Source organism: Geoglobus acetivorans (assembly GCF_039641995.1).
GTDB classification, from domain to species: Archaea; Halobacteriota; Archaeoglobi; order Archaeoglobales; family Archaeoglobaceae; genus Geoglobus; species Geoglobus acetivorans.
The window spans coordinates 995,061-1,047,971 of the sequence record NZ_CP087714.1 but is presented as its reverse complement, the minus strand read 5'-3'; the positions used below and the strand labels follow the sequence as shown (position 1 = coordinate 1,047,971).

The window sequence follows — 52,911 nt, the reverse complement described above, 5'->3', positions numbered from 1 at the left end:
CTCACACCTCTTTGAGCAGTTTTCTATTCTCCTTGGCTTTTCTTATGCTTGTATCAACAATTTCGATTAGCCTGTCCTCATCAAGCAGATGGCTTCCGCTTTTCTGCATGGCCACAATGTTATCCTCGCTGTCGGTGGTTACGGTTATAAAGTTTTTCGACGCATTTTCCTCATCCTTGCACGGATCAACCACTGCATAATCACCAATGATCTGGGTTGTTACAGCTACAGGCAAATCTCTGACCGGAAGAGGGAAGTCATCTCCAGCCTCAAACCTCTCAGCAGGAACCGTTGTATTAAGTAGAGCTGCAATGGCTCCAAGAGCCGAGGCATCCATCAGATTGCCATCGTCGTCGAGAGCCCAGACATCTATAAAGACCATCCACACCTTCTCCCCTTCCTCGATCACAAGCTTTGACAGATCCACTGCCTCGCTCTCCCTGATACCTCTGTCAACAACCCTCGCAAGCTCAATGGAATGCTCGTCCGGAGGTCCCGGCTCAAACGTGGGTGATGCAAGGGGGACAAGTTCTGCATTCGTGATTATGATGCCCTTATCGGGTGTGTCGGGGAAGGGTTCACCAGGCTGCATTTTCACGCCAACAATAACCTGAGTGTTTCCGATTTTGACTAATGCTGATCCTTCGGCTTTCTCCACGAGTCCGGTTTCAATCTCGATGTCTCTGTATTCATCAAAAGCCCTGCCATCAATCCTCTCTCCATCCCGAAGCTTGCTCAGGATGTAATCCCGTTTTATATCAAGCAAAATGTCTTCACTCATCGCTGTTCACCTCTTCACTCTCAATCATGTACTTCGCCTTTATCGCCTCTTTCTGCATTTGATAAATCTCCATTGCCCCCTTCTTTGCCATTTCAAGGGCCTGCTTGAATTCGTCTCTGCTCACCCTGCCATCCATCTGCAGGAGTGCAATGGACTCAATTTTATCATTTCTGATGAAGAAAGCGAAGGGAATATCTGCCTGACCGTAATTGTCTTCCTCTTTCATGGGGTCTAAAACGAGAATGTCATCAACCTTCGCAACCGCAACACTCGAAATCAGCCCCCTCATTGGCACGCCAGCATCAACCAGAGCCACGCTGGCTGCATTAAGGCATGCGGTCCTTGTTCCAGCATCCGCCTGAAGAACCTCAACAAAGACATCTATCCCACTTCTCGGGAAAAGCTCCTTCATTACAACCGCCTCTATGGCCTCCCTGCTCACCTTTGATATCTCTATGCTCCTTCTGTCAGGACCGGGTCTCTTTCTTTCCTCCACACTGAACGGAGCCATGCTGTACCGGTATCTCACAACAGCCTTGACAGGATCGGCAAGATGTCTCGGATGGACCTCTCTCGGTCCGTAAACTGCGGCAACAACCTTGTTCTTACCCATTTCAAGGTAGCACGAACCGTCGGCTCTTTTCAGAACGCCGACCTTGATGTTTATTGGCCTGAGTTCGTCAAAACCCCTGCCATCCAGTCTCTTCCCATCAACAATCAGCTGAATATCTCCACTAAGCCTGTTTAAATCCTCACTGACCATTTAATTCACCTTTCCTCCTCTTAACAAACTCCGTAATCCTATCTGTAAGCCCCTCAGTATGGGCCTCAGACTCGATAATATATATTGCCTCCTCCACAATATTTACCTTCCTCCTGTCACCACTTATCCAGATGAGTCCATTCTTGCCAACGATGATCTGAACTCCAAGTTCGGTTTTGAAGAGTTTGATCATGCTACCTCCTTTTCCGATCACTCTCGGCACTCTTGCAGGGTTTATTGGAACTATCCTCCCAAACCTGACCGCCCTGCACATTCTGTCCTTCATTGTGAGTGTGACCTTCATTTTCGGATCAATATTGGTGACCTTGGCAATTATTATGTCTCCTATCTCAAGGATATCGTTAGGTTTCCTGTTTGGTCTCATCTCGGGGTTTTCCGCAGCGGGTAAAAACCCCTGGTAAGGCGAATTTATATCCACCGCCCATCCGTTGGATGTGACCTCCCTAACAATACCAATAACAACATCCCCCACAGATGGGATGTACCTGCCTTTCAGAGGGATTACCCTTACAGATGTTTCCGATTTATCGAGCAATCCCAGAAATTTTGCATAAACCTTTCCTTTATCAACATACGTGCCGGCTCCCGCAACCTTTGGATTTGATGCGAGTAGTTCTCCGGGCAACACTATGGGCCTTGTCATCATTTCACCTCCGGCTCAGTATTTTTGTCAGCGCCTCCCCCTTTGCAACCCTGCCAAGCAGATCCATTAAATCGGCCTGCATTCCTGCAGGAATTCTCATCACACATATCCAGCTCCCATCTTTTTGCCACTCCTCTCTGAGAACGGTTCCAAAGTTATAGAGAGCTGATATGGCCTTGCCCGTATATTCAGGAGGAATCTTTATCGCTACATCAACTTCCTCAAATTTCAGAGGTAGAATTGGCTTTAGAGCCTTAACTATTTCCCTCGCCTGCGCCTCAGCAGGTTTAAAAATGTCTATATTTACCCTTGCTTCCTCAAGAGCAGCCTCTATCCTCGAATACGTATGAGGGGCGTTCGTTCTCGGATCGATTGCATTCCTGCGGATGTACTCGATAACCTGCCTTTTTTTCTGTTCAAGCATCTCCTTTCTCTGTTCTGCAGTTATCTGAACATCTCCCTCAAGAATTATCGTCCTTATGATTTCAGTTATATCGGATGTGCCAAAGACCTTTTGCAAATCTTCGACTGAAGCCCTTGTCCCCTTCTTTGCATCATGAAATACCTCCTCAGCCGCCACAAGTTCATCAAAGTTTACTTCCTTGCCTTCTTTCAGATCTCTCGCAAGGTATGGGTCCACAAGAACTTCGAAGTTTTCACCGCCCTTTCGAAGCCTTGCAATCACTGCCTTCTCTAAGGATACCATGACGGAGCCTCCCTTTACTTGCCGAGCTCCTCGCTGATTATCTGGTTCGCCTTTTCGATGTAGCTACCGAGTTCCTCATACGTCAGAAGTTTGAATTCCTTATCGTCGACCCTTACTGTTCCCACCTCGATTCCCTCAACGTCAAGCTCGCTGTTTATGGCCTTGCCCATCGCCACTAAGCCGAGGAGAATTGCATCATCCAGAGACATGTCCTCACGGTATTCCTTCTCAAAATACTCCATAACCTCATTCCTTCCAGAACCGATTGCAGTAGCCTTATACTCCAGCAAAGCTCCGCTCGGGTCAGTCTCAAAAAGCTTGGGTTCATCGTCAACACCGGCTATCAGAAGAGAAACACCAAAAGGCCTGACTCCACCGTACTGGGTGTACTGCTGCTTGAAATCGCAGATTTTTCTCGCTAGCTCTTTCACACCAATAGGTTCATCGTAGGTGAGCTTGTTAATCTGAGCTTCGAGCCTCGCTCTTGCTATAAGGACTCTCGCATCTGCAACCAGTCCAGAAGTTGCGGCACAGATGTGAGAATCTATCCTGTAAATTTTCTCAATTGTATCTGCCTCGAGCAACCTGCTTCCTACTCTCCGATCTGCCAGAACGACAACTCCCTCCTTGGTTTTAATTCCGATTGCGGTTGCCCCTCTTTTTACAGCCTCTCTTGCATATTCAACCTGATATAATCTACCATCTGGGCTGAAAATCGTTATCGCCCGGTCATACCCCATTTGCGGAATCTGCATTTCTTAACACCTCCAGATATTTTCTTTTACAGCTTTTAATTGTTCCTGCGACACCGAGTATCAGCGGGATTACTTTTTTACCATTTATTTCTTCAATCAGCGTTAGTGTTATTTTTATTTTATCCACTTCACTATGCTCGCACATTACCATTCCAGCCTCACCGTCAAACTCAATCAAACGGAGTTTTGGGGCATTCAATTCCCCAAACAGCTGGATCGTAGTATTTTTCAATACATCTGAAACTTCAGATTTTTCTATATCTCCAGTTCCAATAAATCTGAAAGCAATATATCTTTTTCTCTTCCTGAGGGAAGGAGGTAACGCTTTCATAGGATTTCAACTCCATCCATAATGTAACTGTCGTCATACAGCCTTCTGTACAGCCTCTCCGCCCAGAATTTTGCCCTTTCAACATCTGCCCCGAGAAAATCAAATACGTGATAAATCTGAGACTTTTTCCGCATGCCGTAAATATTCTCTGCACCGCTTGTAAGTATAAAGGGTGTGTCGAACTTGTTTATAACCCTGAACATCGTCCTCAGCTCATCCAGATAATTCACTCTCCGCCATCCTTCAAAACACATGAGTGTTGAAAGAGAGACCTCAATTAGGACGTCTTTCTCTCTTGCAAGCTTGAAAGTTGGATAATCAAGCTTTCTGCCTGGGAAATCCAGCAGAACATCCACCTTCTTTCGCATCACCGCATATCTGTTAACCTCAACCCTTTCACTCATTACACCTATTAGCCCATCCACGCCCCTCAGCATCTCTCTCAGCTCTTTTGTGGACGATGCATAAATCATGCAACCCTGATAATTGCTTTCAGTCTCTTCTCCAAAAACGACATATGTTTTGAACCCAAAATCCACAGTCCCCCTATAATCAAACCTTATGAAGTCAATCATAACCTTCAGAGATTATCTTCCTTGCGAAGTCAATAATTTTTTCCCTTCTGGCCGGGAAGGTAACGAGTTTCGCTCTCACAAGTATTGAGTCTCCACCAAAATCAAGCTCAACATTTCCAAGATACGCAGATTGTTTGTTAAGCCTTATGTGAAATACGCCTTCCTCATCGACAACATCTTCAATGAACTCCACAAGAACTTCTCTCTGGTCTCCAAGACGATCGACAAGATTGTTCCAGAATTCCTTTATCTCCCTTTTTCTTTTTAGCTCCACCTCAAGAAACTCAAGAGGGTTTCCAAAGTGTCCGGTTGCCTTGCTCACAAGGATTTCGAACTCAAAGGGAATGAGATTAGATAAGGCCTGAGAAACCTTATCTGGGTCCTCTGTAGAATAAACAATCGCTGAAAGAACTATATTGTCTATTTTCATAAAAATAGATGGGGAATCAATCTTTTCTCCTGAAATTGGCTCTGTAGCTTGGTCTGACCTTCTCAGCTCCCCTGCCTTTCTTCCTCAGACCTCTTGATTTTCTACCTGCAGATGTGAGCCCCCTGAAAACTCTGCCCTTCTGATTCGCCACTCCAGAAAGCTGCGGATCACTCAGAATGGCAGGATGTGCTCTGTCAACGAGAATTACCTCAAACCACTTGTATCTGCCGTCCTCTCCAACCCAGTAGGAGTTGAGCACTTCCATGTTCGGATACTTTCTTGCTGCTCTTTCCTCAGCAATCCACTGAAGATTTTTCTTCGGCGTCAGTCTGCTTACCATGAGATTCTTTGTCTTCCTGCCCTTGTTAGGTCTGCTTATTCTCCTTCCACCCCTCCTTATCCTGACTCTCACCACTATAACTCCCTTCTTGGCCTTGTATCCAAGGGCCCTTGCTCTGTCAAGTCTTGTGGGTCTCTCGACCCTGACTATGGCTGGCTCCCTTCTCCACTTCTGCAGTCTCTCCCACATCAGCTGGCCAACATAGCCATCCCAGGGTCTTTTCCATGCATCCCTTATGTACGCGTAAGCTGATTTCATTTTTAACCCTCCATTAGCGTGATTAAGCGAGCTTTTCTAAATGGCTTAATAAATATATCGGAGAATGTATCCAGCAACAACCTCATGCCGGGACAACAGCGAAACATTAAAATAGTTTGTAAGGCAAGCGGGGAAGAAAGGAAGGTGAAATAAATGAATGACGTAATTAGAGATAGGGCAATAGCCCTTGCGAAATCCATATCCGAGAGCGAGGAGTATAGGGAATTTATTGCCACAGAAGAGGTTTTAAAGCAGGATGAAGTTGCTCAGAATCTTCTGATAGAATTTCAGGAAAAGCAGCAGGAGTTCCTCTCAAAACAGCTTATGGGAGAAGTAGATGAGGCTTTGCTGAACTCCCTGACCGAAATTCAGGGTAAGCTGAACGAGCTTGAGAGTGTCAGGAACTTTATGGACTCCTACAACAGACTGGTAAGTCTGCTTGGTGAAGTGGGAGACCTGATAAGCCAGGAGCTGGATTTCGACTTTGGTGAAGCTTACAGAACCTGAGCTTTTTTAATTTTGATTTATTTCAACCAACAAACTCGCTTGCAATTTTCTGAATATCCATTTTCCTAATATACCTGAAAGCTGGAACCATCGACAGCAATATGACCATCAGAACAAAGACCATGGAGATCGCATAACTTCCAAGAGAGATTCTCATCGGAATCAAATACAGCTCGCTTTCAAATGACTCGAAGAATTTTCCAGCCACGTAATAGCCAGCAGGAATGCCGAGAACTATCCCTGCAAATCCCATCAAAATGACCTCCAGTACCAGAGTTTTGAATATCTCCCCATCCGTGAAGCCCAGCATCTTGAGGGTTGCTATTTCGACCCTTCTTTCCATAACACTTATCGTTACGGTGTTGAAGATTGCCGAAAAACCGATAGATCCCCCAAAGATAAGTGCAAAACCCGTAAAAGCATACATTAGACCCATAACCTGATCAATGTAATCTTTCAGCTCATCCACCGAATCTATCCTGACTCCCTCAATTTCTGAGATCCGTGTTTTCCCCTCATTCACCATGCCGTCTCTGAATTTTACTGCAACTGTATTGAATTTCTGTCCCGAAATTCTCGAAAAATAGTCGATATCCGAATACATTGCAGGAATCATTGGCTGATCATAGATTTCGGATACCTTAACCTTTATTTTCCCAAACTCGGAGGAAGTCAGGTAAATTTCCTCACCCGGAGAGATTTCCAGCTCCTTGGCAATTATTTCTGGCAAAACAACACCATCTGATGGAGGCAGCCTCCGCCGCCCCTCCATATCAAATATATTGATGAGATTCTGGTCAGCAGGCAGAGCGTAAAGAACAGTTGCTTTCCTTTTACCATCCTTCTCTATAACAACTCCCACTTCAATGAATTTTATGGCTTCCTCAACCTCTCCCATTTTCTTTATCCTGCTGTAAATCTCCTCGCTGCCCGTTTTCACCTTTACGTTGTAGGTTGTGATTTCATTAAACTGTGTGTCAAGAACATAATTGGTCGCGTCAACAAACGAAAGGGATACAAGGAGCAGAACAACGCTCGACATTACTGCAAAAATTGAGTAAACAGTTCTCCGGGGATTTCTGAACATATTTCTGACTGCAAACTTTGTGAGAAGTGATGCTCTCGAAAAAACTGCAAAGAGTTTTTCAGCCCTGATGCCTTCAGATTTAACCTCTATACCCCTCAGTGCTGAAGCTGGTTTGACCTTAGCCGCACTCAATGCAGTTAATATGCCTGCAAATGCTGGGACACCCACACCCATAACAAAAGAGAACAGGATGACATCGGGATACACTCCCACTATAGAATACGGAATGTTGAGGTAACTCACGTAAACATCAGTTATTACGGAAGAAAGCACAAAGCCGAGTACAATCCCCCCAGCAGTTCCCACAATACCAGAGATTACAGAATGAAGGGAATAGTGAATAAGTATCTCCGTCTTAGTGTATCCAGTGGCTCTCAAAACTGCTATAACCCTTCTCTGTTCCCTGACAAGACGAGACATCAGTATGTAGATCATCATGGCAGAGATTAGATAAAAAAGAGCGGGAAACATTATTGCCATCTCCCTGAATCCATCGAGATCCATTTTCAGCGCCCGATAGCTTGGCTGGTCTTCTCTTTTGTAAATTGTTATCAGATTATCCCTGCCAATCACATCCGAAACCCTGTTTATGACCTCTTCCACTCTGCTTTTATCAACCACAGTTATGTGAATTTCCGTTGGTGGCAATTCCCTCCCAAGCGCTTTTTCAAGTGTTTTGTGGTTGACAAAAACAACACCAAAGTTCTCAGGAGTTGTAATCCAGCTCCCGGACTCAAATATCCAGAGAAATTCGGGGGAATAGACTATTCCTGAAACCGTAAATTTTACCTTCTTTCCCTCCACGGTCGCCTCAATGACTTCACCGGGCTTTATCCCGTGGAAGTCTGCAAAGTTCTTCAGCAGCAGAATTGCGTTTTCTCCCTTATCCGGAAACCTGCCCTCAACAAGGTACAGTCTGTTAACTGCCATTTCATCAGGCATTGTAACAAATCTCAAAGTGATTTCTCTGTTTTCTCTTTCGTAAATGCCATACAGAGTCGTCCTTACGACAAAATCCTTTATCCCATCTATTCTCTTGACTTTCTCAAGCTTTTCCTGACTGACTGGAAGGAACGTGGCTGAAAGGTCCTCAAAATCCATTTCGTTATAAAAATGATGGTAAGTGGTGCTCAAATTCAGATATGCCATGTAAAATGCAGAGAAAAGCCCAACTCCTGCCACAATCAGAAAAATAATTGCCAGAAACTGATATTTCTGAGCCTTTATATCCCTCAATACCTTTAGATGCAGGATTGCTACCATTCAAGCTCCTCCGGTTCAAGCGGGGATTCGTTTATTTTTATGTCAGCAACCTTTCCATCTCTCAGCCTCACGATTTTGTCTGCCATTTCCCCTATGACTGAATTGTGCGTAACAAGGATGAAGGTTATCCTGCTTTCCCTGTTTATGTCTCTCATAACTCTCAAAACCCGCTTTCCTGTTTCGAGATCAAGACTTCCGGTGGGCTCGTCTGCCAGAATGAGTGGCGGATTTTTTACAAGTGCCCTTGCAATTGCAACCCTCTGCTGCTCACCACCGCTGAGCTCGGAGGGGAAATGATTTGCTCTATCCCCAAGCCCCACAAATTCCAGAACCTCATCGACGTCTCTGGGATTATCGACAAGCTCCTGAGCAATCATAACATTTTCTCTCGCTGTCAGGGTTGGGAGGAGGTTAAAAAACTGGAAAACAAATCCCACGTTTTTCCTTCTGTGGAGAGTGAGTTCCCTGTCATCAAGTTTCGAAATATCCCTGCCCCTGAAATACACCTTCCCCTTCGTGGGCAAATCTATCCCGCCAATTATGTTCAGCAGGGTCGTTTTCCCCGAACCTGAAGGTCCGAGAATTACGACAAACTCGCCTTCTCCCACCTCGAGGGTGGCCCCTCTCAAAGCGTGAACCTCCACCCTGTCCATCCTGTAGGTTTTCCAGACATCCTCAAGAGAGATCAGACTCATTTTTTGCGTCTCCTCCAGAGGAGTATGGCAGCAATGACAAAAATGACGGCCAGAACTCCTGCATACAGGGCGCTCTTGCTTTCTGTGGAGTAAACATGCAGAGTGAACGTTCTTTCAACTTCGTGCCGTTCATATTTGGAGTCCAGGTACGATATTTTTGTCTTGACAATGTAGTCTCCGGATTCTTCAGGAGCCTTAAGGTCAAATGATGCAGTTGCTGAGTCTCCACCTTCAATGGTCCCGGTGAAATACTGATTTCGCCCTTCGAACCCGTAAGGGAGTTCCAGTTCTATGCTGACGGCTTTTGCGGTTTGCTGTCCGACGTTTTCGAGCTGGAAGGAAAGTGTGAACTCCGAACCTGCAAGAGGTCTGTCAGAGAAGTAAATTCCAGAAATTTCAAGGTCTATATCTCCAAAGTCATTAACAAAAACCCTGAATTCGAATTCCTTCACTTCGCTTAAGCTATCAGAATACACCGAAAGTTTGAACGGATATGTTCCGCTTTCAACGTCTTTGCTGGCTTTAATCCTGAAGTGTACTGTTTTTGCAGTCCCGGATTCGATGTTTCCTGCAAATCCTTCGGCCTCACCTGAGAAGCCATCCGGATATGTCAGCACAGCTCTAACATTTTCTGCTTTTCCCTTTCCAGAATTCTGGATTGTCACGGAAAGAGTAAAGCTATCTCCAGGATATATGCTCTCCGGGCTCGTTGATATATCAGAGATAATTATTGCCGGGTTTGCTTCAACCCTGACCGAAAACGAGTAGTTTTCAGAGTATGAGTTTCCAAAGTTGTCTTCAAACCTCAAAGAAAGAGTTACCGGATAAATGTCGGGCTTCAGAGACTGGATCGCGCTCAGATTGAACGTCAGATTGAAGGTATCACCCTTATCGACCACATCCTTCTCAATTTTTCCGGAAGAAATTATGCCCTCCGGCGTTACAAGCTCAGCGACGAGGTTCCTAGCTTTTCCCCCACTGTTCAATACACTGAATGATGCGTTCGACTGGGTCCCCGGAAACAGTTCGGGAATCTTGTACTGGGATATCTTGAACAAAGGCTTCTCGAGAACTCGAATTGATAACACCTCTTCAAAGTTTTTTGTTCCGTAATCGTAGGCAACCTTGACCCTGAGGCTGTAAACTCCTCCAGAGTGGGCGATTAGATTTATCGTAGTTTTTGCGTCCCCGTAAACATCTCCAACATCTCTGGTAAGCATTGATACCTCCTTTCCATCCTTGAGAATTGCCAGATTCTCCTCCTGTTCCATGAAAGTTATCTTCAAATCTCTCAACGCCAATCCCTGAGAAGATATAGAAACGCCAAGGGTGAAGACATCGCCAGGGTGAGGGGTCGAAGGATTAACCGTGTATTCAACCGAGACCGCCCCAACATTTGTAACGAGAGCGAACATAATTGCAGTTAGTATAAAAATAGCCTTTCTCACATTATCACCCCGTTTTTTTATCGTGATAGATGCAAAAAAATCTTTCGATAATGTTTTTAAATTGCTGGCAGTCTCTACCTATGGATCTCAAACTTATCGAAGGGTTTCTCGATGAGTATCTGAATGTTCATGGCTTTACCGACACAAGCACGAACGGATTGCAGGTTGAGGGTAGCCATGATGTCGAAAAAATTGCGTTTGCTGTTGATGCTTCAATGCAGAGCTTTACCTATGCCCTCGAATGTGAGGCAGAGATGCTCGTTGTGCACCACGGCATAATATGGAATGGGGTTGACAGGATTACCGGACTGCTGAAAGAGAGGTTGAAGTTTCTGCTGGAAAACGAACTTTCTCTTTACGCAGCACACATACCACTCGATGCCCATCCGGAAATCGGAAACAATGCAATGATACTCAGATACATCGGCGTCGAACCTGAGGACAGATTTGGAGATTACAAGGGCACGAAAATAGGTTACGCAGGTTATGCAAATTCCGAATTTGAAGAGATACTTGAAATCCTCGAAGACAGGTTTGGCGAGGTAGGATACATGAAGTTCGGCGACGATTACGTGGAAAAAATAGCAGTGGTTTCTGGAAGGGGTGCAGGATACATTGAGGAGGCGAAAAAAGAAGGTGTGGATTTACTGATCACGGGAGAAATCGAGCATTCCGCATATCACACTGCAAAGGATTGTGCCATGAACATCATATACCTCGGACACTACAACAGCGAAACCCCTGGAGTGAAAGCATTGATGAACATTGCTGGCGACAAACTGGGCGTTGAGGTTGAGTTTCTAGACATCCCCACAGACCTCTGAAAGAAGGGTGTAATTGACGGCTTGCCGACGGCCTTTCATCGCGTAGCGACTGCTGACTCCAGCCGCAACGGCGGGTTAACATATTGATAAATAAAAAGAATAAAAAATTTACTGGGTGCCTTCAGAGTTTTCGGGTCCCTCTTCCTTTGGAGGATATGGGTGAATCTTGACCTTGAAATCGCACAGTCTCTGAACTATTTTCATCTTCGCCTTTCCTGTCTCCACATAGCCCTTTTCAATCATGTAATCAAAAATTTTCTTTGCGTTTTCCCGTCTGATCAGAACCGTCGAAAATCCCGGATCGCTGCCCACACTTCCGATGCTGACATCCGCTTCCACAGCAGAAAAATCCTGGCACACATGACACCCGTCAGGAACAATCTCTTCCATCTCCTTAACAGGTATTGTGAATTCCGAACCATCCTTGAAGGTAACAATGAAATTACCCTTGGTTATGTCGGTCTTCACGGCATTCTTCAAATCAGCACCTCTCTCTTTGAGATAGTCATAAAGCTGGTGCCAGTAAAAGTTTTCAGTGCAGAACAGGCCAACAGCGAGTCTGACCTTCTTCTTGTAGAGGGGAATTTTCTGCTGAAGCTTCCTTATACCTGAAATCATACATGGAGTCCCAACAAAACCAATACTATCATACCTCTTGATAATTCTGTGAAGCTCTGGCATGACAGGAGCGTAGCTGTACTTTGTTCCTGTGATTCTGGTATTCAGAAGTTCGTCTGAACTCCTGACATGAACGATATACGGTCTGAACATTTCATCTCTTGCAACAAACAGTGCAACCTCGATCTCTCCCATTTCGAGAGCAGTGGCCATGAACTCAGTGACCATGGCTCCATCCTGGCCGGTGAATCTCTTTGATTTTCCGGCAGAAGCTTCAATGTACTCTCCAACCCCATTCAGCGGCGAATAATTATATCTTGGACATACTGCGACACATACTCCGCATCCCATGCAGCCCTTTTTCGGGTCAAAATCAACCGGTCTGTCCTCGAGAATGATCAGATCCACTGGACAAACAGTACATGTCCCACAGTGACTGCATATTCCCGCTTCAACAACCCTCTCCTTGAGCAGTCTCCAGCTGCTCGCCCTCTCAGGCTTCTCCGCATACCTAAGGCACGGCAGGTCCTCAAGTTCCTTGACTTCTATGGAAACCCAGTTCTTTGGCACAGGCATTATTCCTCACCTCCCCTCACGGGCGTCAATATAAGCACTTCAGTTGGACATATCCTCGCACAAATTCCACACCCAGTGCATTTTTCAAAATCCGTTTCCAAGGTAACCTTATTGCCATCCAATTTCGACTTTATCGCATCAACAGGGCAGGAGAACATGCAAAGCCTGCATCCAATGCAGTTTTCGGGATACAATGGAGCAGCTTTAAAGTCCGGTTTATCTGGCCTGTCAAACTCGACCGTAAGCTCCTCAAATTCTTTCCGCTTTATCAGCTTGATATCACCATCGAAATCGTACTCGACGGTTGCTTTGTCCTCCCTCTCAACCTCGGGAACATGCTCCATCTGTCTGGCAGTGACCAGCATTGACTCAACATCCTTGAACGCAACATCATGAATTTTGGATGGCCTCAGAGCTGCAGTCGGGCATGAGTCCACACAGAAGTGGCAGAGTATGCATTTTGCATAATCCACACCCGGATAGTACCTGCCTTCCTCGTTAGGATACATCTGAATGGCGTTTGCAGGACAGATGTGTGCGCATCTGAAACAGCTTATACAGTCTTCCTTCTCAAAAAGAATTATTCCTCTAAAGTGTTCAGGAAGCTTTCTCCTCTCATGAGGATAGCTTATCGTTATTGTCCCAGGATTGATTGCCTCTTTCGTAACTTCAGTAATCGCCCTCAAATGTCCAACTGCACTCCGAATAATGCTTTTTTCCGGTGCCTTTACTCGCTTCACCATGCGGCCCACCCCGCTGAAATTACAAGACTGATTAACGATAGGCAGAACAGAACACTCCATCCCAGCCTCAGAGTCTGATCAATCCTGTACCTTGCGTAGATTGATCTTGCAAGAGCAATCACGCTCACAATAACGAACGTCTTTATATAGAACCAGAGAACGTAAGAGAACTCCCCCAGAGGTGCAATATATGGTCCATTCCACCCTCCAAAGAAAAGCAAAGTCATGAGCATGGAGAGTATGTAAACTTTTTCGTATGGCAGAGTCATTGTAAGGCCAAAGAAGATGCCCGAATACTCTACATACGGCCCAAAAGCTACCTCCTGGTCAGCCTCTGCAATATCAAACGGAAGTCTGCCTGTTGCGATGAGTGTCGTTATGAAGAATACCAAGAAAGCTATCGGATTCAGAAATACACCAGGAATTGTTTGCCTTGTTACGATCTCAAAGGGGTTGGCAGTCTGATAAACGAGAACCATCGAAGCAACTGCAAGAATGAAGGGAATTTCGTAGGCAAAGTAAATGAACGCTTCTCTGACAGTTCCAATGAAGGCAAATTTGTTGTTGGATGCCCACCCCATACCCATTATAAAGACAGGAATGAGTGAAACAAGAGCGACAGCCGCGAAGAGGCCGTATGACGTGTCAATACCGTAGGAGCCCCCAGCAGGTATGAAAAGTATGGGGAGCAGAACAGGTAAGAAAGACAGCAGTGGAAACTGTGCAAAGTAGAATTTATTGGCACCCTTGTGTATGATTACTTCCTGGAAGAAATACCTCATACCGTCTGCAAGTGTTTGAATCAACCCACCGGTCCTCCTGGAAACTTCTTTTGGCCCAATTCTCCACTGAACTCTTGCCGTAAGCTTTCTCTCAAAGTAAACAATCCACAGGAGCACAAGCGTTATGCCGATAAGTCCAGGGAAGAAGACCATGTGAAATATGGGCTTCCACAGAAGGAACGCTACCAGCAGATTGACCAGAGGTATATTCATCAGCTTATCGACAATCGGCTGTATTGCTGGGATGTGTATCATCTCTGAAGTGAACACACTCAGGATCCTATCAAGCAGTACGAATATCACGTCGGATTCCATATCTTATCACCTCACCTGTCAGCCTCAGGAGGGAAATATCCAAAGCTACCGTAAATCGCCTGCAAATCTGCAAGCCTGTGACCCTTGCATGCCTCCATGAATCCCTTCAAGTACATCCAGCTCGGAGTTACCACTCTCACCCTGTATGGAGTTGTTGATTCACCATCACTCACGATGGTGAACAGCAGTGTGCCTCTTGCAGATTCCGTCAGAGTCGTATATTCACCCTCAGGAAGCACAATGTTCGAATACGCTTCGAAAAAGCTTCCCCTGATGTCTTTTCTATTGAATGCCACAATATCGTCGCTCAATACGTCCCCTTCTGGAATGTTATCGACAAGCTGCCTTATCATGCGAATGCTCTGAGCAATCTCTTCGGCTCTTACGAGAAGTCTTGTGTATCCATCTCCATCCTCTCCAACGACCATATCCCAGTCTATCTCCTCATAGGCCTCATATGGATCGATTTTCCTGACATCGTATTCTACCCCGGATGCCCGGATGAATGGTCCAACAAGTCCATACTTCACCGCTTCCTCTCTGTTCAGCACACCGACTTCCTTCAGCCTTGCAATCGTTGTTGGATTCCTGATGAATACTCTCTCGAATTTCTTTATTCTGTGCTCAAGGGCATAGGTCATCCTCTTTATCACGTCCAGCGTTTTCCCGTCAACATCCCTTCTCACACCGCCCGGCACAATGAAGGAACCTGTAATCCTCGTTCCGGTAACTCTCGTAAATATTTCAACTATAAACTCCCTCATTGCAAAGGGCCACATGAAACCGGTCGTATGGCCAATGAACACGGAGAGAATGCCAGCATCATAGAGGTGCGTTCCGATTCTTCCAAGCTCAGCAAGGATGGTTCTGATATACTTGGCCCTTTCTGGAACCTCAATTCCCAGAGCGTCTTCAATTGCCCTAACATAACCGAGATTGTAATTTCCAAAATCGATTATAGAGGGCCTCTCAAAGAGAGGGATGTTCTGGATGTAGAGCTTTGTTTCTGCAAGTTTTTCCATGGATCTGTGGACATAACCTGGATCCGGAATCACCTCCACTATGAAATCTCCTTTTACCCTTACAATAAGCCTCATGTGCCCGCTTCCACCATGCTGGGGTCCCACAAAGACCACAAAGTCATCACTTTTGTAAGCGTCCTCAAGAAATTCCTTTGAAACCGGGACGAAATAAGACTGATATTCCTGAGGAGGTTCCACGGCAAGATCAAGCGCATACTCTTTCATCTCACTCACCTCCTATGTAAACATCATCCTGAAGCTTGAAGTCTTTCCTGAGGGGTGTTTCTGGCGTATCTGGAGCCAGAAGGAACTTTCTGCCCATCCAAGGATTTCCTTCAAACCATACTCCAAAGAGGTCGTGTAGCTCTCTTTCAAGGTAATCCGCGGCAGGCCACACATCGATCAAACTCGGGAAAACCGGATCGTTTCTGTCAATTTCAGAAATCATTGTAACGAGCAGTGGGGTGAATTCCGGATTGAGGTAACTCGACGCAACATATTCCACAATGAACTTGCCCTCGTGAGGGACATCAATCACATTAACGGATTTGATGTGGTCTAAGCCTGCTTCAAGCAATTTTCTGGCAGCTTCAACAAAATTATCTCTGCTAACCCTAACAGCCACCTTGTTCCTCCCAGTTATTGTAATCCTCTCGCCAAGCTCACCCAACACCTCCGAGAGCTTTGCCACGATTTCCTTTCCACCAGGCCATCCATCTTCTCTCGGCACGTCAACAACAACAGACGGGTTGCTTGCTACATACTTCGGGGGAGGCGGTACTTTTTTCGGCCTCTTCTTTTTCTTACCCTCCTCAACAGCTTCTCTGACTGTGGGATAAACTATGGTGTTTCTCGGCTCACCCGTATCAATTTCATTCTGCAGCGCTCTGAAACATCTGAGCAGAGACTCTGGAGTTGGAGGGCAGCCGGGCGCATAGTACTTCACGGGAACCACTTCAAAAGGCTTCACCATGTTGTATCCGTTCCAGAAGAGTCCACCCTTGATGCCGCATACGCCCATAACAATCACAAACTTTGGATCTGGCATCTGTTCATAGGTTATCTTCAGTGCTCTCGCCATCTTTCTTGTTATTGCACCCTCAACCACAATGCAGTTCGTCTGTCTGGCCATTCCAAAGTTCAGCACTCCAAGCCTCTCACCATCATAACCGCTAGCAAATGCATGAGCCAGTTCAACACCACAGCAAGCAGTAACGAGGTGAGTTGGCCAAATGCTATACTTGGTACCCCATTTCTTGAGCGGTGCAAGTGGACCCTTATGAAGGAACTCAATCATTTCATCCATACACATCCCTCCTGTGGGAAGCTTCATCAGCCAACTTATACGAAAAGTAAAATGCAGGGAGCATTGACACAAGCGCTATAGCGAGGAACTTCAGATAATCAAGACCCGGAAACATTGCAAACAGCAGTATCAGAACAACAACAGGCTCGAAAGCCATGAAAAGCACAAGAAAACCAAAATACTGCATTGGAAGAGTGTACTTCGGAAATCCCACAGATATGTTTCCTGATTCCCAGCGCTCATACTTCAGAGGAGTGGGATTTTTCTTCGGCAGTATGTTAGCAAGCAGATATACTGCCACATCCACAACGAAGCTGACCACCACAACAAATGCGACGACAATGACTTCCTCCATTTCAGACACCTCCGATTGCAAGATAGCTCATGAGCAGCTTGCTCGACTCGATTATCCAGTTGGGCGGAACAACCGTCAGCAGCATCAGTACCGCAGTCAGTGTGATCAGATAAGCCGCCACTTTCCGGTAGCCCTTTGTTCCTTCAAAAGTTTTCATCAGTCTGACGTAATACGGAACAGACATGGCCGAATTCAAAACGAGTAGCACAGCAACCCATATAAAGTTCGCATAAACCAGAGAAGACAGAATATACAGCTTGCTCCAGAATCCCATCAGAGGCGGCAGGCCTATGAAGGACAGAGCTAATACGTATGTTTCCACAGTTGGCATGGCTTTCTCCTTAATTCCAATGAAAAAGCCAATCTTACCAATTGAGTTTGTGAGAAGCTGAAGCATTGCTCCTGCAAATGCCAGGTAGATGAACTCCTCCTTTACAGCCACGATCAGTGCTGCAATTATATAACCCATGTTTGCAACCGTAGAGTACGCAAGAATTCTCGCAGGTTTCTGGCTGGTTAGCGCACCAATATTGCCCACCAGCATGGAGACGACCGCAAGAATGCTTCCAATCAGCGTTATGACTTCATCACCCATGTGGGTGGACGACACAATCTTGAATGCAACCACAAAGGGAACGAACTTTGCAATGCTCGCTATAACCGAAATTGGAATTGGATCGGCCGTCTCAAAAACATCCGGAACCCACTCATGGAAGGGGCCGGCTCCAACCTCTATTGCGAGTCCCACAATCAGCATCGTAAACCCTATGTAGTATAGGGCAAGGCTCGAAGTTGCACTTGCATGAACCATCAAAACTGCCCCGATCAGAAAGAGAACCGTTGCAATTACCATGAAGGTCATGTACTTTATACCCACCTCGACCCTCATTCCAGTATCACTGGCCATCACCATCATGTACGTAGGGACGCTCGCCACCACAAACATACCGAGGAGGAATGCGAGACTTTGAGAGTAGAATGCATACACTGTTGCAACAAAGATCAATCCGACGAGTGTGTAATCCACTCCCCTCAAAAAGCCTTTCATCAGGTCGAGGGAAGCAAGATTAATTATCGCAATGACTAGGATCATGAGCAGGAGTGGGTTATTGACTGCCGTCAGTAGAGATGCAATCAGCGCTCCAGCAAGTCCGATGTACTTGTTTTTCATTGACAAGGCTCCTGAAACCGCGAGAATTAATAGAGAGTAAATGACAAACTCCATTTTACCACCACCCCGTTATTGAAACTATCAGCAAGACAGCCAGTATCAGGCTCACAACTATCTTAGCATACCTTTCAAGACTTCCATTCTGAACCACTCTTATACCGTATGAGAATGCCTCAAACAGACCCGGAATGAAGCTATGAGCTATGAAGTCAAGAGTCCTGTTGAACACATCCACAACCCGTGCAATCGCCCAGCCGATTCTCGGCACCACATAGTCGTTCAGCGCCATCATGTAGAACCTATCATAGAAAACCTGTCCCACTGGCGAGTAGTACTCCGGCTTCATGAAACCTATTGTGTATGTCGTGAGAACCAGCAGTCCAACGGCAAAAGATGTCGTGGCAAATCCGGCAGGAACAAATTCCACCGCATGACTGTCCAGTCCATAAAAGATTGCAGCAAGAAGGACGAGAAGCATGGAGACCATTACTGTGTACGCAGTTGTCATCACCTTTCCACCATGCAGGTGCAGGTGTACCTTTCTACCCTTCCAGAAATTGAGAGCGAAGAACTTGGCCAAGAACGCTGCATAAATTGCGGATATCGTTATCAGCAAGACAAGAGGAATAAAACCAAACTCATGGTTAAGTTCGTGCAGTACTTCATCCATTCCCGACTTCACCCAGTATGCAGTAAGCGGAGGTATACCTGCGAGAGTTATGGTCGCAAAGAGGGTTACAATGCCTGTAACCTTCATCTTGCTGAAAACTTCCCTATCCCCACACAGGAATCTGTCGTGAGTTTCATGAATTATGTGTCCAGCGACAAGGAACAGAGTGGCTTTTGCAAAGGCATGGGTGATGAGATACCAGAATGCAACGATTATTGCAAACTCACCAACCCACATGCTGGATGCCGCTGCAGCAAACATCAATCCAAGACTTGACATTGTTGAGGCGGCAAGAAGCACCTTTCTTTCCCGGCTCGCAAGAGCGACCAGCGCACCGTAAAGGCTGCTTATCAGCCCAAGGAAGAGGACAAAAGCATATACATACTCAAGCCCCTCAGCGTGCTGTGTCCACGGCTGGATGTACCAACTTATCCTCATGAACAAGTATGTTCCAGCAGCGACCATTGTTGCGGAGTGGAGTAATGCAGAGACGGTTGTTGGACCCGTCATGGCGGTCATCAACCATTCACTGAACGGAAGCTGTGCGGATTTTGTGAACGGACCCATAAGGAACGCTACCAGAAGTACAACAGTTCCAAAAGTTCCGATATGCTCGAACAGACCGCCCCAGTTGATCTGTGAAATATCAAGAGTCCCGGTCAGAGCGAAAATTGCTGCCACTGCAAAAAACATGGGCATATCCCCAACCCTGATCGTCGATATGGCTCTCCATCCACCCGTGCTTGGACTCCAGAACATTTTGAGGGGGCCAACAATTCTGTTAAGCACACCAACATAGCTGATTTCGTCATCATCTCTGAACCAGTGGCCAATAAGACCCCATGACGCAATGCCCAGTCCCTCCCAGCCAATGAGCAGCATGAACAGGTTATCGCTGTAAACCACAAGCAGCATGCTTGCCGTGAAAAGGTTGAAGAAGAACCAGTACCACCCAAGCCTGTAGTCCTCCTTCATGTATTCAGTGCCATATACACCAATCACAAAGGCAATAAAGCCCGTCAGAGCACCCATGTATTTGCTGAGGTAATCCACAACGAAGGTGAAGTTTATGCCCAGAGCAGTCAGCCAAGGATAAACATACCTTCCCTCTTCTACTCTGAAGAGTATAAACAGAGTAATCAGGAATGACACGAACAGTCCGAAGACGCTAAGATACGGCAGTTTTCTGGCAAATTCATCCTGTCTCTTCGGCCATATCAGTGCTATCGGAAAGCTTGCAAGTATGGGTGTGAAGAACAAAGCAAGCCAGATCACTGGACTCAGCTCGAGTTCCATCAGCGCTTCCATCAGATTCCACCTCCCAGGAACGTTAATATCGCATCAACAAACCATGTGGCAAGTGGGGGCAGGATGAAAAGGAACGAAATCGCACCTATGAGGTATAGGGGTGTATCGAGCAATCTGTTCACCTTGGCCTTCTCATAATCTCTGACCCTGCCATAATATATCCTCTTCATAGTATAGAAGCTGTAAAGCCCGGAGATTATGAAGACAAAGACCACGAGGAGCATGGTGTCGAGAGACAGTCCGTAGGTGTCAACCAGTCCTTTAAGGATGAAGAACTCGCCAATCATCCCTATGGTGAGAATACCGCTCAAATTCATGAACCCGATCAAGGCAGCATTTGCAATGGTTGGAACCTGCTCATGCAATCCGCTCATCTTATCGAGGTCTCTCAGACCGTGATACGTCGCTATGATTGCCCCAGCACTCATGAAGAGTATCGACTTGCCGAAAGCGTGGCTGATGTACTGAATTATAACTCCAACAATTCCGGCAGTCCCGAGAGAAAATGCAATGAGAATGTAACCCATCTGAGAAATCGTCGAGTACGCCAGCAACCTCTTGTGGTCAGTCTGCTTGAAAACGCCAAAGCCAGCCACAACACTTGTAATGACTCCGTATATGAAAATCTCCCATCTGTAAGTCAGAATGAAGGAGGGGTCGATAAGGTAGATCCTTAGGAGAATATAAGCTGCGAGGCCGACCGTTAAGGGGCTCAGAAGGGCACTGACAGGAGTGGGCGCCTCAGCATGCGCCCAGGGCAGCCATACATGCGGGCCCAGTCCAGGAAGCTTTACCATCATGCCGATGAAAATCAGGGTCCACGCAAGCATGCTCACCCCGGCAATGCTGTCCAGCGCGAGTGTTTTGTTTTCAAACCCTATTAGCAGAATTCCCACCAGCGCGAGAACTCCGGCTATGTTAGTCCATACGAAATAAAGAATTGCCACCCATACCCTGTTCCCGTAGCCATAGTAGTAGATCAGGAGGAATGATGCAATAAGGGAAATTTCAAGAAAGATGTAGAGCAGGATAAGATTTCCAGCATAGACCAGCCAGAGCATTGATGCAGCATACAGGTTATAAAGGAACCAGTATTTCCTGAATTCCACATCGGGGTTAAGATCCATTTCCTCGAACCTGTGTTTCATGTATGGATAGGAGTACAGAGCGACCATTGCAGAAACGAATGCAATTGTAAAGCCGAAGGCATGACTTATTGTATCTCCAAGCAGGTATATCTTTCCAATCGGTTCAAGCGCATTGAATAGCGGTAGAGTGAAGCTGCTTTTCGTTATGAAATCAGAAAGTATGAATATGAATGACAGGATGAAGACAATCGAGGACAGGTACGATGCACCCTTCCCCCTTACAAATGGCGCAGCAATTATCGCCACAAGCGGAATCAAAAATGCATACAGTGCAAGGCTCATAGCTCATCCCCTCCTGTAGTTATCACATCCACAGTCGTTTTCCTGAATTTCCTGTCGAGGAATATTATTGCCGAGATCATAATCAGCAGTTCTCCTGCGCTCGTAAAGACAGTTATCAGTGTAATGGCATTACCCTCAGCTATCAGAGACGGGTTGGTGAAGAGAGGCACAACTGACAGGAAAACTGCTGAAAACATCAGCTCAAGAGATATTAAAAGTCTGATAACGTCCTTCGCAGATGTGGCAATTAGATACCCTATCACAAGCAGTCCGATAGACGTTGCAGTCTCAATCATGCGCTATCCCTCCTCAGCATGCTTATTGCAGAGAGCATGAGCAGAGTTGTCAGAACGATTAGAAACGCGACAAGAACAGAATAGTCCGTAAGCATCTTATCAAACGCATCTGAAAACTCCCCTGCCATAAATGTATTCAGCCCTACCGTTACAGCGAGGATTACCGCAATAACCTCTCCAACGACAAGCCACCGTTCATCAACCTTTCTCGGGTTGACAAAACGGTACGTTGCCGCAAGAGCCACAGTAACAATACCCACAGCACCAATGAATATGAAGGCTATCAGGACGAAAACCGAATAGATACCATGGAAGGCATATATCGCACCCACGGCCAGCATCGTTGCAGACATGAATAGTGCCGAATAGAAGTTATCGCGAGTGATCCATGCGCCCAGTGCGAAGATTAAGGCAATCACTGAGAGCAAAAGGACGATAACCGCTTCCATACCCCAGCCATTAAGACCATGATTAATAAGTTTTGCTAAATTTATCGACCGGATTTATTATAATTTAAAATCGTGATATTTTTGGAGCAGGATATTAAAAACAGATAAAATTCAGAAACCCACAAAAAAGAAAAACCAGCAAAAAAACGGGCAATTACATTATTACTTCGGTTCCTTTAGGCCTGTAAATACATCTCGGCTCCGCTGCAAGATAATCTCCAGTCATCGCGTATGCTCTGGCTCTGCTACCACCACAGATGTGCCTGAATTCACATTTTCCGCATTTACCCCTGAGATTGTCTGGATTTTTCAAGCTGAGAAATATGTCTGAGTTGCCGTAAATATCTCTCAGACTTTTCTCCCTAACATTCCCTGCAACCAGCGGAAGGAAACCGCTCGGGTAAACTTCCCCAACATGGCTTATGAAGAACATTCCTCTACCGTCAGTTATACCCATCATCCTCCTGATGCCGTCCCTTGCCATGCTCCTCCCATGCGCCCCGGAAACTATCTCCTTGGAGTCTCCTTCAGGCATACCCCTCAGAGACTCTGCGAGCCTGTGGTAAAGTTCCCCGTGAGGTAAATCATATGTTCCACTGTCCCTCATGTACTCAATTCTCCTCAAATGTGTGGCTGCGGAGCTTTTAACGTTGAGAGGTGTCCTCTTTGACAAATCATACAGCCAGTTGAGTATGTCCTCAAATTCCTGTGAAGTCGGCATGTACTCGGCCTTTGCCCTTCCGGTAGGCACAACAAAGAACACATCCCAGAGAGCGATTTCGTTCTCAATCCCGATCTTCGCTATATTCGGCAAATCAGCCATGTTGAAATTCGTTACAGTTGTGTTAATCTGCCGAGATATTTCAAGCTCCCTTGCCATCTCAAGAATCTCCAGACTCGTCTCAAACGTTCCGCCTACACCCCTGAAATGATCATGTATCTCAGGATTGCTGCCATCGAGACTTATTGCTATTCTGGAGATACCTGCCTCCTTCAGCTTCTCAAGTCTTTCTCTCGTAGCAAGCTTTGTTCCACTGAATGCTATTGCTGATCTGATGCCACTGGAAGTTGCGTATTCAACAATCTCAAAGACGTCCTCCCTCATCAGAGGGTCTCCGCCTGTAAAAACGACGAGCGGATAGGGTCTACCAAACTCCTTTATCTGCTCGATTACACCAAAGGCCTCATCGGTCGTAAGCTCATTCGGATTTCTTTTTCTTATCGCTCTGGCTCTGCAGTGTCTGCAAGCAAGCATGCAGGCTCTCGTTAATTCCCAGAAAATTATGAATGGTTTCTCTCGGATGTCGTAAAACAACTGCATCACCTCTCAAAAGCAAGATATGCAAAAACTTTGGCATCCTCAATTATATTCGATATCCTTGCATATTCGTTCGGCTGATGTGCGGTCTCATCACTCGTGTTCCACACTGCAGTTTCAAAACCAGCTCTCCTGAAGAACGAGGCGCAGGTATTCCCTCCAACACCTATTGCCCTCGCTTTGATTCCCCTAACATCCATTATCGCTTTTTTGAGCTTTAAAACGATTTCAGCGTCTTCATCTGTGGGAGGAGACCACGATTTCTGAACAACTTCCATTCTGCAGTCGTACCCATCCTCATTCCTCTTTCTCTCGAGAAAGTTTTCCAGAAACTCAATTACTTCATCAACGTCATAGTCTGGCAGAATCCTGCAATCCATGTAACTCACGTCCAGTCCAGGGATGGTATTCACATTATCCACGTTTTTCTCCCTTCGAGTAGGTTCAAAAGTGGAGAAGGGCGGTTCAAATAATTCATTTCTGTAATCATACCGCCTATGGAGAATTTCATCAAGTTCCAGCAGCATTTTCATGGCCCTTCTGCTTGCGTTAAATGACGTGTCCGGTCTTGAGGCGTGTCCCTGCTTGCCAAATATCTCAAACCTGATCCAGAGAATCGTTTTCTCAGCCACTTCTATCAGAGAGCCATCAGGGCTACCGGCATCAGGGACAACAAAAAGATCGTTTTTCCCAAAAATACCTTTTTTAATTAGATGCTGAATACCGTAATCGCTACCGGTCTCTTCATCCGAAACAAAGACCATCCCAAAACTGAGATCAGGTTCATTTTCTGCAAGAAACATTCCTGCAAGCAGGGTTGAAACTATGGCCTGTCCATTATCTTCAGCACCCCTGCCATAAATCCTGTCTCCCTCCACCCTTGCCTTGAAAGGATCGCTTTCCCATAGGGACAGATCACCCTCAGGAACCACGTCAAGATGTGTTACGATCCAGAGGGTTCTGCTGCTCTTACCCTTTATTTTAGCCACTATGTTCGGTCTCAGTCCGTTTTTTGCCCTCTCATCTTCGGCATCATATCTCCTGACATCATCTGCAAAATCCAGCAATCCTTCAACATACTCTGCCTTGTCCCATTCTCCATTTCCACCATTTTCAGGAGATAGCGCTTTAATTTCAATTAACCTTGAGAGAGTATCTACGACAAAATCTCTTTTCGAGTCGAGAGAATTAAGGGAATCAACCAAAATGCTACTGGGCATTTATGATCTCCTCAATTCTCTTTCTCAGCTCTTCAACCCTTTCGATTACCTCTCTGTCATTGCTCTCAACCCTCTCAAGTTCGGCTTTCAGGGGTAAGAGTATCCTCAGGGCTTTTTCACCTCTGTGACCGTCGAGACTCATAAAAACATCTTCAATAATTTTCAATTTTTTTCTTGCAACAAAATCTCTGTTGAGTAAACCCTTCAGCTGAATCAAAAGCTCTGCAACTTTTTTGCCATCATCTGTCAGCTTTACCTTCCTGATACGCCCTTCGAATTCACTTTCCACAAGTGCATTATCTTCAAAAATTCCCAGAACCTTGGAAATGTAGCTGTAAGGCGAGCCAACCTCTCTGGAGATACTGAGCGGGTAAGCCAGTTCTCCGTTTTTCTCCGCCTCGTAGATCTTCACTATGATATCCACAGCCTTCTCGTGCAGAAACAGTCTCTCAACACTCATGTCCAATCCCTCTCACACTCAGACCCGATAATGAATTTATAATTTATCCTCACCAATGTATCCTTTCCAGATGTTATCAGGATGAAAGTTGAATATATGCAAAGACCAGCAAACTTAAAAGTATAGATATGACGAACATTATGTCAAATTCATCAATATTTCGCTCTCCATCGTCCAAGCTCAGGTCGTTAAAATCATCCCTGAAGTCCATAAACATTCTAAGCCACTAAAACATATGATAAATTTTTCCCCCAAATACCAAGATTGCAAAAGATATATATTTTGTTGAAGAGAGAATGTGTCCCAATGCTTGAGGTCTATCTTGCGCTTCTCACATCACTGGCAGGACTTTACATAGCCTCAATATTCAACTCAACAGACGGAAGAAAAAACACGATTTCCCAGTCGTTGCAGCTCCACGCAGATAAAACACTTCTGGTTCTGATAGCACTTATGGTCGTTTACACAATCCTCTCAATTCTTCAGATCGTCAATCTTGCCCAATACATTTCGGGGTCCTCCAAATTCGTACCCAAAACGTACTTCAGCCTTGTGCTTGCAGGTTACGCAGCCATAATCCTCTACCTGTTTCTGAAAATCGTCTTCAGCCTACACAAAAATTCAATAAAATTCCTAACGCCCCAGTTCAATCAGACCAACATCATTCTTGTGATGGGGCTGGCAGTGATCTGGATGTACCTCAACACACTCAACCAGCAGTTCAGCGTTATTGCCAACCACATCGCCATATCGCTCAACGGTCTTTTTATAATATCAGCAGTGATGTCGATATACATCATCTACCTGCTCTCCAAGTATTACAGCATGCTGGTGAAAGGGATGATCCTCGAACACATGGACTTCTATTCCCACTTCCTGAAACTCACACTTGCCATAACGCTTTTTTCGTTTGCCATGCTCTCAAGGGAAACGCAGGGATGCGAGATGGTAATATGCAACACACTGATTGCTGGTCACGCGATCATAATGAACCACACAATTTCAGAGCTTGGGAGATCCATAAAAAGAACCTTGGGAATGAGATAAATGGCGCAGAGCTGGGAAAAAGTCTACAGAAGGGTTCAGACCATCAAACCCGTCCTGAAAATACTGTTTAAAGAAAGATGCATAGAAAAAGGCTCAGTAATCCTCATTCCGGATGGGCCGCTGGACATAGAAATCAGCACAAAGGACGTTCGGTTTTACCTTCATGGAGAACTTGCCGGGATTCTTGACGAAAAGGGTCTGATGATAATAATTGACGAGGCAAAGACAGAGATCGAAAACTGGTGCATAGCACTCTCTTCTCCGGGATTCAAAAGATATTCAATTAAAAAACAAAAAACCAGTGACAGATAAAAGTAGGGTTAGCTTCCCCAAATCAGAAATAAATGCCCTTAAGGTGTCTGCAAATACGAGTACAGCATTATAAAATTTAAGGACAAAAATTATACACTCTCAGAATAGCTCTTCCTTCGAATGAACAACGATGTCGCCAGAAGTGATATCGTACGGGTGTATCTTCTGGCTGTGGTTCGTTCCCCTCATTTTGTAAATTTCGAGGCTCCTGACTCTAACATTCTCGCTCCGCGTATAATAAAGCACTATTGTGCCCTCTGTAACGAAGTTCTCCACTCCAAACCTTGAAATCATTCCGCTCTCAATTACCTCCGCAGTCATCACAGTTGTCAGGCCGAGAACCTCCAGAGTGGTTGAAATCTTGAGCAACTCCACTCGGAACTTGGAAGGATCTGCAATTGAAAAACCGAGCGCCGTTGTTGAATCCAGAGCTGCTCTTAAAGCACCGATTTCATCCTGAATCGTGATTATGTTATCAATAAGACTCCTTATATCAAATGGCCTGACATCAATGTATTTCTCATCGGTTGGCAGGCCAATTTTTGCTGACATCGCATCGATTATAGCAAGCATGTTCTCGTCTTCCAGCTTTTCAAGGTCCCAGCCAAAAACTGAAAAGTTCTCTCTCAGATTCTGGGGCCTTTCCTCAGTGGCAATGAAAATTCCAGGCTCGTTAAACTCCTTTGCACCATTAACCAGAAACTGCATTGCAAATATTGTTTTTCCAGTACCTGAAGGCCCTGAAATCAGATAACTTCTGTCCCTTACGAGGCCTCCCTCACACAGTTCATCAAATCCAGGTATGCCAGTTGGGCATCTTCTCAGCATGAAATTCCCCCTCATCATTAATGTGATTATATCCTCGCACCTAATTATGAGTATGTGGTATATAAAATTAACCTGAAACCTTTTATAGCTTTAATACCCATTTCTGCCCATGAGCAAAATTACAGTGAGTCTAATCAAAGCAGATGTCGGTGGATTGCCCGGACATGTTACTGTAGCTGACGAGCATATCGAAAAAGCCCAGGAAAACCTGTCCATCGCAAAAGATAGCGGGCTGATAATAGACTTCAGAGTATTCAGAGCGGGAGACGATCTCGAGCTCGTGATGACCCACAAAAAGGGTGTGGACAGCGAAGAGATTCACAAGCTCGCCTGGGATACCTTTGAAAAAGCAACCGAAATAGCAAAGGAACTCAAGCTCTATGGTGCGGGTCAGGACCTTTTGAGCGATGCTTTTTCCGGCAACGTGAGAGGAATGGGGCCGGGAGTTGCGGAGATGGAGTTCACCGAAAGAGGGGCTGAACCGGTAATTGCGTTCATGATGGATAAAACAGAGCCAGGAGCATTCAACCTGCCAATCTTCAGGATGTTTGCCGATCCGTTCAATACAGCGGGCCTTGTCATTGATCCAAACCTCCATAACGGCTTTGTTTTCGAAATATGGGACATCTATGAGCATAAGAGAGTTCTAATGAACAGTCCTGAGGAAATGTATGACATTCTCGCGCTTATAGGTGCTAAATCAAGGTTTGTCATCAAGAGAGTATTTCCAAAAGAGGGTGGAAAGCTTCCGGCAGATGAGCCTGTTGCGGTCATCAGCACAGAGAAGCTCTACCAGATCGCCGGGGAGTATGTGGGCAAGGATGATCCAGTTGCCCTCGTAAGAGCGCAGAGCGGGCTACCTGCAGTTGGAGAGGTGCTGGAGCCGTTCGCATTCCCGCATCTCGTAAGCGGGTGGATGCGCGGCTCCCACAATGGCCCGTTAATGCCGGTGCCGTTCCACTACTCCAAATGCACCAGGTTTGACGGTCCTCCAAGGGTTATAGCTGCAGGATTCCAGCTTGCCAACGGAAGGCTCGTCGGGCCTGTGGATCTGTTCGACGATCCGGCTTACGACTACACCAGACAGAAGGCTGTTGAGATTGCCGAGTACATGAGGAGGCACGGCCCGTTCGAGCCGCACAGACTGCCAATGGAGGATATGGAATACACCACGCTGCCAAAGGTCATGGACAGGCTGAAGGATAGATTTGAAAGCATAGAATAGCAAAACCCATTTTTCTTTTTCCCGAATTTTCCACATCGGCAGAAACTCATCATGAGATGCGGTAAGTTTTTTAATTTTGACTTTTAAAATATCTATTTGATGAGAATAATTAGGAGTATCAACAACCATGCAGTTTCACCTGTCCTCGGGTTAGTGCTTGCCTTTGCGATAATTGTTGGTGGAATTGGAGTAGTTCAGCAGTTTTTCGTTCCAGTGTGGCTGAAGAATGAAGAGAGCTTGCACTACTTTGAAGTAAAGAAAGAATTCGAAAAGCTGGACGAAAAAATAATTGAGGCTGCAAATTATGGGTCCTCAGTCCTGAACATATATCTCGACACCAATTACCCGAAATACCCTTTCCTGATCACGCCCAGTAAGGCATCTTCAAGCATAAAAATTGTGAAAATCGGAGAAATGGAGTCGTCTCTCTTGTCCAGAAAAATCAACATAACGGCGTTTGTTCTTGAACCTCGCTACCACTACATGAATGTCCCCTCCGAGACCATGATTCTTGGAGAGTACTTCGCTGGAGGTAGCGATATTGGTGGAATGGACCTATATCAGAATGGCAAAGTGACGCTGCTTATTTTTGAGAGTGACGAGAAAACAGTATCCGGAAACGCCAAACTTGTCCTTGACGGGTTTGGGGAGTACAGGATTAAAAATAGTGCATGGTTCAACATCTCAGTTAATGATGGGTACGAATGGTATGTGAAGCACCTGTACAGCGTACTGTCTGAAACAGATTTGATAGTGTCTGCAGACACGAACAGTTACAGGTGGATAAACTTCACAGTCAGCCCAGATACCGAGACGCTGATGTACTTCGCCGGTAGTGGGCTGAACATCAGTAATGAACCAGCTCCTGTAAAATATACACTCGGCAGTTTCAACCTCACAGATTCCGACGGGTCATCTACTACACTTTCGGACGGGTCTGCAGTAACTGTAGATCTTTCTTCGACAAGAGATTTGAAGTCTTCGCCTTCATTTTACATAACAGGAACCACAGTACCAAACGCAGCCATAAAAGTGAACATTACTTATAATACAGGTAGTGGAACAATAAGCCAGAGCTTCACATGGTATTCCGATTCAAACGGAGTATTTCAGCTACCGATAGTGCCACCTGTTGGAGACAATGGAGAAAGGGAAAGCCCTAAAATGCCCCCTTGGGTCGAGGATACTGTAGCAACAGTTGCAAACATCCAGCTGACGTTCCCGGATGGAAGTACGACTGATTACACCATCAATTTTGTGTTCAAAAATGAAGAAGAAAATAAAAAACATGGAAATGGCAAATAACTGATGAGGCTCGTAGAAAACATTCGAAATTGGAAACTACCCAAATTGAGCATCCTACAAATTATATACTTTTTTGCAAAACCCCCTAACCAATTTTGAACAGAATCGAAAAGAGCGTCCCATTAAATCCCCATTTGTATCTAAAAGCCCCCTTAGGTAGCAGGGTTGTTTTGGATTGTATGCGATTTCTTGGTGCTGCTGGTAGTACTGAATTCCAGACACCGGATATTTCGATTTGCTTGGAAGAGAAATCTCAAATACTAATTTCCATTAGTACTAATTGGGATTAGTAGATTTCGTAAACCGTGGAAAAGAACCGACTTTTACTTTGAATAAAGAACTGCACAGTCAAAAACCCTACTCAGGACTTTTAGAACTTGGAAAAAAACATCCCCAAATCAACCCGTGTGTAAGCAAGCCCTCCAACCTCCACTCTAAATGCAGCGATGAAACGGTGACGGATGAGTGGAGAGCAACTACGGTGGTGGCCTCTAATGAAAGAAAATCTCAAAAAAGAGATGGCAAGAAAAACCATCCACATTTCCGGCCTGCTATACATACCATCCATGATCTACCTCGGGAAAGACTTCACGGCCATTATCGTTGCGGCCATCACCATCACGGCTATTCTCTTCGAATTCTCGAGGAGAAGAAGACGAACAGCTATCGACGGGCTTCTGAGAGACTACGAAAGAAAAAGAATCCCGGGATACATATACACCGGTGTTGCTTTTTCAGCAATAACCCCGTTTTTCAGCACAGAGGCGTGCATAGTTTCAGCAGTTGCAGCGTTTGCAGGAGACGGTGTTGCAGGAATAGTGAAGAGAGTGAGACCTGGGCTTGCAGTTCCGGCATTCATCCTGCCATGCCTGACCCTCATTCTTCTTCTGCCAGTGAATCCGGTTTACGCGCTCATTTCAGTGCTCATTTCCTCACTTCTTGATGGGAGGAGGTGGGAGGACAACCTCACGATACCCATTTCAGCAGCACTGAGCTACGAATTGCTCAGATTCATGCTTTAGCATGACTTCTGAAAAAGTACAGAGTCGTTTTGAGAGATCCGGAAAGAGTGTAAACGCCCTCGACATTCACATAGCAGGAGAGACAATCGCAAATGGCGCAGATGGGATCCACAACTGAAAGTGAGTAACAAAATCTCTAAATTTTGAACCTCAGCAGTCCGGCGATCCCACCAAGAGCCATCAGCTGCTTCCCCGGCTCAAATTCGCTACTCATTATGACTACCTTGCCGTTCATGTTCTCCACATCTCTCAGAAAGCTGTCAATGTCCCATTTTTCCCTTTCCTCTCTAAGAAACTCGTCCGCAACGAGAAGAATCTCCAGCGCCCCATATTCGTATGCCTTCCTGACTTCCTCAATGCCGTACACGGCCTTTCCATCCTTCGAAATTTCCTCAAGGAGCTTTTCTAGGTATTCTGCATCCCTTGCAATTCTGAGTTCTCCGGCAATTCTCTCCACAACTCCTCTCCTGACAACCTCAACAAAGCCCCTCATTCCTATGGCTGAAGCATCTGAAAGAATCGCTTTTTCAGCCATTCCTGGATCTTTATCCTTTAAAAACCTGTAGAAGTCCTCCTTGGCAAATCCTGGACCTGCAACAATTAGATAGTTGAAATCAACGTTTTTAAGCATGGCATACACATCTCCAAAAAACTCCTTCCTGGAATCCCCTCTGTCCTTGCCATAGCTCTTTGAAATTCCCGCTACCTCTTCAACGCCCCACTGCCTCAAAACACCCAGTACAGCATCCCCTTCTTCTATCGTAAGTATGGCTATGTCCGGCCGGTTCGAGCTTTCAACTGCCGCTTTTATCCTCTCAATCTGCTCATCCTTCCATCGCTCCTTAATTATGCTCAGTTCCTTACCCGGAATGATATTCAGGGTGTGATGTCCTGATTCATCAATTCCCGCTACTATCACACCCGAAATTCTCAGCCTGTTGGCGAACTTGTGAAATTCCACCTTTTCCACCCTTATACCCAGCCTCACTGTCACCATCTGCTTATCACTCCTTAGCTTATCTGAGCTTTCACTCGCACGTTTGGTGAGAGAGAAAACCACATCCCCAGGTTCAATTATGTATTTCAGATGCCAGAGATCCTCAACAGATTCAGGAATTAGCTTTATTTCCCCCTGGTCACCCTTCAGACTTTCTTCTACGATTTTCATAAACACGCCTCCTGTAATACTCCACAGGATGGTTCACCCTGCATTCGGCAACGCAGTTCAGATAAGTCTTCATCGTCGAGCAGGAAGGCACATCATAGGGCTTTCCTGCTCCTCTCATTCCGGCAATATGCTCGATCTGATACCTCGCCTTTTCCTCATCAAAGTCAGGAGCGTTTTTAAATATTTCAAGTATCTCGTCTACTGAAAATCCGATCTGAAGCATAAACGTCGTCAGAGCGAACCTCGCCGTATGCGCAACGTTAGCTGAAGCTTTGAGATCAGCGAGAATTTTCTTCATGCATGGTGGAAAGCTTTCAAAGTCTCGCACTCCCTTTATGTCATCACCCCTTCTGCTCAGCTCATATTCACTAACAATTCTTTTCAGGGCTTCAATACCTTCAATATCATAAGGAAATGGCTCAAAAAGCAAATCTCTGAGATGCTCTTCCACTATTCTGTAGAGCTCACTTTTCTTTACCTCTACATACCCGGTAGAGAGGTTTCTCGAAATGAGTTTCCACTCAGGGCTTTTAATTCTCGAACTCGCTTTTAAAAAATCGGACACGTGAACAAGGAGACCCTCGTCTCTTATCATTTTTATGCCAAAATTTGAGGCAACTATTTCCGGCAGGACTTCGCTCACGTCCTGTTCCATGGCATTTCTGAAAGCTCTGGCTAGAGATGTGGAAAACCTTCTCCTCGTTGCTTCACCAAATCCTGATACTGCCGAACGCATCATGAGGTATGAAAGTACAGATAACTTTGCCTTTGCTTCATACTCCCTGTAAATCTGAGGATCCGCTGAGAAATCACAATTTCTGAAACATTCTCCGCACAAATCACACCTGTCCCATTTTATCCCCTCACCCATGGCATATTTAGTACAAACGTCTCTGCACGGCTTTTCGCAGGTAAGACATGAAAAGGACTTTTCTTCAGGAGAAAATTCATACTTTCCTGAGTTTAAAAGTTCAGCAAGTATTTCCTCTGCCTGTTCAAGAGCATAGTCAAAAAGAACTCCTTTTCTGATCTCTTCAACCAGAAACTTAGACGGCTTTAAAAAAGGATAGTCAGAAATATAAGGTAAAATCGGAAGCAACTTCATTCTGCCTCTATTCTCGGTGCGAGTATGTACTCGACCTTCGCCTTTCCTCCAGCAACCTCAAAGACGAGTCTGACTGGATAGTTCGTTCCAAGATGGACCGTAAGCAAATCTCCTGTTCCGGCCACTTTTATGAATTCTTTAAGATATTCCACACTGAACATGCTCCTTGCCTCAGCCTTGTTAAATTCAATGAGCTCAGCTTCACTCATGTGAAAGACTATCCTGTCCACATCACCCTCAGCCTCAATGTAAAAACCTGTCGAATCGCTCCTGAAAACTACGTGGTCGCTTATCTTGTCGGCTGACGCAATTGCCTTTTTGAACTCTCCGGCATCAAGTACGATCTTGGCTGGCAGATCGAGATTTGGTATCTTGGGTTCTTTTCTTATTGCCGATGGATCAATGAGTGCCACGCTGTAAACAACACTTCCAAACTTGACCTTGAGTGTTGCCTCATCTTCCACCTTAAGCTCAACCAGTTCGTTCTTCTTTATACCCTTTGCAATGTCATAAATCCTGTTAACATCAACACCAACTGTTTTTTCTTCATCAATTGAATATGCCTCAAGATTGTCCCTTGAAACGTCCACTATCACCATCGCAACGTTTGCCGGATCTACAGCCCGTGAATGAAGCCCCTCCTCCTGAAAGTGGAATCTCGCCTCACTGACAAGAGCCACCATCGCCCTTGTAACAGCCCTGAGAACTTCACCGTCCATAATTACATCAATCATCGTTACCACCTTCTCTTTACGATTTAGTCGAATATTATTTATATTTTACTTTAAATTTCCCCTGCTCCCTTTCCCTTCCAGTATGGAGGATACGTACCCCTTTCCATGATCACTCTAAGCGTTTTCGCCACCACACCTTTTTTCATCCTGAACATTTCTTCAGCTGAAACAATTGTTTTTGCTATTGCCACAAGCTCATTTTTCAGAGTGAAGAGAGCGATAACATCGCCCGCTTTTATTGACTTTTCGATGTAGTGCATTCCCCTTGCGGTCAGATCTGCTCCATGGCAGAGTGCATCCACGGCAGTATCTTTGATCACTACCTTCTTCATTGTTTTTGCTGCCTCTTCCATGGGCATTATGATTTCCCGGAGGTACTTCTCCTCGCCGTCCTCTTTCCAGAACATGTATGCATCAAGGAGGTCGTGAAGAGTATATGTATTGCTTTCATCAAATATTCCCGTCCTTGTTCTTCTCAATTCCTGCATGTGCGCCCCGGTTCCGAGAACCTCACCAATGTCGATACAGAGTTTTCGAATATATGTTCCTGCCTCACACAACACCCTGAAAAGCACATCTCTCCCATCAATTTCGAGAACTTCGATATCTTTAATTTCTCTAATCCTCAATCTCTTTTTAACAGCAGATTTCAGAGGGGGTCTCTGGTAGATCTTCCCGACAAAAAGCTTCATCACCCTCTCAATGTCCTCCTTTCTTGCGTCAGCATGCAAATGCATCAGGGTGATGTACTCTTTATCAGACTCCTGAAGGTATTTGACGAGCTTCGTACCGTTTTCGATCAGCACAGGCAGAACTCCTGTAACCCTTGGGTCCAGCGTACCCGTATGCCCCGTTTTCTCAACCTCAAGTATTTTTCTTATCCAGACAACAACTTCGTGGCTGCTCGGACCCATTGGCTTGTCAATACAAACGAGTCCTTTCGTTATGTATTCCCTCATTGGCCGATGGTAAGGGTAAATTCCATGCTCTCCCGGTTCTCCCTCCTCCCTGATATAAAATCTGTCCTCAAAATCAGGAACCATTCTTTTCATCATATATCAGCTCCACCGCCCTGAGGATCATTTCAGCAATCTGATCTGCTGTAAACCTAGCCGAGTTAATCATGATATGGTACAGACTTCTGTCCTCGATATCTATCCCATAAATTTTCAGGTACCTCCGCTTCTCAAGTTCCTCCCTGACCTCAGTCTCATTCCTGACAACCTCTACCGGCTTTTTCTCCCTCCTTGCGATCCTCTGAATCCTTATTTCCTTGTCACAGTAAATCCAGACTTTCAAATCAGCCGGCACCATCCAGCCCGACAGCCTTCCCTCCACAACCACATTTTCATACCTGAGTGCTTCCTCTCTCTGACGTTTATCGATCAAATTGTCGATATCAGGATTGTTTTCAGCATATTTGCTGAATTCCTCAAGACTCATCCCACGTTCTCTGGCAAGTTTTCTGAAAACCTCTCCGGCAGATATGACAGGATAACCGAGTTTCTCTGAAAGCTTCCTTGCCACGGTGGTCGTTCCACTTCCGGGAGGGCCTGAAATAGTTATCCTCATTTCCTCTGAATTTACACTCCCACTTTAAGAACCTTTCTTACCACCTGGCCAAAGACGATTGAGTTGAACATGTACCACCAGATCCACCACGGAAATATCAGATAGAACTGCCCCACATGGATTTCTCCTGCAAAGGGCACATTGACTATTGGGTTCAAGGTAGATATCTTGTACATCCACATGAAAATCGGTATCGTAACAATTACAGTATAGAACATGGGGTCAAACTGCATGCTCATCAGCTGGGACTGCAGTCTCATAACCTCGTCTCTATCTTTCTCAAGCCTTTTAAGCTTCTCCTGATTGTTTTTCTTTACGGCGTCACTGTACTCTTTCTGAAACTCCATCACCTTCTGCTGAATTTCTTTCATCTTGCTGTAATCCACTGTCAGCTTTTGAATCAGCGTGCTGTAAAAAGCAGTAAACACTGCAAGAATCATGACAGTATAGAGAACTCCAAGCTGTTCGTACATGGGATCAAGAAACGGAGCAAGGACACTGCCAAGAGCTACTCGAAAATCATGGCTTATGAATATACCAATAAAAATTGTTATGCCAAGGGCACGTAAAAAATTTTTGAGAACGTCCTTCATATCTCTTCACCAAGCATTCTTCTAACAAGCGGATGCATCTCAGTTAGCTGTTCCTTGGCAAGGTCCTGATAGAGCTTGTATGCAATGCTCACGGCAAGGAGCAGGCTTGTTCCACCAACACCACCAATTGTTCCGAGCATGTTGGCGACAAGAGTCAGCAGACCAATTGCCGCACCGCCAAGCACTGTAACCTTGGGGATATACCTCTCAAGAAGTCTTTCAAGCGATTGTGGAGTTCTTCTGAAGCCCGGTACCTGCATCCCGCTCCTCGCAATCTGATTCGCCACAGTTCTGGCATCCATACCACTCGTCTCAACCCAGAAGATAGCAAAAAGTATACCTCCAGCAACAAGTATTGAAGCGTCAACCAGAAGTCGGAGAATGATCATCCACTCGGGCAGGTCTGCAAAATACGGACTTGCTTTAACAAGAGATGGTATCCAGTCCTGGGGACCTCTTACGGGGGATATCACATACATCAAACCACTTATGGGCTTACTGCCGACATATTCACCAAAGATAGTTATCCCCCTGTTATACATCAGCATTCCGAAGATCTGTATGTTGGCCTGCAGTGCCCTCACGAAGATCATCGGCAGAACGCTGGCATAAATCAGTTTTATTGGAAATCTGCCCCTTGCACCTCTTACAGCCGCATGAGCAAGAGGTATCTCAACCCTGGTTCCCTCCGCATAAACTACCAGGATTATGATGATTGCAGTAGTTATCAGCGCAAGAATCCCACCATCAACAAGCAGAAATCTGAGTCCATCTGCAGTCAGCAAAGCTTCTCCACCATAGTTCTGTGCTATCCAGAACCATCTCGGGATAATACCTGCGGGCATTGCCGAATTCGGTGGGACAACCCAGTTGAAAAGTCCCGTGATAATGCTTTGGGCAACACCAGCGAGAATGAACAGCGAGACACCGCTTCCTATGCCCCACTTAGAGACGACTTCATCCATGTAAACAATTAGAGTGCCGCCTATGAAGAGCTGGATGAATATGAGAAGCGAAACTACAGCAAGAGAGACACCAAGCTGCTCGGCAATTAGCGGGTTGGGCTTGAGAAAGCCACCCAGAATCTGAGGCAGTGCCTCGACAGCGATCATGACAAATACGAGAAATCGCTGAAAGTCCTGATATGCTGCTCGGTCATCTGGGTTGGTCAAATCGAGTTTGATTATACCTGCACCAACAAGGAGCTGCAATATGATGCTCGCAGTAACGATTGGTCCGATACCGAGAGCAATTATAGAGCCTGTTGCTCCAGCAAACAATGCTCTATACTGCTCAAAAATATCAATGGAGCTTGGGTCCAGTCCAAAAACAGGAACATTCGATAGAACGAAATACAGCAAGAGTATCGTAAGCGTCCACATCAACTTCTGATTAAATGGAACGTGCTCTGTAGGTCTCGCAACACTTGGAATCCTCTCAAAATAAGGCTGTAAGGCCCTAAGAACGTAGTCGACCATCTAAACCCCCCGATAAAAATAAAGATTAGGACTCAGTCTCAATCTTTCCTCCTGCGCTTTCAACCTTCTCAATGGCCTTTGGTGTGGCATACTCAACAGATATTGCAAGCTTTTTACTGACTCTTCCCGAACCGAGCAGTCTGTAGTACCCGAGATCTGCAAGATTGATCCTGTAAACGTCACCATCCTTCTCCGCCAGCCCATTTTCGACAAGTCTGTCGGCGATTGCATCCAGGTCTCCCACGTTCAGGTCTGGCCTTGATTTCAGGTAAGCATAAAGGTAATCATCAATTGCGCCGACTGCTTTGAGTTCCATGAGTCGTTCCTTAAGCTCCTTCTGAAGGATGTACTCTCTTCTCACGACCTTTGGTCTCGTGAACCCGCTTTTGCCAATTTCATAAAGGCCTGCCTTTGCGAGCTTGACTGTCTTTATATACTTGTGCTTCAAGGCGCCTGCGTTACCTCTTCCACCTCTGTTTCCTCCGCCCCTGTTCCTGTTCTCCCTGCCCTTGCCACACGTTCTCGACCCTCTAAACTTCTTGACCTTCTTTTTTGGCATTGCAATCACCTCATCCTGTAAATCAGTTTGGAGATATCCTCACCGTGGTATCCCAGATCTCCGCCATATCCGTAATGCCACTTGATGCTCTTCAGTCCACCCCTGGGAGGGTGCAATCTGAACACAGGCTTAAGCTCTGGCAAGTCCTTCAGACTTGCTTTACCCTCAACGACAGCCTTTGCAAACTCTTCGATGCTCTCATATCCCGTTTTCTCCTTAACGTATTCATCCGTGAGTTTTCTGTTGCCAACAAGCCTGCCTCTATTTCTCAAAAGCAATGCAAGTGTTTCTGCATCTATTTCACCATAAGCCACATAATCCTTCACGATCTGAAGCATTCCACGATAGGATGGAGTGTCCGGCACAATGACACAGTGGTACCTCTTATGAAGTCTCAACAGCCTGAGGGTGTCCTTAATTTTCCTATGAACATCTATCTGACCTCTGAGCCTGATTACTGCCAGCATCACAATCACCTCTTGAGATATACAGTCTGCCTGAGCGCTTCAAAAGTAGCTTTTGCAAAGTTTATTGTTGTTTTGGTCTGACCCCTTGTGAAGGTCCAGACATCCTTGACTCCAGCAAGCTCAAGCACCTTCTTTGCAACATCTCCTGCAACAAGTCCAAGTCCTTTTGGTCCGGGAATGAGCGTAACCTCAACGCTTCCTGCCGTTCCTTTGACCTTCGCAGGAACACTGTGTTCTCCTCCACAACCACACTCCCAGGAGCCGCATCCAAGTTGAACCCTGAAAAGATTTATTTTTGCATTTCTGATTGCTTTCTGAATTGCAGGAGCTACCTGAGACGCCTTCCCCACACCAATGCCAACGTAACCGTTCCTGTTACCCACAACAGCGGTAACCCTGAACTTCAACCTCCTGCCGCTGTCGGTCATTCTCTGAACAAGATTGATCTCGAGAACTTCATCTTCAAGGTCAGGAAGGAGAACATCAACTATTTCCGGCTCTTTTAATGGAAGGCCACTGGCTATTGCTTCATCAATCGTCTTTATCTTTCCTTCTGCTACAAGTCTCCCCAGTCTGGTTCGTGGTTTCCACTCCATTCAATCACCCCATAATCTTTGATTTTACATCATCAACATGGCCGGGAAGTTCTGTAGGTTTCAACCCTCTCTTTTCGTATTCCGAGAATTTTTCTGGGTTCTGTTCGTAATACTGCGCGATGTGTTCACCTCTGGTCCTAGAATCATCAGGCAGTATTCCGTCACTGTGCGGAACCTCGAGGCCTGCTTCAACCGCACCCTTGAGCACAGCGAAGATTCTTGCACCTTTTGACGGAGTCTTCAGGCCAATATCGAGGATAGCCTCTTCTATTCCTGCACCAAGCGCCTTCTTACCAATGAGCAAGCCAGTGAGATACGCAGCGGGTGTGTTATTCAGATCCCCTTTCCATCCATATTTTTCAAGCTCCTTTGAATCCGCATAAACGAGAGTCCTGTCACCATCTGGATGGTAATCCACAATCTGAGCGATGACCCTCCTATTCGTAATTCTGACAACTAGTCTTGGTTTTCTTGAAAGGAGGAGTTTCAACCTCTTCCTATAATTTGTTTTGCCCTCTCTCCTTCTCCTGTACGGAACCTTATATGCTGGACCTTTTGCCATTTAAATCACCTCAGCAAACCATGTGTTTCAAGATACTGATTAAGGTGAGCTATGCTCCTGAACTCGCCACCCTTTGCCTTCCTGTAAAGCATCCGGTAAGTCTTAGCATCAAGAGCTCCCTCCTCCTTAAGCTGCCTGAGTCTTTTTCTCAGGGCTCTGATCCTGATGATCCATGCCCTCTTCCTGGGCATTCTTGCAGTAGCTCTTCCCTTCCTCCTTCCATGACCTCTCCGTCTCCCCTTCTTTCTCTGGGCTTTTCTCTTGTTTATTCTCGCTCTGCTTATGCCATTTACAGGCTTTCTCCTTATCAGCCCTCTCTCAATTAATTCTCTTACGTCCTCTTTTGTTGCTGCGCCCGCAATCTCGTCAAGAGCATCGGGGTCCATCCAGACCCTGTGAACGCCACAATCAAGTATCTCAGCTGCCAACTTCCTCTGGAATTTCAGATTCATTTCAATCACCCTTAACCGGATTGAGCACCTTTATTCCCAATTCCTTGGCCTTTTCCTCAATCAACAGCCTCTTTTTAAGCCCAACCCTTGATGCAATCCTTACTGCCTGAAACTCAGGGTTCACACTCTCAAGCTCCTTTGGATTGTGGATCAACACCTCTTCGTATCCCGATGGGTGCAAGCCCCGTACTCCTGCAGGCGATGAAAATCCCGGGTTCGGGAGTACTCTGCCACTCCACTTTCCACCATATCTTTCTCTCCACTTATTGTGTCTGCCCCTCGGCCTTCTCCATCCAAGGTCTTTGAGCTTGAGCTTTTTATGAGCTTCAAAGTGTCTGAATTCAGGCTTTCTCGATTTCATCCTTCTTCTGAGCTTTAGAAGCCTAACTTTTTCCTTTGGCAGATTTGGATTCATTCAAACCACCTCACGGCTTTTCAACAATGTAAATTCCATCCTGGAACACTCTAATATCCAGATTCTTTTTCTTTGTAGCCTGCTCAATATTTGCTGCTGTCTGACCACATTCCTCCTTGTCCACGCCGGTTACGATAATTTCATTACCCTGTACTTTTACCTCAGCTCTGCCAAATATTCTTGCCTTTCTTGGATGTTTTTCTCCAAGGAAGTTCTCGATAATTACTTCTTTGCCCTCAACCCTTACCTTCATGGGGAAGTGGGAATAGAGTATTCTGAGTCTATATTCGAATCCTTCAGTAACACCCCTGATCAGATTATTGATGTGAGCGGCAAAAGTACCCACCATGGCCTTAACCTTCGATTTCCTGTCCTCAGTGTACACCCTGACCTTTCCGTCAAGTTTTTCAATGAAAATGCCTCTGTACTTCAGAAATCGCTCATTGTTCCCCTTAGGTCCGCTAACCTTGATAGTATATCCATTAACTCCATCTCCCTGAATTTCGAGGGTGACATTTTCTGGTACCTCTACAAACCTTTCTTCCATTGCAACCACCTCAGTAGACGTAAGCAAGCAAAACCCCGCCCAGTCCTCTTTCTATGGCATCTTTCTGGGACATCACACCTTCAGTTGTCGAGACGATGAGGATTCCAAAATCTCTCGCAGGCAGATATCTCTTTTCAAACTTTTCGTATTCTGTTCTCTTCACTGAAAACCTCGGCCGCACTGCACCACAATCATTGATTCTCCCGCTGAGTTCAACAACAATCGCACCACCTTTGGGATCATCCTTGACTTCAAAGCCCTTAATGTAGCCATAATCCTTCATGACCGCGAGAATCTTACCGACAAGCTTTGAAGCTGGCCTTATTTCCACCTTCGATTTTCCGATGACCTCTGCATTTTTTATTGCTGACATTGCGTTTGATACTGCATCAAGCTGCATTATACCACCTCACCAGTATTTCTTAAAACCAAGCTCCTTAGCAACCTCTCTGAAGCACTGCCTGCAGAGGTAAAGACCGTATTTCCGCACTACGCCTCGTTTTCTCCCACATCTTCTGCAGGGATTAGCGTTCCTACCAAACCTCTTGGTTCTTTCCTTCGCCATAATCATTCAACCTCCACACCGAGTGATTTGAGAAACTCTATCGTATCTTCCTTAGTTACCCTATGAGGTTTACCAATCTTGCTCTTCGCAATTTTTCTTCTCGCAACCCTGTAGCCCCTCCTCTTGAGAGACACCACAACATCCATTCCATATATGCCCATATCCGGATCGTAATCAACACCCGGAAGGTCAATATGCTCCTGAATGCCGAATGAAAAGTTTCCATCGCTAATCTGCCTTCTGCTCAGCCGGAATTCCTTGACAGTTAGGGCTCTCTTCAAGAATTCAAGAGCATCATCACCTCTGAGAGTTACTTTAGCACCAATTGCTTCACCTTTTCGAATTCCAAAGTTTCTGATCGTCTTCTTTGAATATGTTGAGGTTGGCTGCTTTCCGGTGAGTTCCTCAAGGAGTTGAAGAGCCCTCTTCTGTCTTTCCCCACTCTCCCCGACTCCGATATTTATAACGACCTTGTCAATTATCACTTCTCTCATCGGATTCATTTAGCTACACCCCCAGATCGATCACTGGCTTTTCATCATCCTTTGAGCCAACAACGAAAATGTATTGTTCAACTGTTGTGTACTCGTTGCCCCCGATCTCGATTGTCACGAGATTTGGTGCCGAACCTCTGACCACCTTGTACGATTTGAGCCTTGCAAGTTCACCTGCATGTGTGCCTCCTGTAACAACTACAAGAGCGCCCTCTTCGAACCTGAGATGCTGCAAGATCTCCTTCTCAGGAATCTTTACCAGAACACTATCCTTTGTTTTGAATTCATTTGAGCCAATTATGTTCGTCCCATCGAACAGGTTGAGCTGAACCACTCCTCCTTTAAGCGTGGTTTTATTGTTGATTCTGTAAAGCTTCTTATCGTGGTCCTCCACTTCTATTGGAACATATCTGCCCTTTTCGTCGAAGACGATCCTGTAATTGACATCCATTTTTGGAACCGAAACTATATCGAAAAAGCCTACCGGGAATTTGTAGTCTCTCCGGGGAATGCCGTCAACCAGAATCTCGCCACTGGCAATCACTCTCCTCGCCTCTCTTGCAGTATCAGCAAGTTCGAGGAAATCTCTAACAACCACTAAAAGTGGAAGAGCATTCCTATCATGAGGGCCCGGTGAAGGTCTCACCAACCATTTCTTAACCTTTCTTGGAACTTTATATGTCTTCGGTGCGCTTAATCTTTTCTGATGCATGAAAATCACCTCTTAAGGATTTTTTCTCTAACCTCATCTCCCTCTCCAAGCTCGACAATCATAACGTTGGATGGATGGGTGGGCAGGGAAACTTCCTCACCGTTCGCTTTCTTAACCACAACACCCTCGATGAGGATCCTGAGTCTTTTCATGTCAACTTCGAGAACCTTGCCAGTATGCCCAGCAAAGTTGCCTCTCATCACCTTAACCTTGTCCCCTTTTCTTATCCTGATTGTTCTCTTGCCATATTTTTTCCTCAATTCCTTGGAGAGAGTCGCATGAAGGAACCTGTGCCTCTGATGGAGTTTTGCCTCATATACCTTCTTTCTCTGCTTTCTGGGTTGTTTTGACATGATATCACCTCACACAATTATCGTGGCTATAGAGCCAATTTTGCTGAATCTTTCAGCTGCTTCTCTTGCAACAGGTCCTCTTATCTCAGTTCCCTTTGGATTGCCGCTTGGATCTGTGATCACAGCAGCGTTATCCTCAAATTTGACCCTTGTTCCATCAGGCCTGCGATATTCCTTCCTCTGTCTGACAATAACTGCATAGTGAACCTGCTTTCGTATATCGGGACTGCCCTTCTTAACACTGACAACAACAATGTCACCAACCCCAGCAGCAGGGTATCTCCTCCTCACACCCTTGTAAGTCTTAACAGCGATTATCTCAAGTTCCCTTGCACCTGTATTGTCAGCACATACCAGCCTGGCTCCTGTTGGTAACGCCCTTGGAACAACCGCTTTCTTCGCCTTCATTCCTCCACCACCCTCTCAACTATCACAAAGCTTTTTGTCTTGCTTATCGGTCTGCATTCAGCAATCGTTACAATGTCTCCTGGCTTGGCATCTATGCACGGAGGATTGTGTGCATGCATCTTGCTCCTCTTTTTCAGGTATCTCTCATATTTTGGCACGTACCTGATCAGCTCCCTTTCAATCACGGCAGATTTTTCGTATGTCTTTACAACCCGGCCTCTGAATATCTGACCCCTCACAGAAAGACTTCCGTGAAACGGACAGTTTTTGTCGTTACATTCCTTTTCAGGAGGATTAACATTAATTCCAATATCTCTCATCCACCATCACCCTTTCATTCTGCTTACGAGCATCATACCTCTCATTATTCTTTCTTCGGGTCTGAAGGAGATCAGACTGCCATCGACAAGATACCTGCGTCCTTCGACCATCACTGCAAACTTCCTTCCTTCCTTTGCAACGGTCTTGAGACCATTTTCAGTCTTCAGCTTCAAAGTCCTCATCGTCTCATCAACCACCATGCCCTTCAGACCCGCTTCAAATTTGTTAGGACTCTCCACCACCTCAACACTCAGTCCAATCCAGTCTCTCGCCAGCACCTTTATACCCTGTAGCCTTCTTCCCTCAGAGCGAGCTTTACCCTTGCGATGTCTTTTCTTACAGCCCTTAGCTGGCCCGGATTCTCCAGTGCTCCACCGCTCCTTACGAGAGTTCTCAGCCTCAGAAGTTCGTTCTCCAGTTCGTTCAATTTTTTTAGTTTTTCCTCTCTACTCATTTCTCTGATCTCCTGCATCCTCATTTGCACTCACCTCTTCCTTCTGCTCAGAAACGGGCTCCGGCTCTTCTTCCTGTACCTCCACATCCCTGACATAAATTTCGTCGGGTAGCTCAACATCAGGCGGGATTATTCTGACCCTGATGCCATACACACCCAGTTTTTTGATCGCAATATCGAATCCCTCGTCAACCATGCTCTCGGCCGGTTCACCGGTATGAATGACTGTCCCTGCCACAAACTTTTCAGTTCTTGCTCTCTCGCTCGTGAGCTTCCCGCTTATCTCAATTTCGCATCCCTTTGCACCGGCATCCATTATTCTGTAAAGGAACCTGTATCCTGCCTTTCTAAAATACCATCCCCTCTCAAGTGCCCTTGCAAGGAGAGATGCCATGAGCTGAGCGTTAAACTCTGGCTTCTTGATCTCATCAACTGCAACCTGAGGATTGTCGAGGCCGAAATCCTTGAGCCTGTCAGTGAGTTTCTTTATTCTTCTTCCACCCCTGCCAATTACAAGACCCGGTCTCTCGACGAAGAGTGTTACCTGAGTTCCAAGAGGCGTTCTAACAATATCTATCCCACCAAACCCTGCGTTCCTGACCTCATCGACGATCCATTCTTTGACCCTGAGCTTCCTTACCCTTTCCTCAACAAATTTTCTTTCCACCGCCATTATCGCACCTCGGCCACAATTTCTACTGTCGTGAGAATCTTAAACTTCGGAGTAGCTCTACCATATGCTCTCGGCATGTATCTCTTGATTACTCTGCCTTTCTTAGCCTGTGCGTGTGTTATAACAAGCCTGTTAAGCTCGAGTCCCTTGTATTCAGCATTTGCCTTCAGATTCTCAAGAACCTTGAGGATGTAGGTGGATGCTTTGACAGGATATCTACCAGCATACCATTTCTCAAGGCCTTTCTTGTGAGCTACCTTTTTCTTGTGATTCTTGAAGGGAACTGCTCTCTCCATGGCAACGACATCTTCAAGGTACTCGATTGCATCATCTATTTTCTTTCCTTTAATTGCCCTGCAGATCTCCACGGCATGTTTGAAGCTTATTGGCATCTCATATCCCATCGCTTTGGCTGCGTTCAGCTCATCCTTTGGCCTGTAAGCATAATTAACCCTCGCCATAGGTCATCACTTCAGTGGCACAAATTTACTGCTTCTGGTAGCACCAACACCAGGTCCAGAATGCTTCTCGAATCTCCTTGTGTGCGCAAACTCACCGAGTCTGTGTCCGATCATTTCTGGTTTCACCTCTACTCTGACGAACTCCTTGCCGTTGTAGACGAAAATGACCTTTCCGACCATTTCAGGTAACACAATCATGTCCCTGCAGTGTGTCCTTGCCGTTCCTTTCTTCCTGAGCCTTCTAAGGAACTTTTCTTCCTGCTCCGTGAAGCCTCTCTTTATTTTTCTCCTTTCTCTTGCTGGCAATAGCTCAGCAATCTGCTCAAGTGACATCTTCTGCAACTCTTCAAGCGTGTAACCGCGATACCTGAATTCTTTTGGCCTGACTACCTTACTCTTCAGCGCCATAATTATCGCCTCACACCCGTTCTTCTTGCAGCAATACTACCTACCTTCCTTCCTGGAGGAGCATTTCTGCTGATTGTCTTGGGCTTACCAACATGCTGATGCTTACCGCCACCAAATGGATGGTCCACAGCGTTCATTGCCACACCCCTCACACGAGGCCATTTTGCTGCCTTGCTCTTCATCTTGTGATACTTCTTGCCTGCCTTTACAAACGGTTTGTCAGCCCTTCCAGCTCCAGCCACCACACCGATCATCGCCCTGCACATCGGGTTGAACCATTTCATGGTGCCTGACGGAAGCTGAACCAGCACTCTGTCTTCCTCGTGAGCCACAACGAAGGCATAGGTTCCACTTGCCCTCGCAAATTTGCCACCATCACCCGGAATGTGCTCGATATTGCATATCGGTGTTCCCTCAGGGATGTTTTTGAGATAGGTTACATTGCCAAGATCGATCCCAGCTTTTTCTCCAGCCTGAATCCTGTCTCCTACGCCCTTGCCCTCCACAGCAAGAACGTATTCCTTCCTTCCATCTGGAAGCCTTACAAGGAACAAAGGACCATTTCTGGCCGAGTCGTGGACAACGTCCTCTATTTTTGCTTCAACAACGTCTCCCGTGAATTTGAGATGCCTTACATCAGCCTTGTACCTGTGAGATGGAGCCCTGTAAGTGGGAGTTCCTTTTCCCCTATTCTGGGATATTATGCGCTTACCCATTTCAGATCACCTCAGAATACACCCAGTTTTGAAAGCAGCTCTTCAGCAGAATACTCAGGTTTCAACTTTATGTATGCCTTCTTCTCACCCTTGGGCGTTATAAGGGTGTTGACCTTCTCTACTTCAACCTCAAACCTTCTCTCTACCTCTTTCGCAATCTCCTTTTTGCCGGCTCTGATGTCTACTATCGCAGTAAGAACGTTTTTCTCAAGAAGCATAGTCGTCTTTTCCGTAATCAGGAATGCCTTGAGTATCATAACCACTCCCCCAGATAGTTTACAGCAGATTTCGTATAAACAACCAGCCTCCCGGCATGTCCACCTGGAGCCAGGAGTTCAACGTTGAGGTTTCTGACCTCAACAGCATCCACTCCCGGAAGGTTTCTCGCTGCTTTCAGAACCTTGGAGCTGTTTCCGGTCACAATGAGAACGCTCTTCTTCATCTTGTATCTCCTGCCCCTCATCTTGCCTTTTCCAGCTCTGACCCTTTTTGTCGCTCTTGCCCTTTCCACATCTCCGAATACTCCAAGAGCCTTGAGAGCGTTCGCAACATCCTTGGTCTTCTCAAGAGTCTCAAAATCATCAACAACAATTTTTGGCAGGTCGCCTTCAAAAACGTGATTTCTCGCACTGACAATTTCAGGATCAAGTGTCGCGGATAGTGCAGACTTCAGGGCTTTCCTCATTTCTTTCCTGTTAATCTTTTCATCCCATTTCTTCTGCACTTTCGGTGGATGTGCCCTTCTACCACCAACGGCCTGCGGGACCTTCACAGCCCTGCTACCATTTTTCCATCTCGGCACCCTTGCATATCCATGGCCTGGACCCCAGTTTTCAGCAGCATAGTTTGTACCTGAAAGCGGATTTGGACCATAAGGCTGCCTTCTATGACTCTGAATTGCATGAACTGCCTTTCTGATTAAATCAGGTCTGAATTCCTCATTGAATGCTGACGGCAATTCGATTTCCTCAACCACTTCTCCATTAAGATCAAAAACCTTGGCCTTCATGCTCTTCACCTACCCTGTTTGGATGACTTGCTTACGTAAACCAGGTTTATACCCTCATACACATCGCGTGGAGGTCTTATTGCCTCTCTCATCCTGACGAGTCTCTTAACCGGTCCCGGTACACTGCCCGAAACAAGCACATAGTCATTCCTAACCACACCATAGTGGGGGAATCCTCCAGCAGGAGTTACTTCGTCTCCATTTTCGCCAATCTTTAGCACTCTCTTGTTGTATTCGGTTCTCTGATGGAAGCCCATCTGCCCAGCCTGCGGAACCGTCCACCTGACATGATGCGGGTTCCATGGACCAAGGGTTCCGACTCTCCTGTGCTTGCTGCTTCTTGCATGCTTTGCATTGAGAGTTATGACGCCCCATCTCTTAACCGGACCCTGAAAGCCCTTGCCTTTGGTTATGCTGAGAACATCAACGAATGCTCCCTCTCCAAACACCTCAGAAACCCTAATCTCACTCCCAAGTTTTGAAACTGCATAATCGAGAGCAGAGTTTACATCTCCCCCAACCTTCTGCTCCATCACATCTGGAACTTTCTTGGGCACTCCCGTGACCTTGTACGGTTGGGTGTAGGTTATGAGCCTGACTTCTGCAATGTCTTCGATGTTCTTCAGCTCATCTGCACTCTTACCATTCTTTGGAAGGTTGAGTCTTCTTGCAAGGTGCTCATCGAGATTGGTCGCCCATACCTCACCAGCTATCTGCAGGCCGTACTGCGTCTCTCTGTACACCCTCACACCCATCACTTTCATGGGTGGAGCCTCTATTACAGTTACGGGCACCACTATTTCCTCTCCATAGGTTGGGGAATTCTTTCTATCATCCACCATCACAACATGAGTCATTCCAGCCTTATATCCGGCAAAACCAAGCGGTTTGACATCATTGGTTACGGGCCAAGCCCTTATCCTTGGAATGATACTGGACGCTCTCTTTCTGGGAGAAAATCCCAGCGAACCTCTTCTTGGCCTGTGTTCCTTCATTTCATACCACCCACTTCAAATAGTTTGCAATCGCAAGGCTTCCCAATATTGCCTCTTCCAATCTTACTGTCTGCGTAGCCTGATTTGGAAACATATTCCACACATCCACATTTTCCAGGATTATTCCGAACTTTTCGGCTATTTCGTGTACTCCCTCTGCCGGGCTCCCGAAAATCAGGAGCCTCTTGACTTTTACTTCCTCAGGCTGAGGAAGCTTACCTTTTCGGGAGGTGATTACCGCATCCTCCCTTCTCACCAGCTTCTCAAGCCGAATTTTCCTAACCTCATATCCCCAGTACTCTTTCGGCTTCGCCTCTTCCACCACCAACGGTTTCTTCGAACAGACCCTGACGGTCACGCGGGCCCCCTTTTCTGCATATCCTCGGTAGAGGGCCAGGGCTTTTGTACCTATATCTGCCCACGCGGTGCCGTCAGGAGCAACCCTGACGATTATGCCTTCCCTCACCTCACCGATTTTTAAATCTTTTGGCTTATGAGATGGTATTTTTAAAGGAGGTAGTGTTCCAACAAATTTGAGTTCTTTTTTTAAAGGAAAGAGGAATTTTCGAAGATATTGAGGAGTTTCAAGGTATTCCAAAACTTCTTTAATAAGATCAGATTCATCAAAGTCAGGGTCGGGATAAATATAGATTCTTTTAACTCGAAAGATTGAACAGGCTCTTGCAATCTGCCCGATCTTGTAAATTTTTATTTTTTCATCCCTTTCATTTATTAAAGAACTTGAGGGTATTGCTATTTCCATCCCTGACAAGTAGCGTTCTGGAATTATAAACTTATTTCTGATGGCTGTTTTTCCAAAGCTGCAACAACGAATTTCCTGTTCGGTGGCGGCGAAATCACGATAACGACCTCTTTCATAAGCTGGTAGTACTTTCTCTTACCTTCGATATAGCTCGACACAATACCCAGTCGTTCAAGTTTGTCGAGATGGTATTTGGCAGTCTTGCCATCCATCTTCAGCTCATCCATAAGCTCACTAACACATCTGTTCCCTCTGCTAAGACTTCTGAGTATCATCAATCTTTTTTTGGAACCAAGGACTTCCAGCAAATCACCCATATCAAGTATAAAATTCCTAAGAAAATTTATATCTTTCGTGTTATAACTCAGTAGAGGTGACAGTATGATAGAAATAAGCGGTAAAGACGCAAAAAGAGAAGCAGACACTGCAGAACTTGAATTTGAAACACACATGTCAAAGGAGGAACTCCTGTCCTTTCTGAGATTGCTCGCGGAACAGATCGAAAAGGAAAATGCAATTCACATGCTTGTTGACGACATTGAAGTGAAGTTCGACTATGGTTTCCCTGTAGAGGTGGAGGTCGAACACGAGAGCAGTAAAAAACTCAAGATAAAACTCGAATTCAAAAAGAGACACAGGATAGAATTAAAATAGATAGTATAGTATATTAATATTTTATATTTCTTAACTACTTTAAAAGAGATGGCATAGATGCCCAAATCAGCAAAAGAAATATATATGTGTTGTTTGCCAATAGCTCAGTAAAAACTGAACGAGGGGCAGATCGGGCTTGAAAGGTAGAAAAAGGTACAATGGATTTGACGATTTCAGGCCTTTAAGCGATGAGGAGTTCGAAGAATTGCTGGATACTCCCAGAAAAAATTACAGAAAGCCAAAAATAAAATACTAAGGTTTTTCCTCGAAACTTTTTTATTTTATTATAGCACTTAACTGAAAGAATGTTCAGAGTTATTCCAGCCGTCGATATCAAGGACGGGAAGTGCGTACAGCTCAGGCAGGGAAAGGAGGACGATGTAATTTTTGAAGACAGTGACCCCGTCAGCGTGGCGAGATCATGGGTTGAAAAGGGGGCGAAAGTTCTGCATCTCGTGGATTTGAGCGGGAGCTTCAGGGGAAAGCTTACCCATGAGAACACAATACTGAAAATCTCTGAGTTTGCAGAGGTGCAGGTCGGAGGGGGGATTAGGGACGTTGAAACGGCAAGAAGGCTGCTCGACCTTGGGGTCGAGAGGGTCATATTGGGGACAATGGCAATAGAAAGGTCGGATGAGGTCAAGAGGCTTGCAGAGGAGTATCCGGGAAGAATTGTCATCGCCATAGATTCCAAGGGTGGAAAGGTCGTCGTGCGGGGCTGGAAGGAGAATACCTGCCTTACTCCCGTGGAGGTTGCCAGGATTTACAGTGAGTGTGACATCAGCTTCCTGTTCACCAACGTTGATGTGGAGGGACTGATGAAAGGAATTGACGAGAATGCAGTCAGAAAAGTCGTTGAGGCAATAGGTAAACCGGTGATAGTGTCGGGCGGGATAACAAGCGTAGAGGATGTCGAAAAGGTTAAGAATGCTGGTGCGGCTGGAGTGGTTATCGGCAGCGCTTTGTACACCGGAAAACTCAGGCTGGAAGATGTGCTGCCTCTGGAGGAGGATTGAGATGGTCAGGGTTGAGAGGAAAACGAAAGAGGTTGAGGTTGTTGTAAAGCTCTCCCTTGGAGGAGGAGAGATTGCGATAGATACGGGAATAGGCTTCCTCGACCACATGCTCACGAGCTTCGCATTTCACTCAGGAATAGGGCTTGAGGTTAAAGCCAGAGGAGATCTACACGTGGATGAGCACCACACCGTAGAGGATGTGGCGATAACCCTCGGAAGGGCATTCAGAAAGGTAATTGAGGGAAGGGGGCTATACAGGTTCGGTTCAGCAATAGTACCGATGGATGAGAGTGTTGCGATTTGTGGAGTGGATGTCAGCGGAAGGGGCTACTTCGTCCTTGAAGGAGAGTTTGGGGATGCAGGAATAAAGGGAGAGAACGCTGTGCACTTCCTCGACACCTTCTGCAGAAACTCCGGGATAAACGTGTACCTGCAGGTGAAGGGCAGAAACGAGCACCACAAGATGGAGAGCGCATTCAAGGCCCTCGCCCTGGCGTTAAGACAGGCTTTGAAGGAAGCTGAAGACGTGAGGAGCACGAAGGGGTCACTGGATTGACCCTCTGCAAAAGCACTACAGCCGTAGCGTTAGATTCTATCTGATATCCACTATTTCGAGGAAGTAGACCCTTTTGAAGTCATCGTCGAAAGTGGCTATTTTCCTTATGCCATAGTGCTTGCAGGTTGCTGCTATAAGAGCGTCATTTGGAAGTAAACCGTAAGCCGTGATTGCATCAAACATCTCTTGATACGTTGCAGGAGGCAAGACTTTAATCTCCCAGTAGTCGAGAACATTCGAAACATCGGAAATGACCTCCTTTGCTGTTTCCACTGTAATGTTTGGATTCTCTAAGGTGGCGCAGGAGATCGTAGTGCTTTTCAATTCCGGTCACATCACTCGCCTTTATCTTCACAAGCACGTACACGACCTCTTCAATGACATTCGTTGATGTAACCAGCAAAGCATCAATCCTTTCAAAAACATCCACACCATCTACAAAAAAGCCAAAAAGGCTGAGCTATCCACGAAAATGTGTTCTTCTGTCATGAATTTCATCCCTCAGCTTTAGCAGTTCATCTCCCTTCATTTTTCCGTATTTCCCTTTAAGGTGGTCTATCTCCCTCTTTATTTCCACCTTGATTTTTTCTCCTTCTTTTAGATTTACTTTTTCGAGGAGTCTAAGAACTCCATTCTCATAAACGGCTTCAACTACCTTAGGCATTAAATCAGAATTTGTCGTTTTAATTTTAAAATTCTTTCTTTCAAACTTTAGAAAAATAGTGGTGTTTGCATCAACATTAATCCATGCTCACACACTTCTCAACTATCCCGCTCCACTCCTCTCCATAGCCCCTTTCAAGAGGTATGACACAGTATATTGTGAAAGTCCCTTCCTCAACCCCACCACTTATGTATCCGTAAGCCCCGGAATAGGAGTTATCCACTATCATGTAGACT

General features: G+C 45.8%; 73 protein-coding genes (1 of these 73 cut by a window edge). 10 read left to right on the top strand and 63 right to left on the bottom strand.

Features of this window, described 5'->3' with window-relative positions:
* Position 1: 1 nt before the first annotated feature.
* From rrp42 to LPQ35_RS06165, 9 genes are read right to left on the bottom strand one after another with little or no spacing between them, the layout of a single operon-like run.
* On the bottom strand, positions 2–781 hold the full coding sequence (rrp42, locus tag LPQ35_RS06205) for an exosome complex protein Rrp42 (protein ID WP_193807794.1): 780 nt from the start codon (positions 779–781) through the stop codon (positions 2–4).
* Positions 774–1,544, bottom strand: coding sequence for an exosome complex exonuclease Rrp41 (gene rrp41, locus LPQ35_RS06200; RefSeq protein WP_193807793.1), 771 nt, complete (start codon positions 1,542–1,544; stop codon positions 774–776). The genes rrp42 and rrp41 overlap by 8 nt, the downstream gene beginning before the upstream one ends.
* Positions 1,534–2,208 carry an exosome complex RNA-binding protein Rrp4 gene (rrp4, locus tag LPQ35_RS06195; RefSeq protein WP_193807792.1) on the bottom strand — a complete coding sequence of 225 codons (675 nt, stop codon included), beginning with the start codon at positions 2,206–2,208 and terminating at the stop codon, positions 1,534–1,536. The genes rrp41 and rrp4 overlap by 11 nt, the downstream gene beginning before the upstream one ends.
* Positions 2,209–2,212: 4 nt before the next feature.
* Complete coding sequence (locus tag LPQ35_RS06190; protein ID WP_193807791.1) at positions 2,213–2,914, bottom strand: ribosome assembly factor SBDS; 702 nt, start codon at positions 2,912–2,914, stop codon at positions 2,213–2,215.
* Positions 2,915–2,928: 14 nt separating this feature from the next.
* Positions 2,929–3,669: an archaeal proteasome endopeptidase complex subunit alpha gene (psmA, locus tag LPQ35_RS06185; protein ID WP_193807790.1), complete on the bottom strand. Its 741-nt coding sequence runs from the start codon at positions 3,667–3,669 to the stop codon at positions 2,929–2,931.
* Complete coding sequence (locus LPQ35_RS06180) at positions 3,644–4,000, bottom strand: Rpp14/Pop5 family protein (protein WP_193807789.1); 357 nt, start codon at positions 3,998–4,000, stop codon at positions 3,644–3,646. Before LPQ35_RS06180 ends, psmA begins: the two co-directional genes overlap by 26 nt.
* Complete coding sequence (locus tag LPQ35_RS06175) at positions 3,997–4,575, bottom strand: RNase P subunit p30 family protein (RefSeq protein WP_193807788.1); 579 nt, start codon at positions 4,573–4,575, stop codon at positions 3,997–3,999. Before LPQ35_RS06175 ends, LPQ35_RS06180 begins: the two co-directional genes overlap by 4 nt.
* The gene (locus LPQ35_RS06170; RefSeq protein ID WP_193807787.1) at positions 4,568–5,005 is read right to left on the bottom strand and encodes an RNA-binding domain-containing protein; all 438 of its coding nucleotides are present in this window, start codon (positions 5,003–5,005) and stop codon (positions 4,568–4,570) included. The genes LPQ35_RS06175 and LPQ35_RS06170 overlap by 8 nt, the downstream gene beginning before the upstream one ends.
* Before the next feature lie 16 nt (positions 5,006–5,021).
* On the bottom strand, positions 5,022–5,603 hold the full coding sequence (locus LPQ35_RS06165; RefSeq protein ID WP_193807786.1) for a 50S ribosomal protein L15e: 582 nt from the start codon (positions 5,601–5,603) through the stop codon (positions 5,022–5,024).
* Between the two features lie 153 nt (positions 5,604–5,756).
* On the opposite strand from LPQ35_RS06165, the gene LPQ35_RS06160 reads away from it, so the two are divergent.
* On the top strand, positions 5,757–6,110 hold the full coding sequence (locus LPQ35_RS06160; RefSeq protein ID WP_048090153.1) for a YlbF family regulator: 354 nt from the start codon (positions 5,757–5,759) through the stop codon (positions 6,108–6,110).
* A 22-nt stretch (positions 6,111–6,132) separates the two neighbouring features.
* Here LPQ35_RS06160 and LPQ35_RS06155 read toward each other — a convergent pair whose 3' ends face one another.
* Genes LPQ35_RS06155 through LPQ35_RS06145 form a run of 3 tightly spaced genes read right to left on the bottom strand, consistent with a single transcriptional unit; the run spans position 6,133 to position 10,603 of the window.
* A complete protein-coding gene (locus tag LPQ35_RS06155; protein WP_193807785.1) occupies positions 6,133–8,460 on the bottom strand; it encodes an FtsX-like permease family protein in 2,328 nt (775 codons plus the stop codon).
* Positions 8,454–9,155, bottom strand: a complete 702-nt coding sequence (locus LPQ35_RS06150; RefSeq protein WP_193807784.1) for an ATP-binding cassette domain-containing protein — start codon at positions 9,153–9,155, stop codon at positions 8,454–8,456. The genes LPQ35_RS06155 and LPQ35_RS06150 overlap by 7 nt, the downstream gene beginning before the upstream one ends.
* A complete protein-coding gene (locus tag LPQ35_RS06145) occupies positions 9,152–10,603 on the bottom strand; it encodes an NEW3 domain-containing protein (protein WP_193807783.1) in 1,452 nt (483 codons plus the stop codon). The genes LPQ35_RS06150 and LPQ35_RS06145 overlap by 4 nt, the downstream gene beginning before the upstream one ends.
* An 80-nt stretch (positions 10,604–10,683) precedes the next feature.
* Between LPQ35_RS06145 and LPQ35_RS06140 the strand changes: the two genes are divergently transcribed.
* On the top strand, positions 10,684–11,427 hold the full coding sequence (locus LPQ35_RS06140) for a Nif3-like dinuclear metal center hexameric protein (RefSeq protein ID WP_193807782.1): 744 nt from the start codon (positions 10,684–10,686) through the stop codon (positions 11,425–11,427).
* A 108-nt stretch (positions 11,428–11,535) separates the two neighbouring features.
* Here the strand turns inward: LPQ35_RS06140 and LPQ35_RS06135 are convergent, their stop codons facing one another.
* The 15 genes from LPQ35_RS06135 to LPQ35_RS06065 form a co-directional block, all read right to left on the bottom strand.
* Entirely contained in the window at positions 11,536–12,621 is a 1,086-nt protein-coding gene (locus tag LPQ35_RS06135) for a Coenzyme F420 hydrogenase/dehydrogenase, beta subunit C-terminal domain (protein ID WP_193807781.1), read from the bottom strand.
* Positions 12,621–13,364 carry a 4Fe-4S binding protein gene (locus LPQ35_RS06130; protein ID WP_193807780.1) on the bottom strand — a complete coding sequence of 248 codons (744 nt, stop codon included), beginning with the start codon at positions 13,362–13,364 and terminating at the stop codon, positions 12,621–12,623. The genes LPQ35_RS06135 and LPQ35_RS06130 overlap by 1 nt, the downstream gene beginning before the upstream one ends.
* Positions 13,358–14,461 (bottom strand): NADH-quinone oxidoreductase subunit NuoH, encoded by a 1,104-nt coding sequence (gene nuoH / locus LPQ35_RS06125; RefSeq protein ID WP_346297583.1) that lies wholly within the window; start codon positions 14,459–14,461, stop codon positions 13,358–13,360. The genes LPQ35_RS06130 and nuoH overlap by 7 nt, the downstream gene beginning before the upstream one ends.
* Positions 14,462–14,472: 11 nt before the next feature.
* Complete coding sequence (locus tag LPQ35_RS06120; protein ID WP_193807779.1) at positions 14,473–15,708, bottom strand: NADH-quinone oxidoreductase subunit D; 1,236 nt, start codon at positions 15,706–15,708, stop codon at positions 14,473–14,475.
* Position 15,709: 1 nt separating this feature from the next.
* On the bottom strand, positions 15,710–16,789 hold the full coding sequence (gene nuoB, locus LPQ35_RS06115) for an NADH-quinone oxidoreductase subunit NuoB (RefSeq protein WP_193807778.1): 1,080 nt from the start codon (positions 16,787–16,789) through the stop codon (positions 15,710–15,712).
* Positions 16,782–17,144: an NADH-quinone oxidoreductase subunit A gene (gene ndhC / locus LPQ35_RS06110; RefSeq protein WP_193807777.1), complete on the bottom strand. Its 363-nt coding sequence runs from the start codon at positions 17,142–17,144 to the stop codon at positions 16,782–16,784. Before ndhC ends, nuoB begins: the two co-directional genes overlap by 8 nt.
* Position 17,145: 1 nt before the next feature.
* Positions 17,146–18,369: a proton-conducting transporter membrane subunit gene (locus tag LPQ35_RS06105; RefSeq protein ID WP_193807776.1), complete on the bottom strand. Its 1,224-nt coding sequence runs from the start codon at positions 18,367–18,369 to the stop codon at positions 17,146–17,148.
* A gap of 1 nt (position 18,370) precedes the next feature.
* Positions 18,371–20,293 carry a proton-conducting transporter membrane subunit gene (locus LPQ35_RS06100; protein ID WP_193807775.1) on the bottom strand — a complete coding sequence of 641 codons (1,923 nt, stop codon included), beginning with the start codon at positions 20,291–20,293 and terminating at the stop codon, positions 18,371–18,373.
* A complete protein-coding gene (locus tag LPQ35_RS06095; RefSeq protein ID WP_193807774.1) occupies positions 20,293–21,723 on the bottom strand; it encodes a proton-conducting transporter membrane subunit in 1,431 nt (476 codons plus the stop codon). Before LPQ35_RS06095 ends, LPQ35_RS06100 begins: the two co-directional genes overlap by 1 nt.
* Positions 21,720–22,019: an NADH-quinone oxidoreductase subunit K gene (locus tag LPQ35_RS06090; protein WP_193807773.1), complete on the bottom strand. Its 300-nt coding sequence runs from the start codon at positions 22,017–22,019 to the stop codon at positions 21,720–21,722. The genes LPQ35_RS06095 and LPQ35_RS06090 overlap by 4 nt, the downstream gene beginning before the upstream one ends.
* Positions 22,016–22,468, bottom strand: a complete 453-nt coding sequence (locus LPQ35_RS06085; RefSeq protein ID WP_193807772.1) for an NADH-quinone oxidoreductase subunit J — start codon at positions 22,466–22,468, stop codon at positions 22,016–22,018. The genes LPQ35_RS06090 and LPQ35_RS06085 overlap by 4 nt, the downstream gene beginning before the upstream one ends.
* 154 nt (positions 22,469–22,622) lie before the next feature.
* Positions 22,623–23,783 carry a TIGR04053 family radical SAM/SPASM domain-containing protein gene (locus LPQ35_RS06080; protein WP_346297582.1) on the bottom strand — a complete coding sequence of 387 codons (1,161 nt, stop codon included), beginning with the start codon at positions 23,781–23,783 and terminating at the stop codon, positions 22,623–22,625.
* A 5-nt stretch (positions 23,784–23,788) separates the two neighbouring features.
* Entirely contained in the window at positions 23,789–25,006 is a 1,218-nt protein-coding gene (locus LPQ35_RS06075; protein ID WP_193807770.1) for a M20 family metallo-hydrolase, read from the bottom strand.
* Entirely contained in the window at positions 24,996–25,466 is a 471-nt protein-coding gene (locus tag LPQ35_RS06070) for an ArsR family transcriptional regulator (RefSeq protein WP_193807769.1), read from the bottom strand. Before LPQ35_RS06070 ends, LPQ35_RS06075 begins: the two co-directional genes overlap by 11 nt.
* Before the next feature lie 76 nt (positions 25,467–25,542).
* Entirely contained in the window at positions 25,543–25,677 is a 135-nt protein-coding gene (locus tag LPQ35_RS06065; protein WP_346297581.1) for a hypothetical protein, read from the bottom strand.
* 95 nt (positions 25,678–25,772) lie between these two features.
* Between LPQ35_RS06065 and LPQ35_RS06060 the strand changes: the two genes are divergently transcribed.
* Both LPQ35_RS06060 and LPQ35_RS06055 read left to right on the top strand, forming a co-directional pair.
* Positions 25,773–26,513: a hypothetical protein gene (locus tag LPQ35_RS06060; RefSeq protein WP_193807768.1), complete on the top strand. Its 741-nt coding sequence runs from the start codon at positions 25,773–25,775 to the stop codon at positions 26,511–26,513.
* Positions 26,514–26,825: a hypothetical protein gene (locus LPQ35_RS06055; protein WP_193807767.1), complete on the top strand. Its 312-nt coding sequence runs from the start codon at positions 26,514–26,516 to the stop codon at positions 26,823–26,825.
* Between the two features lie 99 nt (positions 26,826–26,924).
* Here LPQ35_RS06055 and LPQ35_RS06050 read toward each other — a convergent pair whose 3' ends face one another.
* Complete coding sequence (locus tag LPQ35_RS06050; RefSeq protein WP_203219002.1) at positions 26,925–27,653, bottom strand: ATPase domain-containing protein; 729 nt, start codon at positions 27,651–27,653, stop codon at positions 26,925–26,927.
* Positions 27,654–27,762: 109 nt separating this feature from the next.
* Between LPQ35_RS06050 and fbp the strand changes: the two genes are divergently transcribed.
* The 3 genes from fbp to LPQ35_RS06035 all read left to right on the top strand — a co-directional run bounded on the left by fbp (position 27,763) and on the right by LPQ35_RS06035 (position 31,205).
* The gene (gene fbp / locus LPQ35_RS06045; protein WP_346297580.1) at positions 27,763–28,878 is read left to right on the top strand and encodes a fructose-1,6-bisphosphate aldolase/phosphatase; all 1,116 of its coding nucleotides are present in this window, start codon (positions 27,763–27,765) and stop codon (positions 28,876–28,878) included.
* A gap of 99 nt (positions 28,879–28,977) precedes the next feature.
* The gene (locus LPQ35_RS06040; RefSeq protein WP_193807765.1) at positions 28,978–30,183 is read left to right on the top strand and encodes a hypothetical protein; all 1,206 of its coding nucleotides are present in this window, start codon (positions 28,978–28,980) and stop codon (positions 30,181–30,183) included.
* Between the two features lie 494 nt (positions 30,184–30,677).
* Positions 30,678–31,205: a hypothetical protein gene (locus tag LPQ35_RS06035; protein ID WP_193807764.1), complete on the top strand. Its 528-nt coding sequence runs from the start codon at positions 30,678–30,680 to the stop codon at positions 31,203–31,205.
* 136 nt (positions 31,206–31,341) lie between these two features.
* Here LPQ35_RS06035 and LPQ35_RS06030 read toward each other — a convergent pair whose 3' ends face one another.
* From LPQ35_RS06030 to LPQ35_RS05875, 32 genes are read right to left on the bottom strand one after another with little or no spacing between them, the layout of a single operon-like run.
* Entirely contained in the window at positions 31,342–32,373 is a 1,032-nt protein-coding gene (locus LPQ35_RS06030) for an mRNA surveillance protein pelota (protein ID WP_193807763.1), read from the bottom strand.
* Positions 32,342–33,478 (bottom strand): hypothetical protein, encoded by a 1,137-nt coding sequence (locus LPQ35_RS06025; protein WP_193807762.1) that lies wholly within the window; start codon positions 33,476–33,478, stop codon positions 32,342–32,344. The genes LPQ35_RS06030 and LPQ35_RS06025 overlap by 32 nt, the downstream gene beginning before the upstream one ends.
* Positions 33,475–34,212 carry a DNA polymerase sliding clamp gene (locus LPQ35_RS06020; RefSeq protein ID WP_193807761.1) on the bottom strand — a complete coding sequence of 246 codons (738 nt, stop codon included), beginning with the start codon at positions 34,210–34,212 and terminating at the stop codon, positions 33,475–33,477. The genes LPQ35_RS06025 and LPQ35_RS06020 overlap by 4 nt, the downstream gene beginning before the upstream one ends.
* 50 nt (positions 34,213–34,262) lie before the next feature.
* Positions 34,263–35,255: an RNA-guided pseudouridylation complex pseudouridine synthase subunit Cbf5 gene (locus LPQ35_RS06015; RefSeq protein WP_203219010.1), complete on the bottom strand. Its 993-nt coding sequence runs from the start codon at positions 35,253–35,255 to the stop codon at positions 34,263–34,265.
* On the bottom strand, positions 35,245–35,784 hold the full coding sequence (cmk, locus tag LPQ35_RS06010; RefSeq protein ID WP_193807759.1) for a (d)CMP kinase: 540 nt from the start codon (positions 35,782–35,784) through the stop codon (positions 35,245–35,247). Before cmk ends, LPQ35_RS06015 begins: the two co-directional genes overlap by 11 nt.
* 11 nt (positions 35,785–35,795) lie before the next feature.
* Positions 35,796–36,377 carry an EMC3/TMCO1 family protein gene (locus LPQ35_RS06005; protein ID WP_193807758.1) on the bottom strand — a complete coding sequence of 194 codons (582 nt, stop codon included), beginning with the start codon at positions 36,375–36,377 and terminating at the stop codon, positions 35,796–35,798.
* Entirely contained in the window at positions 36,374–37,855 is a 1,482-nt protein-coding gene (gene secY, locus LPQ35_RS06000; RefSeq protein ID WP_193807757.1) for a preprotein translocase subunit SecY, read from the bottom strand. Before secY ends, LPQ35_RS06005 begins: the two co-directional genes overlap by 4 nt.
* A 25-nt stretch (positions 37,856–37,880) precedes the next feature.
* Positions 37,881–38,414 (bottom strand): uL15 family ribosomal protein, encoded by a 534-nt coding sequence (locus LPQ35_RS05995; RefSeq protein WP_193807756.1) that lies wholly within the window; start codon positions 38,412–38,414, stop codon positions 37,881–37,883.
* A 5-nt stretch (positions 38,415–38,419) separates the two neighbouring features.
* Positions 38,420–38,881 (bottom strand): 50S ribosomal protein L30, encoded by a 462-nt coding sequence (locus LPQ35_RS05990; protein ID WP_193807755.1) that lies wholly within the window; start codon positions 38,879–38,881, stop codon positions 38,420–38,422.
* A gap of 5 nt (positions 38,882–38,886) precedes the next feature.
* Entirely contained in the window at positions 38,887–39,477 is a 591-nt protein-coding gene (locus LPQ35_RS05985) for a 30S ribosomal protein S5 (RefSeq protein WP_193807754.1), read from the bottom strand.
* A 4-nt stretch (positions 39,478–39,481) separates the two neighbouring features.
* The gene (locus LPQ35_RS05980) at positions 39,482–40,039 is read right to left on the bottom strand and encodes a 50S ribosomal protein L18 (protein WP_193807753.1); all 558 of its coding nucleotides are present in this window, start codon (positions 40,037–40,039) and stop codon (positions 39,482–39,484) included.
* A gap of 5 nt (positions 40,040–40,044) precedes the next feature.
* Positions 40,045–40,491, bottom strand: a complete 447-nt coding sequence (locus tag LPQ35_RS05975) for a 50S ribosomal protein L19e (RefSeq protein WP_193807752.1) — start codon at positions 40,489–40,491, stop codon at positions 40,045–40,047.
* A gap of 1 nt (position 40,492) precedes the next feature.
* A complete protein-coding gene (locus LPQ35_RS05970) occupies positions 40,493–40,906 on the bottom strand; it encodes a 50S ribosomal protein L32e (protein WP_193807751.1) in 414 nt (137 codons plus the stop codon).
* A 10-nt stretch (positions 40,907–40,916) separates the two neighbouring features.
* On the bottom strand, positions 40,917–41,453 hold the full coding sequence (locus LPQ35_RS05965; RefSeq protein ID WP_193807750.1) for a 50S ribosomal protein L6: 537 nt from the start codon (positions 41,451–41,453) through the stop codon (positions 40,917–40,919).
* Between the two features lie 10 nt (positions 41,454–41,463).
* Positions 41,464–41,853, bottom strand: coding sequence for a 30S ribosomal protein S8 (locus tag LPQ35_RS05960; RefSeq protein ID WP_193807749.1), 390 nt, complete (start codon positions 41,851–41,853; stop codon positions 41,464–41,466).
* Between the two features lie 9 nt (positions 41,854–41,862).
* On the bottom strand, positions 41,863–42,018 hold the full coding sequence (locus LPQ35_RS05955) for a 30S ribosomal protein S14 (RefSeq protein ID WP_048093941.1): 156 nt from the start codon (positions 42,016–42,018) through the stop codon (positions 41,863–41,865).
* Positions 42,019–42,020: 2 nt separating this feature from the next.
* Positions 42,021–42,521, bottom strand: coding sequence for a 50S ribosomal protein L5 (locus tag LPQ35_RS05950; protein ID WP_193807748.1), 501 nt, complete (start codon positions 42,519–42,521; stop codon positions 42,021–42,023).
* Positions 42,522–42,525: 4 nt separating this feature from the next.
* A complete protein-coding gene (locus LPQ35_RS05945) occupies positions 42,526–43,224 on the bottom strand; it encodes a 30S ribosomal protein S4e (protein WP_193807747.1) in 699 nt (232 codons plus the stop codon).
* 5 nt (positions 43,225–43,229) lie between these two features.
* A complete protein-coding gene (gene rplX / locus LPQ35_RS05940; protein WP_193807746.1) occupies positions 43,230–43,577 on the bottom strand; it encodes a 50S ribosomal protein L24 in 348 nt (115 codons plus the stop codon).
* Between the two features lie 9 nt (positions 43,578–43,586).
* Complete coding sequence (locus tag LPQ35_RS05935; RefSeq protein ID WP_048093389.1) at positions 43,587–43,985, bottom strand: 50S ribosomal protein L14; 399 nt, start codon at positions 43,983–43,985, stop codon at positions 43,587–43,589.
* The gene (locus LPQ35_RS05930) at positions 43,982–44,305 is read right to left on the bottom strand and encodes a 30S ribosomal protein S17 (RefSeq protein ID WP_048093388.1); all 324 of its coding nucleotides are present in this window, start codon (positions 44,303–44,305) and stop codon (positions 43,982–43,984) included. Before LPQ35_RS05930 ends, LPQ35_RS05935 begins: the two co-directional genes overlap by 4 nt.
* A gap of 6 nt (positions 44,306–44,311) precedes the next feature.
* A complete protein-coding gene (locus LPQ35_RS05925) occupies positions 44,312–44,584 on the bottom strand; it encodes a ribonuclease P protein subunit (RefSeq protein WP_193807745.1) in 273 nt (90 codons plus the stop codon).
* Between the two features lie 2 nt (positions 44,585–44,586).
* Complete coding sequence (gene rpmC, locus LPQ35_RS05920; protein ID WP_193807744.1) at positions 44,587–44,784, bottom strand: 50S ribosomal protein L29; 198 nt, start codon at positions 44,782–44,784, stop codon at positions 44,587–44,589.
* Positions 44,753–45,433: a 30S ribosomal protein S3 gene (locus LPQ35_RS05915; protein ID WP_193807743.1), complete on the bottom strand. Its 681-nt coding sequence runs from the start codon at positions 45,431–45,433 to the stop codon at positions 44,753–44,755. The genes rpmC and LPQ35_RS05915 overlap by 32 nt, the downstream gene beginning before the upstream one ends.
* Positions 45,433–45,894, bottom strand: a complete 462-nt coding sequence (gene rplV / locus LPQ35_RS05910) for a 50S ribosomal protein L22 (protein WP_193807742.1) — start codon at positions 45,892–45,894, stop codon at positions 45,433–45,435. Before rplV ends, LPQ35_RS05915 begins: the two co-directional genes overlap by 1 nt.
* A gap of 6 nt (positions 45,895–45,900) precedes the next feature.
* Positions 45,901–46,302 (bottom strand): 30S ribosomal protein S19, encoded by a 402-nt coding sequence (rpsS, locus tag LPQ35_RS05905; protein WP_048093384.1) that lies wholly within the window; start codon positions 46,300–46,302, stop codon positions 45,901–45,903.
* Between the two features lie 2 nt (positions 46,303–46,304).
* On the bottom strand, positions 46,305–47,018 hold the full coding sequence (locus LPQ35_RS05900; protein ID WP_193807741.1) for a 50S ribosomal protein L2: 714 nt from the start codon (positions 47,016–47,018) through the stop codon (positions 46,305–46,307).
* A gap of 11 nt (positions 47,019–47,029) precedes the next feature.
* Positions 47,030–47,275, bottom strand: a complete 246-nt coding sequence (locus tag LPQ35_RS05895) for a 50S ribosomal protein L23 (protein ID WP_048093380.1) — start codon at positions 47,273–47,275, stop codon at positions 47,030–47,032.
* Positions 47,272–48,027: a 50S ribosomal protein L4 gene (gene rpl4p, locus LPQ35_RS05890; RefSeq protein ID WP_193807740.1), complete on the bottom strand. Its 756-nt coding sequence runs from the start codon at positions 48,025–48,027 to the stop codon at positions 47,272–47,274. Before rpl4p ends, LPQ35_RS05895 begins: the two co-directional genes overlap by 4 nt.
* Before the next feature lie 5 nt (positions 48,028–48,032).
* The gene (locus LPQ35_RS05885; protein WP_193807739.1) at positions 48,033–49,022 is read right to left on the bottom strand and encodes a 50S ribosomal protein L3; all 990 of its coding nucleotides are present in this window, start codon (positions 49,020–49,022) and stop codon (positions 48,033–48,035) included.
* A gap of 1 nt (position 49,023) precedes the next feature.
* Positions 49,024–49,785 (bottom strand): putative RNA uridine N3 methyltransferase, encoded by a 762-nt coding sequence (locus tag LPQ35_RS05880; RefSeq protein WP_193807738.1) that lies wholly within the window; start codon positions 49,783–49,785, stop codon positions 49,024–49,026.
* Positions 49,786–49,808: 23 nt separating this feature from the next.
* Positions 49,809–50,102: a metalloregulator ArsR/SmtB family transcription factor gene (locus tag LPQ35_RS05875; protein WP_193807737.1), complete on the bottom strand. Its 294-nt coding sequence runs from the start codon at positions 50,100–50,102 to the stop codon at positions 49,809–49,811.
* Positions 50,103–50,166: 64 nt separating this feature from the next.
* Here LPQ35_RS05875 and LPQ35_RS05870 point away from each other — a divergent pair, with 64 nt between their 5' ends.
* From LPQ35_RS05870 to hisB, 3 genes are all read left to right on the top strand, one after another.
* Positions 50,167–50,439: an amphi-Trp domain-containing protein gene (locus tag LPQ35_RS05870; protein ID WP_193807736.1), complete on the top strand. Its 273-nt coding sequence runs from the start codon at positions 50,167–50,169 to the stop codon at positions 50,437–50,439.
* Positions 50,440–50,744: 305 nt separating this feature from the next.
* Complete coding sequence (gene hisA / locus LPQ35_RS05865) at positions 50,745–51,455, top strand: 1-(5-phosphoribosyl)-5-[(5-phosphoribosylamino)methylideneamino]imidazole-4-carboxamide isomerase (RefSeq protein WP_193807735.1); 711 nt, start codon at positions 50,745–50,747, stop codon at positions 51,453–51,455.
* A 1-nt stretch (position 51,456) separates the two neighbouring features.
* Positions 51,457–52,011, top strand: a complete 555-nt coding sequence (gene hisB / locus LPQ35_RS05860) for an imidazoleglycerol-phosphate dehydratase HisB (protein ID WP_193807734.1) — start codon at positions 51,457–51,459, stop codon at positions 52,009–52,011.
* Between the two features lie 36 nt (positions 52,012–52,047).
* Here the strand turns inward: hisB and LPQ35_RS11185 are convergent, their stop codons facing one another.
* The 3 genes from LPQ35_RS11185 to LPQ35_RS05845 all read right to left on the bottom strand — a co-directional run.
* The gene (locus LPQ35_RS11185; protein WP_203219001.1) at positions 52,048–52,335 is read right to left on the bottom strand and encodes a PIN domain-containing protein; all 288 of its coding nucleotides are present in this window, start codon (positions 52,333–52,335) and stop codon (positions 52,048–52,050) included.
* 136 nt (positions 52,336–52,471) lie between these two features.
* Positions 52,472–52,675 carry an antitoxin family protein gene (locus LPQ35_RS05850; protein WP_048094443.1) on the bottom strand — a complete coding sequence of 68 codons (204 nt, stop codon included), beginning with the start codon at positions 52,673–52,675 and terminating at the stop codon, positions 52,472–52,474.
* Positions 52,676–52,751: 76 nt separating this feature from the next.
* Positions 52,752–52,911, bottom strand: the 3' portion of a protein-coding gene (locus LPQ35_RS05845; protein ID WP_193807733.1) for a transglutaminase-like domain-containing protein. It continues 1,133 nt past the right edge of the window; the window shows 160 of its 1,293 coding nt (coding positions 1,134–1,293); its start codon lies beyond the right edge, outside the window; the stop codon is at positions 52,752–52,754.

Excerpts from the sequence above, each read along its gene's own strand:
- rrp42 (WP_193807794.1), bottom strand. The coding sequence starts at position 781 with ATGAGTGAAGACATTTTGCTTGATATAAAACGGGATTACATCCTGAGC.
- rrp41 (WP_193807793.1), bottom strand. The coding sequence starts at position 1,544 with ATGGTCAGTGAGGATTTAAACAGGCTTAGTGGAGATATTCAGCTGATT.
- rrp4 (WP_193807792.1), bottom strand. The coding sequence starts at position 2,208 with ATGACAAGGCCCATAGTGTTGCCCGGAGAACTACTCGCATCAAATCCA.
- LPQ35_RS06190 (WP_193807791.1), bottom strand. The coding sequence starts at position 2,914 with ATGGTATCCTTAGAGAAGGCAGTGATTGCAAGGCTTCGAAAGGGCGGT.
- psmA (WP_193807790.1), bottom strand. The coding sequence starts at position 3,669 with ATGCAGATTCCGCAAATGGGGTATGACCGGGCGATAACGATTTTCAGC.
- LPQ35_RS06180 (WP_193807789.1), bottom strand. The coding sequence starts at position 4,000 with ATGAAAGCGTTACCTCCTTCCCTCAGGAAGAGAAAAAGATATATTGCT.
- LPQ35_RS06175 (WP_193807788.1), bottom strand. The coding sequence starts at position 4,575 with ATGATTGACTTCATAAGGTTTGATTATAGGGGGACTGTGGATTTTGGG.
- LPQ35_RS06170 (WP_193807787.1), bottom strand. The coding sequence starts at position 5,005 with ATGAAAATAGACAATATAGTTCTTTCAGCGATTGTTTATTCTACAGAG.
- LPQ35_RS06165 (WP_193807786.1), bottom strand. The coding sequence starts at position 5,603 with ATGAAATCAGCTTACGCGTACATAAGGGATGCATGGAAAAGACCCTGG.
- LPQ35_RS06160 (WP_048090153.1), top strand. The coding sequence starts at position 5,757 with ATGAATGACGTAATTAGAGATAGGGCAATAGCCCTTGCGAAATCCATA.
- LPQ35_RS06155 (WP_193807785.1), bottom strand. The coding sequence starts at position 8,460 with ATGGTAGCAATCCTGCATCTAAAGGTATTGAGGGATATAAAGGCTCAG.
- LPQ35_RS06150 (WP_193807784.1), bottom strand. The coding sequence starts at position 9,155 with ATGAGTCTGATCTCTCTTGAGGATGTCTGGAAAACCTACAGGATGGAC.
- LPQ35_RS06140 (WP_193807782.1), top strand. The coding sequence starts at position 10,684 with ATGGATCTCAAACTTATCGAAGGGTTTCTCGATGAGTATCTGAATGTT.
- LPQ35_RS06135 (WP_193807781.1), bottom strand. The coding sequence starts at position 12,621 with ATGCCTGTGCCAAAGAACTGGGTTTCCATAGAAGTCAAGGAACTTGAG.
- LPQ35_RS06130 (WP_193807780.1), bottom strand. The coding sequence starts at position 13,364 with ATGGTGAAGCGAGTAAAGGCACCGGAAAAAAGCATTATTCGGAGTGCA.
- nuoH (WP_346297583.1), bottom strand. The coding sequence starts at position 14,461 with ATGGAATCCGACGTGATATTCGTACTGCTTGATAGGATCCTGAGTGTG.
- LPQ35_RS06120 (WP_193807779.1), bottom strand. The coding sequence starts at position 15,708 with ATGAAAGAGTATGCGCTTGATCTTGCCGTGGAACCTCCTCAGGAATAT.
- nuoB (WP_193807778.1), bottom strand. The coding sequence starts at position 16,789 with ATGGATGAAATGATTGAGTTCCTTCATAAGGGTCCACTTGCACCGCTC.
- ndhC (WP_193807777.1), bottom strand. The coding sequence starts at position 17,144 with ATGGAGGAAGTCATTGTCGTCGCATTTGTTGTGGTGGTCAGCTTCGTT.
- LPQ35_RS06105 (WP_193807776.1), bottom strand. The coding sequence starts at position 18,369 with ATGGAGTTTGTCATTTACTCTCTATTAATTCTCGCGGTTTCAGGAGCC.
- LPQ35_RS06100 (WP_193807775.1), bottom strand. The coding sequence starts at position 20,293 with ATGGAAGCGCTGATGGAACTCGAGCTGAGTCCAGTGATCTGGCTTGCT.
- LPQ35_RS06095 (WP_193807774.1), bottom strand. The coding sequence starts at position 21,723 with ATGAGCCTTGCACTGTATGCATTTTTGATTCCGCTTGTGGCGATAATT.
- LPQ35_RS06090 (WP_193807773.1), bottom strand. The coding sequence starts at position 22,019 with ATGATTGAGACTGCAACGTCTATCGGACTGCTTGTGATAGGGTATCTA.
- LPQ35_RS06085 (WP_193807772.1), bottom strand. The coding sequence starts at position 22,468 with ATGGAAGCGGTTATCGTCCTTTTGCTCTCAGTGATTGCCTTAATCTTC.
- LPQ35_RS06075 (WP_193807770.1), bottom strand. The coding sequence starts at position 25,006 with ATGCCCAGTAGCATTTTGGTTGATTCCCTTAATTCTCTCGACTCGAAA.
- LPQ35_RS06070 (WP_193807769.1), bottom strand. The coding sequence starts at position 25,466 with ATGAGTGTTGAGAGACTGTTTCTGCACGAGAAGGCTGTGGATATCATA.
- LPQ35_RS06065 (WP_346297581.1), bottom strand. The coding sequence starts at position 25,677 with ATGGACTTCAGGGATGATTTTAACGACCTGAGCTTGGACGATGGAGAG.
- LPQ35_RS06060 (WP_193807768.1), top strand. The coding sequence starts at position 25,773 with ATGCTTGAGGTCTATCTTGCGCTTCTCACATCACTGGCAGGACTTTAC.
- LPQ35_RS06055 (WP_193807767.1), top strand. The coding sequence starts at position 26,514 with ATGGCGCAGAGCTGGGAAAAAGTCTACAGAAGGGTTCAGACCATCAAA.
- LPQ35_RS06050 (WP_203219002.1), bottom strand. The coding sequence starts at position 27,653 with ATGCTGAGAAGATGCCCAACTGGCATACCTGGATTTGATGAACTGTGT.
- fbp (WP_346297580.1), top strand. The coding sequence starts at position 27,763 with ATGAGCAAAATTACAGTGAGTCTAATCAAAGCAGATGTCGGTGGATTG.
- LPQ35_RS06040 (WP_193807765.1), top strand. The coding sequence starts at position 28,978 with ATGAGAATAATTAGGAGTATCAACAACCATGCAGTTTCACCTGTCCTC.
- LPQ35_RS06035 (WP_193807764.1), top strand. The coding sequence starts at position 30,678 with ATGAAAGAAAATCTCAAAAAAGAGATGGCAAGAAAAACCATCCACATT.
- LPQ35_RS06030 (WP_193807763.1), bottom strand. The coding sequence starts at position 32,373 with ATGAAAATCGTAGAAGAAAGTCTGAAGGGTGACCAGGGGGAAATAAAG.
- LPQ35_RS06025 (WP_193807762.1), bottom strand. The coding sequence starts at position 33,478 with ATGAAGTTGCTTCCGATTTTACCTTATATTTCTGACTATCCTTTTTTA.
- LPQ35_RS06020 (WP_193807761.1), bottom strand. The coding sequence starts at position 34,212 with ATGATTGATGTAATTATGGACGGTGAAGTTCTCAGGGCTGTTACAAGG.
- LPQ35_RS06015 (WP_203219010.1), bottom strand. The coding sequence starts at position 35,255 with ATGGTTCCTGATTTTGAGGACAGATTTTATATCAGGGAGGAGGGAGAA.
- cmk (WP_193807759.1), bottom strand. The coding sequence starts at position 35,784 with ATGAGGATAACTATTTCAGGCCCTCCCGGAAGTGGAACGACCACCGTG.
- LPQ35_RS06005 (WP_193807758.1), bottom strand. The coding sequence starts at position 36,377 with ATGAAGGACGTTCTCAAAAATTTTTTACGTGCCCTTGGCATAACAATT.
- secY (WP_193807757.1), bottom strand. The coding sequence starts at position 37,855 with ATGGTCGACTACGTTCTTAGGGCCTTACAGCCTTATTTTGAGAGGATT.
- LPQ35_RS05995 (WP_193807756.1), bottom strand. The coding sequence starts at position 38,414 with ATGCCAAAAAAGAAGGTCAAGAAGTTTAGAGGGTCGAGAACGTGTGGC.
- LPQ35_RS05990 (WP_193807755.1), bottom strand. The coding sequence starts at position 38,881 with ATGCTGGCAGTAATCAGGCTCAGAGGTCAGATAGATGTTCATAGGAAA.
- LPQ35_RS05985 (WP_193807754.1), bottom strand. The coding sequence starts at position 39,477 with ATGGAGTGGAAACCACGAACCAGACTGGGGAGACTTGTAGCAGAAGGA.
- LPQ35_RS05980 (WP_193807753.1), bottom strand. The coding sequence starts at position 40,039 with ATGGCAAAAGGTCCAGCATATAAGGTTCCGTACAGGAGAAGGAGAGAG.
- LPQ35_RS05975 (WP_193807752.1), bottom strand. The coding sequence starts at position 40,491 with ATGAATCTGAAATTCCAGAGGAAGTTGGCAGCTGAGATACTTGATTGT.
- LPQ35_RS05970 (WP_193807751.1), bottom strand. The coding sequence starts at position 40,906 with ATGAATCCAAATCTGCCAAAGGAAAAAGTTAGGCTTCTAAAGCTCAGA.
- LPQ35_RS05965 (WP_193807750.1), bottom strand. The coding sequence starts at position 41,453 with ATGGAAGAAAGGTTTGTAGAGGTACCAGAAAATGTCACCCTCGAAATT.
- LPQ35_RS05960 (WP_193807749.1), bottom strand. The coding sequence starts at position 41,853 with ATGCAGCTTGATGCAGTATCAAACGCAATGTCAGCAATAAAAAATGCA.
- LPQ35_RS05955 (WP_048093941.1), bottom strand. The coding sequence starts at position 42,018 with ATGGCGAAGGAAAGAACCAAGAGGTTTGGTAGGAACGCTAATCCCTGC.
- LPQ35_RS05950 (WP_193807748.1), bottom strand. The coding sequence starts at position 42,521 with ATGAATCCGATGAGAGAAGTGATAATTGACAAGGTCGTTATAAATATC.
- LPQ35_RS05945 (WP_193807747.1), bottom strand. The coding sequence starts at position 43,224 with ATGCATCAGAAAAGATTAAGCGCACCGAAGACATATAAAGTTCCAAGA.
- rplX (WP_193807746.1), bottom strand. The coding sequence starts at position 43,577 with ATGTCAAAACAACCCAGAAAGCAGAGAAAGAAGGTATATGAGGCAAAA.
- LPQ35_RS05935 (WP_048093389.1), bottom strand. The coding sequence starts at position 43,985 with ATGAAGGCGAAGAAAGCGGTTGTTCCAAGGGCGTTACCAACAGGAGCC.
- LPQ35_RS05930 (WP_048093388.1), bottom strand. The coding sequence starts at position 44,305 with ATGAGAGATATTGGAATTAATGTTAATCCTCCTGAAAAGGAATGTAAC.
- rpmC (WP_193807744.1), bottom strand. The coding sequence starts at position 44,784 with ATGAGGATGCAGGAGATCAGAGAAATGAGTAGAGAGGAAAAACTAAAA.
- LPQ35_RS05915 (WP_193807743.1), bottom strand. The coding sequence starts at position 45,433 with ATGGCGGTGGAAAGAAAATTTGTTGAGGAAAGGGTAAGGAAGCTCAGG.
- rplV (WP_193807742.1), bottom strand. The coding sequence starts at position 45,894 with ATGGCGAGGGTTAATTATGCTTACAGGCCAAAGGATGAGCTGAACGCA.
- rpsS (WP_048093384.1), bottom strand. The coding sequence starts at position 46,302 with ATGGCGCTGAAGAGTAAGGTAGTCAGGCCAAAAGAATTCAGGTATCGC.
- LPQ35_RS05900 (WP_193807741.1), bottom strand. The coding sequence starts at position 47,018 with ATGGGTAAGCGCATAATATCCCAGAATAGGGGAAAAGGAACTCCCACT.
- LPQ35_RS05895 (WP_048093380.1), bottom strand. The coding sequence starts at position 47,275 with ATGATACTCAAGGCATTCCTGATTACGGAAAAGACGACTATGCTTCTT.
- rpl4p (WP_193807740.1), bottom strand. The coding sequence starts at position 48,027 with ATGAAGGCCAAGGTTTTTGATCTTAATGGAGAAGTGGTTGAGGAAATC.
- LPQ35_RS05885 (WP_193807739.1), bottom strand. The coding sequence starts at position 49,022 with ATGAAGGAACACAGGCCAAGAAGAGGTTCGCTGGGATTTTCTCCCAGA.
- LPQ35_RS05880 (WP_193807738.1), bottom strand. The coding sequence starts at position 49,785 with ATGGAAATAGCAATACCCTCAAGTTCTTTAATAAATGAAAGGGATGAA.
- LPQ35_RS05875 (WP_193807737.1), bottom strand. The coding sequence starts at position 50,102 with ATGGGTGATTTGCTGGAAGTCCTTGGTTCCAAAAAAAGATTGATGATA.
- LPQ35_RS05870 (WP_193807736.1), top strand. The coding sequence starts at position 50,167 with ATGATAGAAATAAGCGGTAAAGACGCAAAAAGAGAAGCAGACACTGCA.
- hisA (WP_193807735.1), top strand. The coding sequence starts at position 50,745 with ATGTTCAGAGTTATTCCAGCCGTCGATATCAAGGACGGGAAGTGCGTA.
- hisB (WP_193807734.1), top strand. The coding sequence starts at position 51,457 with ATGGTCAGGGTTGAGAGGAAAACGAAAGAGGTTGAGGTTGTTGTAAAG.
- LPQ35_RS05850 (WP_048094443.1), bottom strand. The coding sequence starts at position 52,675 with ATGCCTAAGGTAGTTGAAGCCGTTTATGAGAATGGAGTTCTTAGACTC.